Origin of the sequence: Micromonospora mirobrigensis (assembly GCF_900091555.1) — a bacterium.
Classification (GTDB): domain Bacteria; phylum Actinomycetota; class Actinomycetes; order Mycobacteriales; family Micromonosporaceae; genus Micromonospora; species Micromonospora mirobrigensis.
In genome coordinates, this window is the sequence record NZ_FMCX01000006.1 from 1 (window position 1) to 56,632 (window position 56,632).

At 71.6% G+C, this 56,632-nt stretch carries 51 protein-coding genes, 2 tRNA genes, 2 rRNA genes, 1 other RNA gene and 1 pseudogene; 37 read left to right on the forward strand and 20 right to left on the reverse strand.

Annotated features, from left to right (window positions below; all coding sequences use genetic code 11):
* The 3 genes from GA0070564_RS19720 to GA0070564_RS19730 form a co-directional block, all read left to right on the forward strand.
* Positions 1–132, forward strand: a 23S ribosomal RNA gene (locus GA0070564_RS19720); the annotation flags it as partial.
* Positions 133–216: 84 nt separating this feature from the next.
* Positions 217–333, forward strand: a 5S ribosomal RNA gene (gene rrf / locus GA0070564_RS19725).
* A gap of 269 nt (positions 334–602) precedes the next feature.
* On the forward strand, positions 603–1,229 hold the full coding sequence (locus tag GA0070564_RS19730) for an NADPH-dependent F420 reductase (protein WP_091610413.1): 627 nt from the start codon (positions 603–605) through the stop codon (positions 1,227–1,229).
* Between the two features lie 74 nt (positions 1,230–1,303).
* Here the strand turns inward: GA0070564_RS19730 and GA0070564_RS19735 are convergent, their stop codons facing one another.
* Entirely contained in the window at positions 1,304–3,124 is a 1,821-nt protein-coding gene (locus GA0070564_RS19735; protein WP_245670123.1) for a VanW family protein, read from the reverse strand.
* Between the two features lie 217 nt (positions 3,125–3,341).
* Here GA0070564_RS19735 and nudC point away from each other — a divergent pair, with 217 nt between their 5' ends.
* Positions 3,342–4,259, forward strand: a complete 918-nt coding sequence (gene nudC / locus GA0070564_RS19740) for an NAD(+) diphosphatase (protein ID WP_091610415.1) — start codon at positions 3,342–3,344, stop codon at positions 4,257–4,259.
* 5 nt (positions 4,260–4,264) lie between these two features.
* On the opposite strand, the gene GA0070564_RS19745 is transcribed toward nudC, so the two are convergent.
* Complete coding sequence (locus GA0070564_RS19745) at positions 4,265–6,781, reverse strand: fibronectin type III domain-containing protein (protein WP_091610418.1); 2,517 nt, start codon at positions 6,779–6,781, stop codon at positions 4,265–4,267.
* A gap of 13 nt (positions 6,782–6,794) precedes the next feature.
* Positions 6,795–8,057, reverse strand: a complete 1,263-nt coding sequence (locus GA0070564_RS28960; protein ID WP_141714820.1) for a polysaccharide biosynthesis protein — start codon at positions 8,055–8,057, stop codon at positions 6,795–6,797.
* Between the two features lie 115 nt (positions 8,058–8,172).
* Between GA0070564_RS28960 and GA0070564_RS19755 the strand changes: the two genes are divergently transcribed.
* A complete protein-coding gene (locus GA0070564_RS19755) occupies positions 8,173–9,726 on the forward strand; it encodes an MmpA family trehalose lipid delivery protein (protein WP_091610422.1) in 1,554 nt (517 codons plus the stop codon).
* Between the two features lie 94 nt (positions 9,727–9,820).
* Positions 9,821–10,030 carry a hypothetical protein gene (locus GA0070564_RS19760; protein ID WP_141714821.1) on the forward strand — a complete coding sequence of 70 codons (210 nt, stop codon included), beginning with the start codon at positions 9,821–9,823 and terminating at the stop codon, positions 10,028–10,030.
* Here GA0070564_RS19760 and GA0070564_RS19765 read toward each other — a convergent pair.
* Positions 10,012–11,217, reverse strand: coding sequence for a glycosyltransferase family 4 protein (locus tag GA0070564_RS19765; protein ID WP_091611571.1), 1,206 nt, complete (start codon positions 11,215–11,217; stop codon positions 10,012–10,014). The two genes, GA0070564_RS19760 and GA0070564_RS19765, sit on opposite strands and share 19 nt — an antisense overlap.
* 183 nt (positions 11,218–11,400) lie before the next feature.
* Here GA0070564_RS19765 and GA0070564_RS19770 point away from each other — a divergent pair, with 183 nt between their 5' ends.
* Complete coding sequence (locus GA0070564_RS19770) at positions 11,401–15,555, forward strand: alpha-(1->3)-arabinofuranosyltransferase (RefSeq protein WP_176730751.1); 4,155 nt, start codon at positions 11,401–11,403, stop codon at positions 15,553–15,555.
* Here the strand turns inward: GA0070564_RS19770 and GA0070564_RS19775 are convergent.
* Positions 15,483–16,679, reverse strand: a complete 1,197-nt coding sequence (locus GA0070564_RS19775; RefSeq protein ID WP_091610431.1) for an acyltransferase family protein — start codon at positions 16,677–16,679, stop codon at positions 15,483–15,485. The genes GA0070564_RS19770 and GA0070564_RS19775 overlap by 73 nt on opposite strands.
* A 135-nt stretch (positions 16,680–16,814) precedes the next feature.
* Between GA0070564_RS19775 and pgfA the strand changes: the two genes are divergently transcribed.
* The 3 genes from pgfA to GA0070564_RS29420 all read left to right on the forward strand — a co-directional run bounded on the left by pgfA (position 16,815) and on the right by GA0070564_RS29420 (position 20,628).
* Positions 16,815–17,990 (forward strand): cell envelope lipid trafficking protein PgfA, encoded by a 1,176-nt coding sequence (pgfA, locus tag GA0070564_RS19780; RefSeq protein WP_245670140.1) that lies wholly within the window; start codon positions 16,815–16,817, stop codon positions 17,988–17,990.
* 389 nt (positions 17,991–18,379) lie between these two features.
* Positions 18,380–18,988, forward strand: coding sequence for a DUF6230 family protein (locus tag GA0070564_RS19785; protein ID WP_091610435.1), 609 nt, complete (start codon positions 18,380–18,382; stop codon positions 18,986–18,988).
* A gap of 122 nt (positions 18,989–19,110) precedes the next feature.
* Entirely contained in the window at positions 19,111–20,628 is a 1,518-nt protein-coding gene (locus GA0070564_RS29420; RefSeq protein WP_091610437.1) for a DUF6114 domain-containing protein, read from the forward strand.
* Positions 20,629–20,676: 48 nt separating this feature from the next.
* On the opposite strand, the gene GA0070564_RS19795 is transcribed toward GA0070564_RS29420, so the two are convergent.
* Both GA0070564_RS19795 and GA0070564_RS19800 read right to left on the reverse strand, forming a co-directional pair.
* Complete coding sequence (locus GA0070564_RS19795; RefSeq protein WP_091610439.1) at positions 20,677–22,347, reverse strand: DUF885 domain-containing protein; 1,671 nt, start codon at positions 22,345–22,347, stop codon at positions 20,677–20,679.
* 53 nt (positions 22,348–22,400) lie between these two features.
* Positions 22,401–23,000: a Uma2 family endonuclease gene (locus GA0070564_RS19800; RefSeq protein WP_091610441.1), complete on the reverse strand. Its 600-nt coding sequence runs from the start codon at positions 22,998–23,000 to the stop codon at positions 22,401–22,403.
* A 127-nt stretch (positions 23,001–23,127) separates the two neighbouring features.
* Here GA0070564_RS19800 and GA0070564_RS19805 point away from each other — a divergent pair.
* Positions 23,128–24,221, forward strand: a pseudogene (locus GA0070564_RS19805) (DMT family transporter); the annotation flags it as partial.
* Here the strand turns inward: GA0070564_RS19805 and GA0070564_RS19810 are convergent.
* The 3 genes from GA0070564_RS19810 to GA0070564_RS19820 all read right to left on the reverse strand — a co-directional run bounded on the left by GA0070564_RS19810 (position 24,104) and on the right by GA0070564_RS19820 (position 29,207).
* Complete coding sequence (locus tag GA0070564_RS19810) at positions 24,104–25,171, reverse strand: PHP domain-containing protein (RefSeq protein WP_091610444.1); 1,068 nt, start codon at positions 25,169–25,171, stop codon at positions 24,104–24,106. The pseudogene GA0070564_RS19805 and the gene GA0070564_RS19810 overlap by 118 nt on opposite strands.
* Positions 25,172–25,248: 77 nt before the next feature.
* On the reverse strand, positions 25,249–28,218 hold the full coding sequence (locus GA0070564_RS19815; protein WP_245670124.1) for a glycosyl hydrolase: 2,970 nt from the start codon (positions 28,216–28,218) through the stop codon (positions 25,249–25,251).
* A gap of 215 nt (positions 28,219–28,433) precedes the next feature.
* On the reverse strand, positions 28,434–29,207 hold the full coding sequence (locus GA0070564_RS19820; protein WP_091610449.1) for a M23 family metallopeptidase: 774 nt from the start codon (positions 29,205–29,207) through the stop codon (positions 28,434–28,436).
* A 110-nt stretch (positions 29,208–29,317) separates the two neighbouring features.
* Between GA0070564_RS19820 and GA0070564_RS19825 the strand changes: the two genes are divergently transcribed.
* The 5 genes from GA0070564_RS19825 (at position 29,318) to GA0070564_RS19840 (ending at position 32,102) form a co-directional block, all read left to right on the forward strand.
* Complete coding sequence (locus tag GA0070564_RS19825; RefSeq protein ID WP_091610451.1) at positions 29,318–29,704, forward strand: hypothetical protein; 387 nt, start codon at positions 29,318–29,320, stop codon at positions 29,702–29,704.
* A gap of 81 nt (positions 29,705–29,785) precedes the next feature.
* A complete protein-coding gene (locus GA0070564_RS29425) occupies positions 29,786–29,953 on the forward strand; it encodes a hypothetical protein (RefSeq protein WP_176730753.1) in 168 nt (55 codons plus the stop codon).
* Between the two features lie 128 nt (positions 29,954–30,081).
* Complete coding sequence (locus GA0070564_RS19830) at positions 30,082–30,615, forward strand: tRNA adenosine deaminase-associated protein (protein WP_091610454.1); 534 nt, start codon at positions 30,082–30,084, stop codon at positions 30,613–30,615.
* A 202-nt stretch (positions 30,616–30,817) separates the two neighbouring features.
* Entirely contained in the window at positions 30,818–31,288 is a 471-nt protein-coding gene (locus GA0070564_RS19835) for a nucleoside deaminase (RefSeq protein ID WP_091611578.1), read from the forward strand.
* Between the two features lie 112 nt (positions 31,289–31,400).
* Positions 31,401–32,102, forward strand: coding sequence for a dihydrofolate reductase family protein (locus GA0070564_RS19840; protein ID WP_091610457.1), 702 nt, complete (start codon positions 31,401–31,403; stop codon positions 32,100–32,102).
* 50 nt (positions 32,103–32,152) lie between these two features.
* Here GA0070564_RS19840 and deoD read toward each other — a convergent pair whose 3' ends face one another.
* Positions 32,153–32,860: a purine-nucleoside phosphorylase gene (gene deoD / locus GA0070564_RS19845; RefSeq protein ID WP_091610460.1), complete on the reverse strand. Its 708-nt coding sequence runs from the start codon at positions 32,858–32,860 to the stop codon at positions 32,153–32,155.
* A 75-nt stretch (positions 32,861–32,935) separates the two neighbouring features.
* On the opposite strand from deoD, the gene GA0070564_RS19850 reads away from it, so the two are divergent.
* Positions 32,936–33,022 (forward strand) — tRNA-Ser (locus GA0070564_RS19850).
* Positions 33,023–33,106: 84 nt separating this feature from the next.
* Here the strand turns inward: GA0070564_RS19850 and GA0070564_RS19855 are convergent.
* A complete protein-coding gene (locus GA0070564_RS19855; protein WP_091610463.1) occupies positions 33,107–33,823 on the reverse strand; it encodes an MBL fold metallo-hydrolase in 717 nt (238 codons plus the stop codon).
* 63 nt (positions 33,824–33,886) lie between these two features.
* On the opposite strand from GA0070564_RS19855, the gene GA0070564_RS19860 reads away from it, so the two are divergent.
* Positions 33,887–34,450: a TetR/AcrR family transcriptional regulator gene (locus tag GA0070564_RS19860; RefSeq protein ID WP_091611583.1), complete on the forward strand. Its 564-nt coding sequence runs from the start codon at positions 33,887–33,889 to the stop codon at positions 34,448–34,450.
* 23 nt (positions 34,451–34,473) lie between these two features.
* On the opposite strand, the gene GA0070564_RS19865 is transcribed toward GA0070564_RS19860, so the two are convergent.
* Genes GA0070564_RS19865 through GA0070564_RS19875 form a run of 3 tightly spaced genes read right to left on the reverse strand, consistent with a single transcriptional unit; the run spans position 34,474 to position 36,180 of the window.
* A complete protein-coding gene (locus tag GA0070564_RS19865; RefSeq protein WP_091610465.1) occupies positions 34,474–34,995 on the reverse strand; it encodes a hypothetical protein in 522 nt (173 codons plus the stop codon).
* A complete protein-coding gene (locus GA0070564_RS19870) occupies positions 34,992–35,606 on the reverse strand; it encodes a hypothetical protein (protein ID WP_091610468.1) in 615 nt (204 codons plus the stop codon). The genes GA0070564_RS19865 and GA0070564_RS19870 overlap by 4 nt, the downstream gene beginning before the upstream one ends.
* 52 nt (positions 35,607–35,658) lie before the next feature.
* Complete coding sequence (locus GA0070564_RS19875; RefSeq protein WP_176730754.1) at positions 35,659–36,180, reverse strand: winged helix-turn-helix domain-containing protein; 522 nt, start codon at positions 36,178–36,180, stop codon at positions 35,659–35,661.
* A 96-nt stretch (positions 36,181–36,276) separates the two neighbouring features.
* Between GA0070564_RS19875 and GA0070564_RS19880 the strand changes: the two genes are divergently transcribed.
* Complete coding sequence (locus GA0070564_RS19880) at positions 36,277–37,485, forward strand: MFS transporter (RefSeq protein ID WP_091610473.1); 1,209 nt, start codon at positions 36,277–36,279, stop codon at positions 37,483–37,485.
* Between the two features lie 22 nt (positions 37,486–37,507).
* Here the strand turns inward: GA0070564_RS19880 and GA0070564_RS19885 are convergent, their stop codons facing one another.
* Positions 37,508–39,286: a glycosyl hydrolase gene (locus tag GA0070564_RS19885; RefSeq protein ID WP_091610475.1), complete on the reverse strand. Its 1,779-nt coding sequence runs from the start codon at positions 39,284–39,286 to the stop codon at positions 37,508–37,510.
* A gap of 624 nt (positions 39,287–39,910) precedes the next feature.
* On the opposite strand from GA0070564_RS19885, the gene GA0070564_RS28970 reads away from it, so the two are divergent.
* Both GA0070564_RS28970 and GA0070564_RS19895 read left to right on the forward strand, forming a co-directional pair.
* The gene (locus GA0070564_RS28970; RefSeq protein ID WP_141714822.1) at positions 39,911–41,365 is read left to right on the forward strand and encodes a ParB N-terminal domain-containing protein; all 1,455 of its coding nucleotides are present in this window, start codon (positions 39,911–39,913) and stop codon (positions 41,363–41,365) included.
* A 6-nt stretch (positions 41,366–41,371) separates the two neighbouring features.
* Positions 41,372–42,274 (forward strand): DNA adenine methylase, encoded by a 903-nt coding sequence (locus tag GA0070564_RS19895; RefSeq protein WP_281182177.1) that lies wholly within the window; start codon positions 41,372–41,374, stop codon positions 42,272–42,274.
* An 11-nt stretch (positions 42,275–42,285) separates the two neighbouring features.
* Here GA0070564_RS19895 and GA0070564_RS19900 read toward each other — a convergent pair whose 3' ends face one another.
* The gene (locus GA0070564_RS19900) at positions 42,286–42,840 is read right to left on the reverse strand and encodes a cysteine hydrolase family protein (protein ID WP_091610481.1); all 555 of its coding nucleotides are present in this window, start codon (positions 42,838–42,840) and stop codon (positions 42,286–42,288) included.
* Between the two features lie 4 nt (positions 42,841–42,844).
* Entirely contained in the window at positions 42,845–44,011 is a 1,167-nt protein-coding gene (locus tag GA0070564_RS19905) for a hypothetical protein (RefSeq protein ID WP_091610483.1), read from the reverse strand.
* 709 nt (positions 44,012–44,720) lie between these two features.
* Here GA0070564_RS19905 and GA0070564_RS19910 point away from each other — a divergent pair.
* The 15 genes from GA0070564_RS19910 (at position 44,721) to GA0070564_RS19975 (ending at position 55,086) form a co-directional block, all read left to right on the forward strand.
* Positions 44,721–44,966, forward strand: coding sequence for a DUF6284 family protein (locus GA0070564_RS19910; protein WP_091610486.1), 246 nt, complete (start codon positions 44,721–44,723; stop codon positions 44,964–44,966).
* Positions 44,966–45,340 (forward strand): RRQRL motif-containing zinc-binding protein, encoded by a 375-nt coding sequence (locus GA0070564_RS19915; protein WP_091610488.1) that lies wholly within the window; start codon positions 44,966–44,968, stop codon positions 45,338–45,340. Before GA0070564_RS19910 ends, GA0070564_RS19915 begins: the two co-directional genes overlap by 1 nt.
* Entirely contained in the window at positions 45,337–46,011 is a 675-nt protein-coding gene (locus GA0070564_RS19920; RefSeq protein ID WP_091610491.1) for an NUDIX domain-containing protein, read from the forward strand. The genes GA0070564_RS19915 and GA0070564_RS19920 overlap by 4 nt, the downstream gene beginning before the upstream one ends.
* Positions 46,008–46,805 carry an ABC transporter permease gene (locus GA0070564_RS19925; protein WP_091610494.1) on the forward strand — a complete coding sequence of 266 codons (798 nt, stop codon included), beginning with the start codon at positions 46,008–46,010 and terminating at the stop codon, positions 46,803–46,805. Before GA0070564_RS19920 ends, GA0070564_RS19925 begins: the two co-directional genes overlap by 4 nt.
* Position 46,806: 1 nt before the next feature.
* Positions 46,807–46,992 (forward strand): hypothetical protein, encoded by a 186-nt coding sequence (locus GA0070564_RS19930; protein ID WP_091610496.1) that lies wholly within the window; start codon positions 46,807–46,809, stop codon positions 46,990–46,992.
* Between the two features lie 88 nt (positions 46,993–47,080).
* Positions 47,081–47,206 (forward strand): hypothetical protein, encoded by a 126-nt coding sequence (locus tag GA0070564_RS30255; protein WP_281182178.1) that lies wholly within the window; start codon positions 47,081–47,083, stop codon positions 47,204–47,206.
* Entirely contained in the window at positions 47,203–47,388 is a 186-nt protein-coding gene (locus GA0070564_RS19935; RefSeq protein ID WP_091610499.1) for a hypothetical protein, read from the forward strand. Before GA0070564_RS30255 ends, GA0070564_RS19935 begins: the two co-directional genes overlap by 4 nt.
* Positions 47,381–49,600, forward strand: a complete 2,220-nt coding sequence (locus GA0070564_RS19940) for a cell division protein FtsK (protein WP_091610501.1) — start codon at positions 47,381–47,383, stop codon at positions 49,598–49,600. Before GA0070564_RS19935 ends, GA0070564_RS19940 begins: the two co-directional genes overlap by 8 nt.
* A 143-nt stretch (positions 49,601–49,743) precedes the next feature.
* Positions 49,744–49,989, forward strand: a complete 246-nt coding sequence (locus GA0070564_RS19945; protein ID WP_091610504.1) for a hypothetical protein — start codon at positions 49,744–49,746, stop codon at positions 49,987–49,989.
* Positions 49,986–50,282: a hypothetical protein gene (locus tag GA0070564_RS19950; RefSeq protein WP_091610506.1), complete on the forward strand. Its 297-nt coding sequence runs from the start codon at positions 49,986–49,988 to the stop codon at positions 50,280–50,282. The genes GA0070564_RS19945 and GA0070564_RS19950 overlap by 4 nt, the downstream gene beginning before the upstream one ends.
* Positions 50,279–50,581 (forward strand): hypothetical protein, encoded by a 303-nt coding sequence (locus GA0070564_RS19955; protein WP_091610509.1) that lies wholly within the window; start codon positions 50,279–50,281, stop codon positions 50,579–50,581. Before GA0070564_RS19950 ends, GA0070564_RS19955 begins: the two co-directional genes overlap by 4 nt.
* A 38-nt stretch (positions 50,582–50,619) precedes the next feature.
* Positions 50,620–51,612, forward strand: coding sequence for a bifunctional DNA primase/polymerase (locus GA0070564_RS19960; RefSeq protein WP_091610512.1), 993 nt, complete (start codon positions 50,620–50,622; stop codon positions 51,610–51,612).
* Entirely contained in the window at positions 51,609–53,168 is a 1,560-nt protein-coding gene (locus tag GA0070564_RS19965) for a hypothetical protein (RefSeq protein WP_091610514.1), read from the forward strand. Before GA0070564_RS19960 ends, GA0070564_RS19965 begins: the two co-directional genes overlap by 4 nt.
* 480 nt (positions 53,169–53,648) lie before the next feature.
* The gene (locus tag GA0070564_RS19970) at positions 53,649–53,858 is read left to right on the forward strand and encodes a helix-turn-helix domain-containing protein (protein WP_091610517.1); all 210 of its coding nucleotides are present in this window, start codon (positions 53,649–53,651) and stop codon (positions 53,856–53,858) included.
* Between the two features lie 16 nt (positions 53,859–53,874).
* A complete protein-coding gene (locus GA0070564_RS19975; protein ID WP_091610520.1) occupies positions 53,875–55,086 on the forward strand; it encodes a tyrosine-type recombinase/integrase in 1,212 nt (403 codons plus the stop codon).
* 42 nt (positions 55,087–55,128) lie between these two features.
* Here GA0070564_RS19975 and GA0070564_RS28975 read toward each other — a convergent pair whose 3' ends face one another.
* Complete coding sequence (locus tag GA0070564_RS28975) at positions 55,129–55,617, reverse strand: hypothetical protein (protein ID WP_141714823.1); 489 nt, start codon at positions 55,615–55,617, stop codon at positions 55,129–55,131.
* A 748-nt stretch (positions 55,618–56,365) separates the two neighbouring features.
* A tRNA-Ser gene (locus GA0070564_RS19980) sits at positions 56,366–56,450 on the reverse strand.
* Between the two features lie 82 nt (positions 56,451–56,532).
* On the opposite strand from GA0070564_RS19980, the gene ffs reads away from it, so the two are divergent.
* Positions 56,533–56,622, forward strand: an RNA gene (gene ffs / locus GA0070564_RS19985) — signal recognition particle sRNA small type.
* Positions 56,623–56,632 lie beyond the last annotated feature (10 nt).

The window sequence follows — 56,632 nt, forward strand, 5'->3', positions numbered from 1 at the left end:
CTTCAAGATGAGGTATCCCACCCACCTTGGTGGGGTAAGGCCCCCAGCTAGACGACTGGGTTGATAGGCCGGAACTGTAAGCCCGGTAACGGGTTCAGGTGACCGGTACTAATAGGCCGAGGACTTGACTACGAAGCTGCTACGCGTCCACTGTGCAACTCTGAACAAGCGAACACCCGTGACGGTTTACCGGTGTGTTTGACATGTTCATAGAGTTACGGCGGTCATGGCGGAGGGGAAACGCCCGGTCACATTCCGAACCCGGAAGCTAAGCCCTCCAGCGCCGATGGTACTGCACTCGGGAGGGTGTGGGAGAGTAGGACGCCGCCGGACAAACATTCCATTCAGGGCCACCCCATCCGGGGTGGCCCTGAATGCGTTTGCGACCTTCCCACTCGCCGCATCCCGCGAATCGGCACGTACGCCCGGCCGGCCTCGGTACGGTCGGTGCGGAACCCGCCTGCCGGCGGCGTTCCCCCCGGTGCCGGCCACAAACGGGACGTTACGCACGCCCCGGCGAAGCTATCCGACCGGCCGCACCGGGTACCTGCTCATGGTTCGCCGGATCTCGACCGCCAGGGCTGGCGGAGTCAGGAGTGGTCATGAAGATCGGAATCATCGGCTCGGGGCACATCGGTGGGACGCTCACCCGTCGACTGCGGGCGCTCGACCATGACGTCACGGTGACCAACTCGCGGGGGCCGCAGAGCCTCACCGAGCTGGCGCAGGAGACCGGCGCCAACGCCGGCACGCTGGAGCAGGCCGTCCAGGACGCGGAGCTGGTGGTGGTGGCGATCCCGCTGCTGGCCGTACCGGGCCTTCCGGCGGAGCTGTTCGACGGCAAGGTGGTCCTGGACGCCAACAACTACTACCCGCAGCGCGACGGGGACATCGCCGAGCTCCAGGACCGGAGCCTCAGCTCCAGCCGGTGGACCGCCGAGCACCTCAAGGGCGCCCGGGTGGTGAAGGCCTTCAACAACATCCAGGCCCAGCACCTGATGGACAGTGGCAAGCCGGCCGGCACGCCGGACCGCATCGCGCTCCCGGTCGCCGGTGACGACGCCGAGGCGAAGCAGCTGGTGATGGGGATCGTCGACACGCTCGGCTTCGACCCGGTGGACGCCGGCACGCTGGACGAGAGCTGGCGGCAGCAGCCCGACACCCCGGTCTACGGCACCGACCGGAACGCGGACGGCGTACGCCAGGGGTTGGCCGAGGCGCGGCCCTGACCCGTACCGACGAGAACGCCCCGCGGGCCCGAGGGCCGGCGGGGCGTTTCGCTGCCGTGGGGTTGGCGCGGACGTCAGGTGGCGGGCTTCGGCTCCGGGCCGCAGATGAAGCGGGGCTCCGGGTCGTAGCGCCAGCTGAACTTCTCCCGCTTCACCATCTTGCCGTCCTTGGTGATGACCCGGAAGGCGTCCTGGGCGAAGCCCTTGCTGCCGGCGGTGGCGATGCAACCCGGCCCCGGCTCCAGGTAGACCGTCTTCGGGTCGGTGATGTCCCGGCGGGGTCCGTACTCGGTCTTCACGCTGTCATAGATCTTGGTGCTCCAGATCGACACGGTCACCGTGTTCTCGGTGTACGCGGTGTCGATCATCAGGCCGTACTTCGTGTTGTTGCGGAACTTGAAGTCCAGGTCGGGCCAGAAGATGGTCGACTCGATCACCGCCGGGTAGCGCTCGAAGTAGAACGAGTGCGGCTTGTGCTGCACGTCCTGGAGGCCGGCGTAGTAGCTGGCGTTGAAGAGCGTGGTGGTGAACTGCGAGACACCACCACCGACCCCCTTGACCAGCTTGCCGTCGACGATGACCGGGGCCTCCTGGTAGCCGCTGTCGGTGCCCCGCTCGCCGGTGTGCTCGTTCAGCGAGAACGTCGCGCCGGGCAGCACGACCGTGCCGTCGACGTGCTTGGCCACGGTGACGATGTTCTGCGAACGCGGCGAGGAGAGGCCGCCCGGGAAGCGGGTGGTGAAGGTGGAGACCCGCTCCTTGATGCCCAGGCCGGCCAGCTTCGCGGTGGAGAGCTCCGGCTGCACCGGCCTGACCTTCGCGGCGACCTCCCGGCCGTCGGCCTTCGGCAGCACCGCGAGCAGGTCCTTCGCCAGTGCCGCCGAGTCGACCTGCCGGCCGTCCTTGCCCGGCACCACGGTCGGCTTGCCGGCGGTCAGGGTCATCCGGGCGTCCACCGGCTCGGTCTCGATGGTCTCCAACCGGTCGCTCAGGGCGGCGCGCAGCCGCTTGACGTCCACGCTCGGGGTCAGCTTGCCGGTCTTGTCGGCGGTGAACCGCAGGCTCTTCGCGATCGCGGCCGGCGGGATGCTCAACGAGCCCTTGTCGGTGCGCAGGGTGACCGGCGCGGCGACCGCCGGCCGGGCCAGCTCGGCCACCAGCCTGTCCACCGCCGCGGCGTCGGTCGCCGGGGTGATCTCGATCAGCGGCACCTCCACCGGCTTCCCGGTGAGCCAGCCCTCGCGGACCGCCTGCGCCGAACGCTCCGGCTCCAGCGAGAGGCTGGGCGTCGGGTGGACCGCCTTCGGGGTGATGCCGGCGAAGGTGATCGCCGGCATGGTCATCTTCCGGCCCTGGCTGCCCAGCGCCCTGCGGAGCGCGGCGTCGAGCCGGGCCGCGTCCACCGTCACCACCGGCGGCACCGTACGGGAACCCACCAGCCGGTCCACGGCGTGCGCCCGGGCCTGCTCGGCTGCGGCCACCGAGGCGTCCACGTCCACGGTCAGGCCCACGTCGGCGGGCTCGACGGTGGTGGTCCGGGCGCCGAGCCGGATCTGCACCGGGGCGCTCAGCTCGGCCGCTCGGCGGTCCAGCTCCGCCCGCAGCTCACGAGCCGCGTCGGCCCGGCTCCGGCCGCCCACCTCGGCGCCCAGCACCGTCGTCCCGCGGGGCACGTCACCGGCGTACGCGTACGCGCCCGCCCCGGCGACGGCGGCGAGCACGGCGGCGGTCACCCCACCGGCCAGCAGCACCCGGCCCCGGGAGAACCGGGAGCGGCCGGCGGGCGGGGCGGCCGGCGGCGCCGGCTCCGGCTCGTCACCGGGCCAGCTCACCGGCATCACCCGGATGGTGGGCCGGTCGTCGGCGGGCGGAGTCTTGTCGCCGTACAGCGTCACAGCTACCTCGATCGGAAAGAACCACGTGGGGGTGCGGTCCCCACCCGGAAGACAACTACGGTAACCAACGCGCGGCCCGCTCGGCACCGTCCGACCGGGCGTCCTCGCTCACCGCGTGTCGCCTGTCACAGCACGCCGCTGAGCAGCGACTCTGGGTGGCGCCGGTGGTGTCCGGGCCGGTGTGTCGGCACCGTTCGGGCCGTGGCACGGTAGCCGGGTGCGAACCGACGGACAGGCGTTGACGTACGGCGGCGGATGGCTGGACCGGGCGGGCGGCCGGCGGGCCGACCCGGGCTGGATCTCCGAACGGCTCACCGACGCCGACAGCACCGTGCTGGCGCTCTGGCGGGACCGTTGCCTGGTCGACGAGGACGGCGACCCGGTCCGGTTGACCGCCGCCGACTCCGGCGCCCTCCTGGCCCGGGCCGACGAGACCGTCTTCCTCGGGCTGGACGGGACGGCCGCCGTCTTCGCCGTGGACCTCTCCGCCCGTACCGAGCGGGAGGCCGCCGCCCTGGTCGGCGCCGCCTTGGCGGTGGACGTACGCACCCTGGTCGGGCGGCTCGGGCCGGCCGACGCCGCCATCCAGGGGTACGCCCGCGGACTGCTGCACTGGCACCGCCAGCAGCGGCACTGCGGAGGTTGCGGTGCCGCCACCGTACCCACCTTCGGCGGGCACGCCCGCACCTGCGCGGCCTGCGACCGGCTGCTCTTCCCCCGGATCGAGCCGGCGATCATCGTGCTGGTGGAGGCGCCCGGCTCCCCCGACCGGTGCCTGCTGGCCCGGCACCAGGGGGCGGCCGAGGGGTCGTACTCGACGCTGGCCGGGTTCGTCGAGGTCGGCGAGAGCCTGGAGGACGCGGTCCGCCGGGAGGTCGCCGAGGAGGCCGGTGTGGTCGTCGGCGACGTGGCGTACCAGGGCTCGCAGGCGTGGCCCTTCCCGGCCGGGCTGATGGTGGGTTTTCGGGCCACCGCCGAGTCCGACCGGATCGAGGTGGACGGCGAGGAGCTGCTGGAGGCGCGCTGGTTCACCCGCGCGGAGCTGCGCGCCCGGGTGGCCGCCGGGCGGCCGCTGGGCCGGGTCGACTCGATCGACCACCACCTGCTCACCACCTGGCTCGACGCCGGCGACTGACCGGGTCAGCTCACCTGCACCGCGACCGGCGCCGTCGGTTCGCCGTCGGTGACGCCGTCGGTGACCGTCACCCGGAACTCGTAGCGGTGCCCCCGGGTAAGGAACACCGCCGTGTGCCGGACGTCCTGCACCGGATACGGGTCGGTCCGCCACTGCTCGTCCAGCGTCACGTCCCGCAGCTGCACCCGGTACGCGAAGCCTGGGCCCGCCGACCGCCAGAGCAGCCGGGCCTCGCCGTTGCCGGCGGCGGCCACGGTCAGTCCGGTCGGCACCGGCAGCCGGGGGGTGACCCGGACCGGCTCGCTGCGCGGCCCGGGGCCGGCCTGGTTCATCGCCGCCACCGCGAACTCGTACTCGTGGTCGTTGGTCAGTCGGACCACCGTGGCCCGGGTGCCCTGGGTGGGGACGGGCTCCTCGGTGAAGTCCCGGTCGCCGGCGGTCAGATCCCGGCGGTAGACCCGATGCCAGCCACCGGGGATCGAGGAGCGCCAGGTCAGCTCGACGCTGCCCGCCCCGGCCTCGGCGCGCAGCTGCCGGGGGGCCTCGGTGGGCGGGGTGAACCGCGCGGTGGCGGTCACCGGGTCGGCCCGGGCGCCCTCCCCGCCGCTGTTGATTGCGGCGACCGTGAACTCGTAGCGGTGGTCGTGTTCCAGGTTCCGAGCCACGTGCGTCGCCTCCGACTCCAGCGCGGGGAGCCCGAGATCCTGCCCACGGTCCAGGTCCCGCCGGTACACCCGGTAGGAGATGCCGGGTCCGAGCGCCCGCCAGGTCACCCGGATGGTGCCGTCCGGCCGGGGCGTCGCGGTGAGGCCCGACGGTGCGGCCGGCGGGGTGACGACCGCGGTGGCGCGGACCGGCGCCGACGGCCGGCTGGCCCCGCCACCACCGACGGCGACCACCGAGAACTCGTACGTGCGGGCGTGCCGGAGGAACTCGACGGTGGCGTGGGTGCCGGTGAAGGTGCCGACGGTCGTCCGGACCCCGGTGGCCAGGTCGCGCTGCTGCACCCGGTACACCCGGACGAAGGGGACCGCTTCCCAGTTCAGGGTGACGTCGCCGGCTCCGCCCGGCTCGGCCCGCAGGCCGCCCGGCGGGGGCGGTGGCGGGACGGTGGCGGTCATCCGGGACACGGGTGACGGCGGTCCCTCGCCGTGCCGGCCGATCGCGCTCACCGCGAACTCGTACTCGTGGCCGTTGACCAGGAAGTCGGAGGAGAAGCGGGGCTCGGCGCCCGGCTCGCCGATCCGGACCAGGTGCGTCTGGCCGGCGGTGACGTCCCGCCGGTGCACCTGGTAGCGCAGGTCGTCGTCGGTGCGCGGCGCGGACCAGGTCAGGGCGGCGGTGCCGGCGGCGGCAGGTCGGGCGGCCAGGCCGGTGGGGGCCGGCGGCAGCCCGTCGCTCTCCGGGCGTCGGGGCGGCCAGTCGACCTCCACGAAGCGGGGTCGGTAGACCTTCGTGTCGGCGTAGGTGACCGCGTCGTCGACGTCGTTGACGTTGTAGGAGAGCAGCAGCTTGCCGGGGCGGGCCAGCTCCGGGTGCAGGTCGGCGTCGTAGACCAGGTGCCCGGCGTCGGTCTCCGGGGCGGTGTAGAGGTAGTCCGGGCCGTCGAACGGGCCGGTCGGCGCGGCGGCCGTGTACGCCACCAGGTCGGCGCTGAACACCAGGTTGTTCTCGTGGGTCACCAGCACGTACCGCCCGTCGACCCGTTGCACGCCGTACGACGTGCCGACGCCGCTGAGCACCCGGGCGGACGCGCCGTCGTCGGTGGACCAGTCGCGGCCGGTCCAGAACTCCCACGGGCCGCTGAGGTCGGTGCCCCGGACCCGCGCGACGTGGGCGAACTTCGTCTCCCCGGCCGCCTCGGTGCCGTACACGTAGGTGTGGTCGCCGTCGCGGAGCAGCTCCGACCCCCAGGAGACCCGGGCGTCCAGCGGCAGCGGGCGGACCCCGGTCGGGGTGAGTGCGGGCAGCGCGAACGTCGCCAGCGAGGTGCCGAGCAGTTGGTGGTCCAGCGGGCTGGAGCCGGTCCGCCGGTACCGGTTGACCAGCACCTGGAGGGTCTCGCCGGTGACCTGGGCGTCGCCGATCCAGTGGAACTGGTCGGCCTCGGCGGCCGGCACCAGGGCGCGCGGATCCTCGGCGGTGCCGCCGTGCACGGTCGCCACCAGCCGGTCGCCGTCCTGGACGACCGCGGAGTTGTTGACGAACGCCGTGCTGCGCGGGCGGGAGCCGTCCGGGGCGACCGGGCCGAGGAAGGTGTCGGAGAAGAGCCAGAGCAGCCGGCCGTCGGGGAGCCGCACCGACGCCGTCCGGTCCGCGCCGCTCCACTGCCCGGAGGTGTCGCCGTAGACGTCGAAGAGGCCGGTGAGCCACTGCGCGGAGTGGCCGGCCGGCGCCGTGCGGACCGACCGGGCCCGGCTGACCGGGATGGCCGCCAGCAGGCACAGCGCGAGGAGCAGGAGCAGCCAGCGGGACCATCGGCGGGCACCGAGCGTCCTGCGGTCAGTGTCCGTCGGCGTCACCGAAAACCCCCGTCTACCGGTCGACCGCCCCCAGGGTGTCACGAACCGGGCCGGTGGTGGTACCCGCCGGACGGTCGGAAGTGGACGGAGAGCGGCGGGGGCGGAGGGTCGACGCCCCGGTGACCAGGACGGTGAGCCCGGCGGTCACCAGTGCCGCGCCGGCGACCCCGCCGACGGTGTGCGGCACCGCGACGGCGACCGCGACGACGAAGCAGACGGTGGAGACCCACAGCGGCGCCGAGGGCCACCGGGCGGACGCCGCCACCCGGGCGTTGATCAGCACGAAGACCAAGGCGTAGAGCGCGCCGGTGGCGGCGAAGAGCGGCGCGTACCGGCCCTGGTCGGTGTACTCCCGGCCACCGGCGAGCCCGAAGGCGAGGCCGCCGGCGAGGGCGGCGGCGAGCACCAGCGCCGCGCCCGCCCCGCCGACCAGGGCCAGCGAGACCAGCAGCGTACGGCGGTCGCCCCGGGCCAGTCGAGGCAGGGCGATCACCGTGACCACCTGTGGCGCCCACAGGGCCCCCTTGGTGAGCACCGTGCCGACCGCATACGTGCCGGAGGCGTCCGGGGGGAGGAACCGTCGGGCGAGCAGCAGGTCCGCGTACGACACCACGAGCATCGCCAGGGTGGCGCCGCTGGCGGTGAGCACGGTGCGGGTGGCCAGGGCGGGGGCGACCGGGTCGATGCCGGCGCCCCGGTTCAGGCGTACCAGCAGCGCCAGCACCAGCAGCGAGGTGACCGCCCCGGCCAGCAGCGACCCGGTCAGCCCGCCACCGAGGGCCAGTCCGGCGATCATGCCGCCGTACCGACCGGCGGCGAGCAGCGCCATGCCCCCGGCCAGGCGGAGGAACCGCTGGTCGCCCTGGAGCTCGCCGAGCCACCGGCCGGCGGCCACCACAGCCACGGTCAGGACGCCCAGCAGCAGCACCGATCGGCCGCCGAGTCGGAGCTGGCCGGCGGCGACCGGGAGCACCAGGGCCAGCAGGACGGTGGTCACCACGACGGTCAGCACGGTCGGCCGGCCGGTGGGCGCCCGGCCGTGCCGGGCCCGGTGGACCGCGACCGCGATCTGGAGGCCGGTGCTCGCCACCCCGCCGATCGCGCCCAGGGCCAGCAGCGTCGCCAGCGCGCTGAGTTCGGCCGGCGGCAGGTGGCGGGCGCCGAGCACGGGCACCACGTACGCCAGCCCGTTGACGAAGACCCCGGCCAGGGTGACGGCCACGCCGGCGGTGCCGATACCGCTCGTCCGGGTCCGCCCGTCCGACTCTGTTCCCATGACCGTCCCGAGTCGCCGGCGCAGCCGGGTCCCCGCCCGCGCGCGTACAGTGTCGCCACGCCGGCGTGCCGGCCCGGTCAGCCTAGTGAGGAGGTCAACCCTGCGGGAGAGGTCGATGCTCGTCGCCGTCGGGCTGACCGTCACCGCGCTGGTGCTGGCCCCGCTTGCGGCGCCGGGCTACGTGCTGAGTTACGACATGGTCTTCGTGCCGCACCAGCCGTGGCGGGCCGAGCTGGTCGTGCCGGGTGACTCGCTGCCGCGCGCGGTGCCGCTGGACGCGCTGGTCTCACTGGCCGGCCAGCTGGCGCCCGGCTGGCTGGTGCAGCGGGTGGTGCTCGCCGCCGTGCTACTGCTGGCCGTGGTCGGCGCCGGCCGGCTGGTGCCCACCCGGCGGCCGGTCACCCGGGCGGTCGCCGCGCTCGGGTACGCCTGGACGCCGTACCTGGCCGAGCGGCTGCTGATCGGGCACTGGGGGCTGCTGCTGGCGTACGGTGCGCTGCCCTGGTTGGTCGGCGCGGCGATCGGCGTACGCGCGGGGCGGCCGGGGTCGCTGCGCCGGCTGGTGCCGGCCGCGTTGCCCGCCGCGGTGACCCCGACCGGTGGGCTGATCGCGCTGGCGACGGTCGCGGTGCTGGTGGCCCGGCGGGACGCGCCGCGGCGCACTGTCGGCGCGGTCGGTGCGGTGCTGCTGCTCAACCTGCCGTGGCTGGTGGCGGCCGCGCTGACCCGGGCGGACGGGCGCAGCGATCCGGCCGGGGTGACCGCGTTCGCCGCCCGGGCGGAGAACTGGAGCGGGTGGTTCGGGGCGCTGGCCGGCACCGGGGGCATCTGGAATGCCCAGACCACCCCGACCAGTCGGTCCTCCCCGTTGGCCCCGGTCGCCACGGTGCTGCTGCTCGGCGCGGCCGTGCTCGGCCTCGGTGCGCTGCGCCGGCGCTGGCCGGGCGGGGCGGCGGTGCGGCTGGCGGCGCTGGCCGCCGGCGGCTTCCTCGCGGCGTCGCTCGGCGTGCTGCCCGGTACGGCGGCCGCGCTGCGCTGGGCGGTGGCGACGGTGCCGGGGGCGGGTCTGCTGCGCGACGGGCAGAAGTTCCTGGTGCCGTACGCGCTGCTGCTGGCGCTGGCCGTCGCCCTCGGGGTGGAGCGGCTGGCCGACCGGGTCGCCGAGCGGGGCGCGGTGGTCGGCGGCCGGGTCCTCGTAGCCTCGGCGCTGCTGCTGCCGCTGGTGGTGCTGCCGGACCTGGCGTACGGGGTGGGGGGCCGGCTGCGGCCGGTGCGTTACCCGGCGGACTGGGCCGAGGTGGCCCGGCGGCTGGACGGCCGGCCGGGGGAGGTCCTGTCGCTGCCGTTCGGCGCCTACCGGGCGTACCCGTGGAACGACGGCCGGACGGTGCTGGATCCGTTGCCGCGCTACGTCGACGCGGACGTGGTCGTCGACGACACCCTCTGGGTGGGTGACCTGCGGGTGGCCGGGGAGAACCCGCGAGCCGCCGAGGTGGCGCGGGTGCTGACCAGCGGTTCCCCGGTCGCCGCGACCGGCGTGCGGTGGGTGGTGGTGCAACGGATGGTCGGTGACCGGCGGATCGATCCGGCCGCCATGGCCGGGCTGCGCGAGGTGTACGCCGGGACGGACCTGACCCTCTACGAGAACTCGGTGGCCGGGGCGCGCTGACCGGCCGGATCGGGACGTCCTCGCGGCCCTCCCCGGCGGGTCTACTTGGTGGTAACGTCCCGCGCAGTCAGCTCACGAGGAGGAAAAAAGCACCATGCGTAGTGCTCTCTCGTTGGTTCTGGTCGCGGTTGCCGCGATCGCTCTGGGTGCCTTCGGCACGGCGGCACTCGCCACCACGCTGACCGGTACGTCGGTGACCGAGGCGGCGAAGGCCGAGCAGGCCGCCCGGACCGAGTCGGGTGGCAGTGGCACCAGCACCGAGGCCGGCGCCAACCAGCCGCTGGTCTACGGCGTCAACTCGTAGGTCTCTTCCCACCGCTTGGCCGGCGTACCCGCCGGAACGTTCGCGGCCCTCGTCACGAGGGCCGCGAACTTTTCTCCGGAGACCGGCCAGGTGAAGCGGGCGGCATGGGCCCGCGCCGCCGATCCCATCGCGGCCCGGTACGCGTCGTCGACCAGCAGGTGGCGGACCTTGGCCACGAAGTCGTCGACGTCGTCGGCGAGCAGCCCGGTCTCGCCGTGCACCAGCGCCTCCTCGACCCCGCCGGCGCCCCGGAACGCGACCGTGGGGGTGCCGACCGCGCCGGCCTCCACGATGGTGAGTCCCCAGCCCTCCTTGAGCGACGGGGTGAGCGCCACCCAGGCGGACGCGAGCAGCTCGCGCTTCTCGATGTCGGTGACGAAGCCGGTGAACGTCACCCGCTCGGCGACGCCGAGGTCCACGGCGGTCTGGCGGAGCTGCGACTCCCACCAGCCCTGTCCGGCCACGGTGAGGGTCAGGCCGGGCAGTTCTCCGGCGAGCGCCGCCACGGCGCGCAGCGCCACCTCGACCTGCTTGTGCGGGACCAGCCGGCCGAGCACGACAAGCGACGGCTGGGTGGAGCGGGGCACCGGCCCGATCGTCATGTCCGGGGTGCCGTTGTGCACGATGGCCACCCGCTGCGGGTCGATGCCGAGGGTGGCCAGTTCCCGGCGGGTGGCGGCGGAGACGGTCACGTACTGGCAGTGGCGGTAGACCCGGGGCGCCAGCCAGGACTCCACCCACCAGCCGAACCGGGCCAGCCAGCGGCCCAGCACCACCGGCCACTGCTCCCGGTGCACGTGGTGCACCAGGGCGATCACCGGCCGGCGGGCGTAGAGCGCGGAGAGGAAGGGCAGGCCGTTGCCGACGTCGACGATCAGGTCGGGCCGACCGCCGGTGCGCCGGGCCAGTGGGCCGAGACCGATGGTGCCGGCCAGGTAGACCAGCGCGGCGCGCAGGTAGACCGTGTGTCGGCCGCCGCGGCGCAGCACCCGTACGCCGTGGTCGGTGATCTCCTCGGCGGGGCCTTCGGTGTGGGTGGCGCAGAGCAGGGTGGCCCGGTGGCCGCGTCGGACGAGTTCACCGGCGATCCGCTCGACGTAGACCTCGGATCCGCCGCCCTCCGGATTCCGGGTGTCCCTCCAGTTGAGGAACAGTACGTGCCGGGTGGCGGCAGCCGGTGCTTCCAACACTCACTCCTACTGCCGAGTAGTCTTCGCGGTCGCGTCACACTATGGGCTGCGTCACGAAAGCCGCAATGCCCGATCGGAGGCGAGATGCAGGGGTCGCCGGGCCGTCCGGGGCCGGTCGAGAGGGCCGACGACACGTCGCGAGCGGTGTGGCGTCTGCGCTTGGTTGCGGTATGTCTGGCTTTGTCCGCCCTGGCCTTCCTCCAGGATCCGGGTCTGATCGTGATCGACACCAAGGTCGACCTCGCGATCGATCCAGCCGGATGGATGAGCCGGTCCCTGCACGTGTGGGACCCGGCCGGGACCTTCGGCCAGCTCCAGAATCAGGCGTACGGCTATCTCTGGCCGATGGGACCGTTCTTCCTCGTCGGCAAGCTGCTCGCCGTGCCGGCCTGGGTGGTGCAGCGACTCTGGTGGGCGCTGCTGATGACGGTGGCCTGCACCGGCGTGGTCCGGCTGGCGGAACGCCTGCACATCGGCACCCCGTGGGCCCGGCTGCTGGCCGGGGTGGCGTTCGCGCTCTCGCCCCGGCTGGTCACCGAGCTGGGCCCGATCTCGGTCGAGGCGTGGCCCAGCGCGATCGCGCCCTGGGTGCTGGTCCCCCTGATCGGGCTCGCCCAGGGGACGCCGGTGCGTCGGGCGGTCACCCGGTCCGCGCTGGTGGTGGCGTGCGCCGGCGGCGTCAACGCCACCGCCGTGCTGGCGGTGGTGCCGCTCGCCGCGATCTGGCTGGTCGGCCTGCACCCGTTCCGGCTGCGCCTGCGGGCCCTGCTCGGCTGGGGGCTGGCGGTGGCCGCGGCGACCGCCTGGTGGCTGGTGCCGCTGCTGCTCCTCGGCCGGTACAGCCCGCCCTTCCTCGACTACATCGAGACCGCCCCGGTGACCACCGGGCCGACCGACATGACCACGGTGCTGCGCGGCGCCTCGCACTGGCACGCCTACCTCAACGGCCCGTACGGGCCGCCGTGGACGGCGGGGTGGCGGCTTGCCACCGAACAGCCCCTGGTGATCGCCACGCTGGTGGTGGCCGGTCTCGGCCTCGCCGGTCTGGCCCGGCGGGGCATGCCGCACCGCCGCTTCCTGATTACCGGCCTGCTGGTCGGGCTGGCGCTGGTCGGGCTCGGCCACGTCGCGCAGCTCGACGGCTTCGGCGCCCAGACCCAGCGGACCTTCCTCGACGCCGCGGGCGCACCGCTGCGCAACGTGCACAAGTTCGACGTGGTGCTCCGGCTCCCGCTGATGCTCGGCCTGGCGCACCTGGTCGGTCTGGTGCTGCGCGCCGCCCGCACCGGCGACCGGCCCACCCTGCACCCCGGGCCGGCCCGCCTGCTGCAACCCGTCCGGCTCCGCGCCGGCCTGGTCACCGGCACCACCCTGGCGGCGGTCGCGGCGGTCGCCGCACCGGCCCTCGGCGGTGGGCTGGCCGCGCCGGGCAGCTTCCGGGACGTGCCCGGCTACTGGCAGCAGGCGACGTCCTGGCTGGACAGCAACGTACGCGACGACCGGGTGCTGGTGGTGCCGGCCGCCCGCTTCCCGCGTTACCTGTGGGGCAGCCCGAGCGACGAGATCGTCCAGCCCCTGCTGGACAGGCCCTGGGCGGTACGCAGCTCGGTGCCGCTGACCCCGCCCGGGACCATCCGGCTCCTCGACGCCGTCGAGTCGGTGCTCGCCACCGGGCAGGGCTCGGCCGGCCTCGCCGACCTGCTCGCCCGCTCCGGCGTGAAGTACCTGCTGCTCCGCTCCGACCTCGACTACGGGCACAGCGACACCACCCAGCCGATCGTCGTGCGGCAGGCGCTGCTGCGTTCGCGCGGGATCGAGCCGGTCCGTGCCTTCGGCCCCGAGGTGGGCGGCGGTGTGCTTCCCGGCAACTTCGTCGACCGGGGCCTGAACGCGCCGGTCCGCGCGCTGGAGGTGTTCCAGGTCCGCCGCCCGGTCGACCAGGTCGTCGCGTACGACGCGGACGACCTCACCACCGTGGTCGGCGGGCCCGAGTCGCTGCTGCCGCTGGCCGCGGCCGGTCAGCTCCCCGCCGCGCCGACCGTGCTCGCCGGGGACCGCCCCGACGGGCTCGGCCAGACGCCGGTGGCGCTGACCGACGGGCTGCGGCGCCGCGAGGTGGCCTTCGGGCAGCAGCACGACAACTCCTCGGCCACCCTCACCCCCCAGGACGAACCGCGGCTGACCGCGCCGGCCCGCGACTACCTGCCCGAGTGGGCGGAGCAGCAGTCGACGGCGGTGCGCTACCTCGGCATCGACGGGGTCTCCGCGTCCAGCTCCTGGTCCGACGCGCAGTCGCTGGGCGGCGGACGCACCGAGCACCAGCCGTACGCGGCGGTGGACGGCAACCCCGCCACCTCCTGGCGGTCGGCACCCGGGACGGTGTCGGTGGGGCAGTGGTTCGAGGTGGAGCTGAGGCGGCCGGAGGTGGTCCGGCAGGTCCGGATCACCTTCGACACCGGGGCCGACTCGCTGCCCACGAAGATCACCGTCACGGCGGGACGGCAGCAGGCCACCGTGCCGACGACCGGCCAGAGCACCCAGGTCACCCTCCCCGACGGCTACCCGACCCGGTTCGTCCGGGTGACCGTGGAGCAGGTCTTCGACGTCCGGGCCGGTTTCGGTGGGGTGGGCATCGCTGAACTCGCCATCCCCGGGATCCAGGCCGGTCGTACCCTCGTGGTGCCGCCCGGCCCGGCCACCGGCGTGCCGGCGCCGGTGGTGCTCAGCGCCGCACCGAGCAGCCCGGCCTGCGTCTTCGACGAGGGGCGGCCGCTCTGCGACGGCTCGCTGTCCCGGGCCTCGGAGGACGGCGACCGGATCGACCGGACGGTGCAGCTGCCCGTGGGCGCCAACTACCAGGTGGCGCTCCGGGCCCGTCCCCGACCGGGTGGCGCGCTCAACGAGCTGCTCGACGCGGGCGGCGCGGCGGCGGTGACCACCGGCGTCACCCCGACCGTCGCCGCCTCCACCGTCGGCGTCTTCGACCCGGCCGCCCGCCCCGGCGCGGTGGTCGACGGGGACCCCGCGACCACCTGGTACGCCGCCGACGCCGACCGGCAGCCCTGGCTGCGGCTCACCTGGCCGCGGCCGCGCACCATCACCGGCCTGCGGATGACGCTGCCGCCCAACGCGGCGGCGGCCCGGCCCTGGCGGGTCACCGCGATCGGGGACGGCGGCATGCGCGGCGGGGTCCTCGACGACGGGGGCACGGTGGTCTTCGACCGTCCGATGCGTACCGACGACGTCACCGTGCTCATCTCCGACCTGGTCCCGGCCCGCTCCTACGACCCGTACCGTCGGTTGACCCAGGACCTGCCGGTGGGGGTGGGCGAGCTGACCGTGCTGCCGGCCACCGACGTGGAACGCGCCGACCCCGGCCAGCGGCTCCGGCTGCCCTGCGGCAGCGGGCCCGTGGTGCGGGCCGGCGGCGTCAACCGCCGTACCGCGCTGCTGGCCAACCGGCGTGACCTGCTGGAGCTGCGCGAGGTGGCCGCGGTTCCCTGCGGCGACGGGTCCACCATGGCCCTGCCGTTGACGGCCGGCCCCCAGCGGGTGACCGCGGTGGGCAGCCCGCTGGCGCTGCCCACCCAGTTCACCCTCACGCCGCGCCGCCCGGCGGGGACCGGACCGGCGCCCGCCACCGAGCTGGGGCAACCGGCCGCGAAGCGCGCGGTGGTGCACCTCGGTGAGTGGTCGGCCACCCGCCGGGTGCTGCGGCTGGACGACCATGTCGGCCGGCGGGTGCTCGCCCTGCGGGAGAACGCCAACGCGGGCTGGGTGGCCACCGGCGGCGGTCGGACCTTCACGCCGTTCACGGTGGACGGCTGGCAGCAGGGCTGGCTCGTACCGGCTGGCTTCTCCGGCGAGGTGGTGCTCCGGTTTGCCCCCGACGGCCGGTACGTGACGGCGCTCGCCGGAGGCGCGGCGCTGCTGGTCGGCGTCGTGGTGCTGGCCGTGCTGCCGACCAGGCGTACCCTCGCGCCGGTCGCGCGACCGGTCCGCCGGCGACGCGGTCGGCTGCTCCCGGTCCTCGTCGGCGGCGGGGCGTTGCTCCTGGTCGGCGGGCCGGCCGCGGCAGCCGTGGCCGGGCTGGTGGCGCTCGGCGTGATCGCCGGGCGGTCCCTGGAGCCGCACCTGCACCCGCCGGACCGGCGGGGGATGCACCGGCTCCGCCGGGCCGTCGTACGCTGGCTGCCGGTGGCGTGCTTCGCGGTGGCCGGCTGGTACGCGGTGACCCGCGGCGGGCACACCGCGTGGCCCGCTCAGTTGGCTGCGGTCACCGCCGTCACGGCCCTCTGGCTCTCGCTGGTGCTGCGCCGCCGACCCGGCCACTGACCGCCCCACCGCTGGAAGGGACGCTCGATCAGGTAGTAGCTCGCCGCCGCCAGGACCAGCCCCCCGGCGACGGTGAGCAGCCAGGTGCTCAACGGGTCGCCGGTGAACTCCGGCCGGCCGTCGACGACGTAGATGGTCTCCAGCACGAACGGGTGCCAGAGGAACAGCCCGTACGACACCCGGCCGAGCCACCGGCCGACGAGACTGTCGAAGGTGCCCTTGGTGCGGGTCTGCGGACCGAACGCGATCGGCAGGATCAGCATGACCGCGACGACCAGGTAGAGCACCAGCTTGGTGGCGAACTGGCCGGCGGTCGGCTCGGCCAGGTCACGCGGGCCGGTGACCGGGGTGGTGGCGACGGCCAGCGCGGCCAGCGCCACGGCCCAGCAGGTCAGCGGCGCCCGGCCCAGGTCGTCCAGCCACCGCCAGCGGTCGCCGGTGCCGGTACGCAGCGCCACGTGCGCGGCGGCCAACGCCATGCCGGCGCCGAACCAGCCCGCGTACGACGGCAACCACATGGTGTGCAGGCCGAGGCTCAGCAGGCCGGACCCGAGCAGCGCCACCCAGGCGACGGTGACCGCCAGCGCGCCGGCCGCGATCCGGAGCACCTTGTCCGGGGTGGGCCGCCCGCGCAGCGCGAGGCCGGCGAGCACCGGCAGCAGCAGGTAGAAGGTGACCTCGGTGGCGAGGCTCCAGGTCTGGCTGAGGCCGTGCTTGAGCTGCCCGTGCTGGTAGATCTGGGTCAGCGTGGCGTGGCGCAGCCAGTCCGCCCGGCCGGCGTCGCGGTTCTGCGGCAGCACCAGCAGGCAGACCACCACCGCCACCCAGTAGGCGGGCAGGATCCGGGTGGCCCGCCGCCAGAGGTACCTACCGGTCGCGGGCGGGCGCTGGTACGTTGCGTGCGCGTGCGCGTACGGCCGGAACAGCAGGAAGCCGGAAAGGACGAAGAAGACGGCGACACCCACGTCGAGCCGGGACAACCAGGCTCCGACGGCGCTGTCGCCGGTGTTCCTTCCGGTGGCGAAACCGACGTGGTGCCCGACAACGGCGAGCGCTCCGATCACCCGTACCGCGTCGAGCGCGGGCAACCGTCGCAGAACCTGATCGGGAATCGGAGCAGACATCAGCCGTCCAGAGGGTCGCGTTGATATGTAACCCGGGAGTAACGTGCGGCCCAGTTTTGCAGACCCCGATGCTCGCCGGACACCGGCTGACTGTCTTTGTGTTGAGGAGGATCAGTGAAGGCTCGCCTGGGTGCGGTGCTTTTCGGCGTAGGCGTCCTGTCTCTCGCCCTCGCTGCGGGAACGGCTTTCTACGTGGCTCCGTCGGTGACGAAGCTGCCGTACGACCTGACGTTCTGCAACGCCAAGGGTGAGCCGGACGGTTGCCTGCGGGCGAGCGTCGCGGTCGCCGACAACGCGACCTACATGCAGGTGATCGAGGGTAAGCCGACGATCCAGACCGGCACCCTCAGGGCCACCACCGAGGTGGTGCCGCAGGCCAACACGACCAAGAACGAGATGAAGGGCGACCTCGAGGGCGAGGCGGTGGTCTGGGACGCGTACGGCACGGTGGTCCGGACCGACCGTACCGGCGACGAGGCGGACGTCAGCAAGTACGCCGCTGAGCTGGCGCTGGACCGCACGACGGCCGCGGGGCGGGCCTGGGACAAGCAGTACCTGGACACCGACGGCAAGACCAGTGACCAGGACCAGGTCAGCTTCGAAGGGCAGACCTACAAGTTCCCGTTCCACTCGGCGAAGAGGGACTACAAGTACTTCGACCGCGACCTGCGCCGGGCGACGCCGATCAAGTTCGACGGCACCGAGCAGATCAAGGGAACCGAGGCGTACCGGTACGTGCAGGTGATCGACGAGACCGAGCTGCCGACGCCGGAGGGCTCGCTGACCGCGCTGGCCAACGCCCTCGCCCCGGGCGCCACCACCGGCAAGGTGACCTACAGCAACACCCGGACCATCTGGGTGGAGCCGGTCAGCGGCAACTTCGTCAAGGTGCGCGAGCAGCAGAAGAAGAACTTCGTGCCGGACCAGGGCAGCGAGGTGAAGCTGCTGGACGCCGACTTCGTGTACGACGACGCGACGATCACCAACAGCGTGAAGTCGGCCGGGGAGACCCGGGACAAGCTCCAGCTGATCGGTCGTACGCTGCCGATCGGCCTGGCGGTCCTCGGTGCGCTGCTGCTGCTCGTCGGGCTCTGGCTGGTGCTGTCCGGCCGGCGGGCGGGCACGGTGGACGCCCGGCACCGCGCCGACGACGGCCCGGTCGACGAGCCGGTGACCGAGGAGCGGCCGGCCGAGCGTGAGGGCGGCCCGCTCTCCGACGAGATCCCGCCGGCGTCGACGAACTGGAAGTCCGACGACGAGGCCACGGTGCCGGTGCAGCGCGCCGGAGCGGACGAGTCCGAGAAGCACTGATCCATCCGCACCATCCGCCGAGGGGCGGGCCGGACTCCGGCCCGCCCCTCGGTGTCTCCGCGGAGACGCCCGGTAGTCGTTACGTGATCGTAATATGTCGATGGTTTGGGAACCCACGGTGACGAGCCGCGACCCTTTGGTCCGGTTTGGAGTCGGCTGACGGTCCTGCCGCCGCGGACCACGGTGGACGCAGAGTGATCGTCCCACCGAACTCGCACCCGGCCGCCACGAGCGACGCCGATCGGCCTCTTGTGACCCACGCCGCACCGGGTGCACCATCATCCGCAGTTCGTTACCCGTCGGTAACAGAAGCACCGGCCCGGCACGGGGCCATCCCCCCACCGGCGGACGCGGGCCACCACCACCCCGAACGCACCGAGGAGGAATCCGTGCAGAACCGGATCGAGAACTTCGGACGTACCCGCTGGCGGCGCTTCGCCGCCATGATGGTGCCGGCGACCGCCGTCGCCGGGGCCATCCTCTTCGGGATCGCCAACGGCGCGATCGCCGCCGACATCACCGTCTCCGGCAAGCAGTTCAAGATCTCCGCCCAGGAGCTCGACGGGCAGGGCTTCAAGCAGTACGGCGGCGTGGTGAAGGAGAAGGACGGCAAGATCCACCCCGTCGCCCTCTCCGAGATCGGCCACGCCGACCTGACCAGGATGTGCCAGTCGGTCGACGCCAGCCTGCCCGGCCTGCCGGTGGTGCTGCGGATCGAGGCCGGCGGCGGCAGCGAGCCGGCCAGCGCCGACGGGCTGCTGATCGCGATGGACTCGCTCGAGGGCGACGCCACCTTCACCCGGATCAACATCGGCCGTGACGCCAGTGACCTCAACCCGAACGCCCTCGCCGGCTCCTTCGGCCAGGACGCCCAGAAGGTGAACATCACCAAGCTGCGCCAGGTCGCCCGCTACACCACCGCCGGCACCTTCAACCTCAAGGGGCTGAAGCTGGCCGTGCACGCGTTCGACGACGCCAAGGGCAAGGAGTGCTTCTGAGCTGACCGGCCGGCTCGCGGCCGGCGCCGTCGCCGGGGACCACCCCACCCCGGCGGCCGGTCCGCCGCGAGCCGACCGGTCCCGCCCCCGACCCGAGAACCCCACCGCCAGGAGGTCACCTCGTGACACCCGTGGATCCGCAGCCCGCCCGCTCGGGGCGTACCACCGGGGCGTGGGGCCGCTTCCGGCGCTGGCGACGCAGCCGCCCGTTCTGGGGCGGCCTGCTCACCGTGCTGGCCGGCGTCGAGCTCTTCGTCAGCGGCAAGCTCACCCTGGCCGGGCTCAGCCTCGCCGTCGGCCCGACCGGCTTCCTCTCCTGGATCATCCCGGTCGGGCTGGTGACCTGCGGCCTGCTGATCTGGTTCAGCCCGTCCCAGCGGCTGTTCTACGCGATCATCGCGGCGGTCACCGCGGTCTACTCGCTCAAGGGCCTCAACCTGGGCGGGTTCTTCCTCGGCATGCTGCTCGGAATGGTCGGCAGCGCGCTCGCCTTCGCCTGGACGCCGACCGCCCGGCCGGCCCCCGCCGAGCCCGCCGGGGATGACGACCTCACCGGGCCCGCCGGGGGTGACGAGTTCGCCGGGGCGGAGGCGGTGCCCGCTCCCCGCCCGGCGGCCGCCGACCGGACGCTGGTCGACGAGCTGCTGCCCGCCCGGGACGAGGGTCCGCCGCCCGGGACGCCCGGCGCCCGTCACCGCGCCGTCGGGTTCACCGCGATCGGGCTCACCCTGGCCGGGCTGCTCACCGTCCAGGGTCCGGCCCCGGTACGCGCCGCCCCGACCTGCCCGTCGACGGCGTCCGCAACCCCCTCCGGCCGGCCGGCGGCGCCAGCGCCGACCCCGACCGGCCCGACGCCGACCTCGGCCACCCCGTCGCCCGCCGACCCGACCCCGGGCCCGACCCAGGGCTCCGGCCACCTGATCGGTGACCTCCTCGACGGGATCGGCGACCTGCTGACCGGCGGCCGGCGCACCTCCACCGAACCCACCTCCGCCCCGAGCGGCACCCCCACCGCCGGGGCCTCGCCCGGCCCCGACGCGACCAGCCCCACGCCGACCGGCTCCCCGAAGGCCGGTGACCCGGCGCCGTCCACCCCGGCGGGTCGGCCGTCGGCCTGCCCGGTGCCGCGCCCGACCACCGACCCGACGCCGACGCCGCCCGGCACGGCCCGGGTGACGCCGGGTGCGCCCCTGCCCCGGATCGCCGCCGACCCCGGTCAGCCGCGGGTGGCCGAGCAGCCGTCGAAGCTCACCGGCACCAAGGTCACCATGACCGGCCTGCGGTTCGCAGGGATCGTGGAGCTGCCAACCGCGAGTGGGAAGCTGCGGGCGTTGAAGTTCAGCATGCGTCGGGCGGTCACCGACGACTTCCTGCTGCGGGCGGGTGGCCCGGCCGGCACCACCGCCGGGTACGCCACGAAGCGGCTGACCGTGCAGGGCGACGTGGACTTCTACGCGACCCGGTTCGTCGGCCGGCTGCTCGGCATCAAGATCACGCTGACCCCGAACCTGCCGATCCCGAACGGTATCCCGATCACCCTGCCGATCTCAATCACCTTCACCGACCCGGTGATCGACCTGGCGTACGTCAGCAGCAACACGCTGACCGCGCAGCCGGCGCTGCGCCTCACCCTCACCTGACCGGGTCCCCGGGGCGGCCGGACCGACCGCCCCGGGGTCGTGCGTGGATCAGAGCCGGCCGAGCGCCCGGCGCAGCGGGTCCAGGCCGAGCGAGCCCAGGTCGAGGGCCTGCCGGTGGAACTCCCTGAGGTCGAAGTCGGCGCCCTTGCGGGCCTTCGCCTCCTCCCGGGCCTGCAACCAGATCCGCTCGCCCACCTTGTACGACGGCGCCTGCCCCGGCCAGCCCAGGTAACGGTTGAGCTCGAAGCGCAGGTTCTCGTCCGGCACCCGGCAGTGCGCCCGCATGAACTCCCAGCCCAGCTCCGGCGTCCACCGCTCGCCCGGGTGGAAGCCGAACGGGTTGTCCTTCGGGATCTCCAGCTCCAGGTGCATGCCGATGTCGACGATCACCCGGGCGGCCCGGAACGCCTGCCCGTCGAGCATGCCGAGCTTGTCGCCCGGGTCGTCCAGGTAGCCCAGCTCGTCCATCAGCCGCTCGGAGTAGAGCGCCCAGCCCTCACCGTGTCCGGAGACCCAGCAGAGCAGCCGCTGCCAGCGGTTGAGCAGCTCGGCCCGGACGGCGGTCTGCGCCACCTGGAGGTGGTGGCCCGGCACGCCCTCGTGGTAGACCGTGGTCACCTCCCGCCAGGTGGAGAAGTCGGTAATGCCCTGCGGCACCGCCCACCACATCCGCCCCGGGCGGGAGAAGTCCTCGCTCGGGCCGGTGTAGTAGATCGCGCCGTCGCTGGTCGGGGCGAGGCAGCACTCGATCCGCCGGACCTGCTCCGGGATGTCGAAGTGGGTGCCGTGCAGCTCGCTGATCGCCTTGTCGGCGAGCGCCTGCATCCAGTCCCGGAACGCCTCCTTGCCCCGGATGGTCCGGGCCGGGTCGGCGTCCAGCGCGGCGACCGCCTCGTCGACGGTCGCGCCGGGGCCGACGATCCGCGCGGCCACCGTCCGCATGTCGGCCTCCAGGCGGGCCAGCTCCGCGAACCCCCAGGCGTACGTCTCGTCGAGGTCGACCTTGGCGCCGAGGAAGTACTGCGACGCCAGCTCGTACCGGTCCCGCCCGGCGGCCTGCTTGTCCCGCCCGCGCGGTGCCAGCTCGGTGCGGAGGAACTGCCCGAACCCGGCGGTCGCCGCGGTCGCCGACGCCGCGCCCCGACGCAGCTCGGCGCCGAGCGCCCCGTCGGCGCCCAACCGCTCGACCAGCCCGTGGTAGAAGTTGTCGCCGTCCGGGTCGACCCAGGTGTCGCACTGCTTGGCCACCTCGGCCAGCTGGACCTTGGAGCTGATCTGCCCGGCGTCGGCCGCCTCGCGCAGCGTGGTCTTGTAGCCCTCCAGCGCGCCGGCCAGCTTGTTGAGCCGGGCGGCGATGTTGGCCTTCGCGTCGTCGGTGCCCGTGGGCATCAGGTCGAAGACCATCCGGATCTCGTGCAGGCCGCTGACGATCACGCTGACCTCGCTGGTCACCTCCCCGGCGTCGTAGCGGGCCAGCTCCAGGCCGAGGCGCTCCTGCATCGCCTCCTTGGCGGTCCGCTCCCGCTCCGACTCCGGCTCGGTGACGTCCAGGTCGGCCAGCGTGCGCCGGACCAGGCCGGCGCGGGCCGCGTACCCCTCCGGCGACAGGTCGTCGAGCTGGTCGTCGTAGCCGGAGATGCCGACGTAGGTGGCGCCGCTCGGGCTCAGCGGCGCCCAGTCGGTCACGTAGCGGTTCGCGAGGTCATCGATTCGTCCCACGTTGCGAACCCTACGCGACCCCGGCGCCCGGGTGCCGACCCTGCTTGCGCTGTTCAGGGAAGGAGGTCGGCGGGGTCGAAGTCGATCGGGAATGGCAGGTCCGCGCACAGCCGTTGCCCGCTGACCGCCTGCGCGACGGTGTCGTAGCCACCGAACTCACCAATGGTGAAGAGTTCGACCGCCGCGTGCCTTAACCGGCGGGAGATCTCGACCCGCATGAAGTACGGCACCCGACCCTCGGCGCAGCGACGCGGCTTGTCGATGAAGTCCTGCCGGCGGCTGCTCGGCGAAACGAACTCGACGGCCATCGTGCACAGGTGGGCCGGGACCCACCGGTCCTCCTCGTCGGTCTTCGGGAGGTCGTGCAGGATCGTGACGTCCGGCTGAATCCAGAGCTGGGGCGCGAAGGTTAGATTCACCTGCCCGTACACGTAGAAGCCGGCGGCCTCAGCGGTTGGCCCGAGAAGGCGAATCAGCCTGCCCTCACCGAAACTGTTCGTGCCAACCTCAGCGGGCGTCATGACCAACCTTCCATCGATGCACTCGTACCGTGCATCGGGCAGTTCCGGCAGCGGGAGGTAGCGCTCCGCGAGCTGGGTCGTCCACATCCCGTCGAGGTCAACGAGCGGGTCGAAACGCATGGGCATGGCCATCGGGGCACCTCCTCGGCTGGTCAACGCACCACCACTGTAGGTGGTTCCTGTGGCGGTGGACACGGCGTCGGAATATCGCGGGACTTCGTCGTACCCCTGCGGCAGAGTGTCAGGGGTGAACGCCGCTATCACCCCTGACAAGGCGCCGCTGCGCAGCTGGCTGCCGGGCTTCCTCGCGCTCGCCGCGATCTGGGGCTCGAGCTTCCTGTTCATCAAGGTCGGCATCCGCGAGCTGCACCCGCTCCAGCTCACCCTCTACCGGGTCGCCGCGGGCGCGGTCACCCTGCTCGTGGTGCTGGCGCTGCTGCGCGACCGGCTGCCCCGCGAGCCGCGGCTCTGGGCGCACCTGTTCGTGGTGGCGGCGCTCGGCGTGGCGCTTCCGTTCACCCTCTTCGGCTTCGGTGAACAGCGGGTCGAGTCGATGCTCGCCGGGATCTGGAACGCCACCACGCCGCTGATCGTGCTGCCGATGGCGGTGCTGGTGTTCCGCACCGAGCGGTTGACCCTGCGCAGCGCGGCCGGCCTGGGGCTGGGCTTCCTGGGCGTGCTGGTGGTGCTGGGGATCTGGGAGGGCGTCGGCGGGGCGCACTTCACCGGCCAGCTGATGTGCTTCGGCGCGGCGGCCTGCTACGGCGTCGCCATCCCGTACCAGAAGCGGTTCATCGCCGGGAGCAGCCACTCCGGCCTGTCGCTGTCGGCGGTGCAGCTGCTGCTGGCCACCCTCCAGCTCGCCGTGGTGGCGCCGCTGGTGGCCGGGGCGCCGCCGGTGCCCACCGACCTCTCCGGCGAGGTGCTGGCCAGCGTGCTGGCGCTCGGGGCGCTCGGCACCGGGCTGGCCTTCGTGATCAACATGCGGAACATCCGGGTGGCCGGGGCGAGCACCGCCTCCACCGTGACGTACCTGATCCCGGTCTTCGCGGTGCTGATCGGCGCGCTGGCCCTCGACGAGCGGCTGAACTGGCACCAGCCGGTCGGCGCGGCGATCGTGCTGGTCGGGGTGGCGGTCACCCAGGGCCTGGTCGGTCGGCGGCGCCGTCGGCCGGTCGCCGCCGGCACCCCGGCCGTCCCCGCGGCGGAGCCGGCCGGCCGCCGCTGACCCGGGGTCAGCCGCGCGAGCTGGTCCACTTCACCAGGCGGGCGGCGGTCCAGGTGTTGACCACCCGGTCCGCCGGCACCCCGCACAGCGCCGCCCGTTCGCAGCCGAACCGCTGCCAGTCGAGCTGCCCGGGGGCGTGCGCGTCGGTGTCGATCGCGAACCGGCAGCCCGCCTCCAGGGCCCGGCGGATCAGCCGCTTCGGCGGGTCCTGCCGCTCCGGCCGCGAGTTGATCTCGACGGCGACGTCGTGCTCGGCGCAGGCGGCGAAGACGGCGTCCGCGTCGAAGTCGCTCTCCGCCCGGGTACGCGCCCGGTGCGCCCGGTCGCCCGGCCCCTTCACCCCGGCCGGCCGGGAGGCCACCATCCGCCCGGTGCAGTGACCGAGGATGTCCAGGTGCGGGTTGGCGATCGCGGTCAGCATCCGCCGGGTCATCCTTCCCCGCTCGTCGTTCAGCCCGCTGTGCACCGAGCCGACCACCACGTCGAGGCGGGCCAGCAGCTCCTCGTCCTGGTCCAGTGAGCCGTCGGCGAGGATGTCCACCTCGATGCCGGTGAGGATGCGGAAGCCCTTGGGCAGCGCGTCGTTGATCGCGGCGACCTGGTCGAGCTGCCGGCGCAGCCGCTCCGCGGTCAGGCCCCGGGCCACCTTGAGCCGGGGGGAGTGGTCGGTGAGCACCACGTACTCGTGCCCCAGCTCGACGGCGGCGAGCGCCATCTCCTCGATCGGCGACCCGCCGTCGGACCAGTCGGAGTGGGTGTGGCAGTCACCGCGCAGCGCCTCCCGCAGCGCGGTCGCCGCGGCGTCCAGGTCGGTGCCCTCGGTGGCGACCAGCCGACGCAGGTAGACCGGCTCCTCGCCGGCCAGCGACTCGGCCACGCAGCGGGCCGTGACGTCACCGACGCCGGGCAGCTCGGTGAGGGTGCCGGCGTGGGCCCGCCCGGCGACCTCCCCGGCGGGCAGCGCGGACAGCGCCTTGGCGGCCGAGCGGAACGCCCGTACCCGGTAGGTGGCCTCGTTGGCCCGCTCCAGCAGGAACGCGATCCGCCGCAGGTCGGCGATGGGATCCCGGCTCATGCCCGGATAACCTACGCGCCCGCGCCGCCGGTCGGGGTACGACCGGCGGCGCGGGTTGGTGGTGGTGCGTCAGCGGATCAGGAGAACGGCAGCTTCACGACCGACCGGTCGCCGGTGCCGAGGGTGGTCGGGTTGACGCCGATGGCGGACCAGACCTCCACCTTCACCGTGCCGTTGGCGAGGTTGCCCAGCGTGCCGGTGCTGCTCAGCAGCCCCTGGTTCTGCGTGTAGTGCTCCCACCCGGGCACCGGGTCGGTCGGGAAGTACCGGTAGGTCTCCACCCGGTCGAAGGTGCCGTCACCGGTGAGGTCGTACGAGACCCGGGCCTGCACCCCGTTGCCGACCGCCTGGTTGGCGTCGAGGAACAGGTCAAGGTTGGTCTGACCGCCGGTGTAGGTGAGGTTCAGCCCGGTCGAGGTGAAGACCACCGGGTTGTGCGGGGTGCCGTCCCAGTTGGCGCCCCCGGCGCTGGACACCGGGGTGGTGCCCGAGGCCCCGGCCGCGCCCATCGCCCCGCCGCCGAGCAGGTACTGCGTCGGCGAGCTGGTGGGCGGCGGGGTGGTGGCCGGCGGGGTGGTCGCGGGCGGGGTGGTGGCCGGCGGCGTGGTCGCGGGCGGGGTCGTCGCCGGCGGGGTGGTGGCCGGCGGCGTGGTGCTCGGCGGGACCGTGGTCGGCGGCGTGGTGGTGTCCACCCCACCGGTCGCGTTGCCGCCACTCCAGGTGGACGCCCCGGTGGTGGCCGTCTTCCCGGCGGCGACCGTGAGGCGGGTGCCGTCGGAGAAGGTGACCGTCAACGGATTGGCGGTGATGTTGCTGGCCACGTAGGTCCGCGAGCCGTTGCGGTTGAAGACCGCGGCCAGCGGGTGGTTGGCCGTGATCGACGTGTCGACCTGGCCCAGCGCCGCGAGGTTGCGGATCCAGTGGAAGGTGTGCGCCCGGCTCTCCCCCTCCTCGGGGGTGTATCCGGGGTTGGCGCGCAGCTTGCTCAGCGCCGCGTCCGGATCCCCGAGGGCCAGGAACTGCCACAGGATGTCCTGCCACACCGTCGGTTCCCCGCCGTTGTTGCGGACCAGCTCGGCGTAGTTGGCCTTGTTGTACGCCGGGTTGTAGCCCAGGTACAGGTGGCCGCCGGTGACCGGGAGCATGTTGATGCCCTGGATCATCTCCGGGTCGGCGCTGAACCAGGTGGCGTACGCCCCGCCGTCTCCCCAGACCATGCCGACCGTGGAGTGGCCGAAGTTCGCCGGGAAGTTCTCGTCGGCGGCGTCGAACCAGTACTCCTGGATCGCCGCCGCCTGCGTCGTGTAGATGAAGATGCCGGCGTCCCGGACCGCGGTGTTGCCGGTCGCCTGCCCCCACTGGATCAGGGCGTTGGCGAAGTTCATCCCCTCCGACGACGACTCCTGGTTGTTGCCGGCGTTGAACGAGCCGTGCCCGGAGGCCCAGTCGTGCCCGGCGTAGATGTCGAAGTCACGCAGGTACGGGAAGCGGGTGTCCTCGCGGCTGTAGTTGTTGGCGTCCCGGATCAGCAGGTCCACCATGCCGCCGTACTGGGCGGTGCTGGCCCAGGCCGGGTCGAACTTGGCCAGGGTGGCGGCGGCCGCGATGTAGTAGCCGTAGTGGAAGTGGTGGTCGTTGAGCTCCTGGTCGGAGCCGTACGACGCCGGGTAGCCGATCAGGCTGCCCCAGTTCCTGTCGTAGTAGAAGACCTTGGCGGTCTTGCCCTGCGACGCGGTGAACCAGTCGGTCAGCGTGCTCCTGATGGCGTTGAGCGCGGCGGTACGGGTCTCCGTGTCACCGACCAGGTCGGCGATCTCGGCGATCCGGGCGGCCCGGCCGAGGCCCTTGCCGGTCCAGTAGGTGTCACCGCCGCGCTGGTCCATCGGGTTGCCGCGGAGCGCGGCGAGCTGGTCCTTGAGCTGGGCCAGGTCGGCGCCGCTACCGGTGCCGACGGCGGGCAGCTCGGGCAGCACCCCGTGGAACCTCATCGAGGTGCGGAACTGGGAGATCCCGGCCAGCACCTTCATCCGACCCCGGGCCGAGGGGTAGGTGAGGGTGAGCGGGGTGGCGCCGGTGAGTGCCTTCCACTGGTGCGGGTAGAGGCTCACCACGGTAGACGTGTCGGTGCCCTCCATGGCCTTCGTGGTGAAGCCGTAGGTGGTGCTCACCGTGCTGCTGGCCGGGTCGTAGGCGTACCCGACCCGGGTGCCGGTGACGTGCGCGTGGGCGTACCGGCCGTAGGTGGTGGCCAGTTCGCTGCGGGCGGCGGCGTCGGTGGTCGGCGTGGTGGGCAGCAGCGCGATGGAGAAGTAGCCCTTGCCGGCCAGGTTCGACGAGATCCGGCCTCCTGCGACGGTCCAGGTCGCGCCGGTCGGGGCGTACGCGACGTAGTCGTGGCCCTTGATGGTGAAGCCGATGGTGGCTCCGCTGTTGGACCAGACCGTCGGGGTGCCGCCGGTCGGGTTGACCACGGCGTCGCCGCCGCTGGTCCGGAAGTAGGAGAACGGCAGGCCGTGGCCGATGGTGGCCCGCATGGTCCGGACCCCGTCACTCCAGTACGGGCTGACCGTCCAGTCGGACCAGTCGTCGACCTTGACCACCGGGACGCCCATCGCGGCGACGCCGACCCGGAAGTCCTCGGAGTACGCGAACTTGTACTCGCCGACGCCGGTGGACGTGCCGGTGACGGCGGCGGTGGACGGGGCCGAGAAGCCGAGGCCGTCGCTGAAGGTCTGGTAGGAGACCGGGTGCGCGTGCAGCGGCTCGCTGTACGAGCAGTTGGTCTTCTTCCACAGCAGCGACGACCACCAGTCGTTGGTGGGGATCGGGCCGGCCGGCGCGTTGGCCGTGGCGAACTGGCGGGGGTTGGTGGAGAGGTCACCGCAGCCGCTGGGGAGCGGCCCCACCGGGTCGGTGGTGTAGCTGCCGGCCCCCACGGTGGCGGCTTCGGCGGTGGAGGTGGCTGCGACGGTCAGGCCGCCGAGGACGAGGGCCAGTGCGGTGGTGGCGGCAAGGGCCCAGGAGCGGTGTGGTGCAGGAGGTTTCACGGGTGCCTCCATGCGCCGTACCGGTCGGGGCCGGCACGGTGCTCGTCGGAATTGTGAGGTTCATTGCCTGAGAGAGCGCTCTCTCAGGACGGGACGTTAACCCTCGGCAAGACTCGCGTCAATGTATCCGACCGGTTAAGGCGTGATGTCGCCTTTGGATCGCTCCCACGTCCATCCCGGACGCCCGCCGCCGGGACTCCGTGGTGTGGAACGGGTCAGCCGGCTCCCCCGCTGGACGGCGGCGTCCTCGGGCAGCCCCGCTCCCGCTGCCAGCCGGTCACCTCCGCCACCGGGGACCGGTTGCCGCCCCGGCGCCAGGAGTCGAGATAACGCGCCGGCCACACCACACCCCGCCGGATCCACCAGTCGTCGTGCCCGGAGCACTTCGGGGACAGGCCGAAGTGCACGTGGCAGACGTTGTTCGCGTTGCCCGTCCGACCCACCCGGCCCAGCTGCTGGCCGGCGCGGACCCTGGCCCCCGCCTCGACGCCGTCGGCGATCCGGCTCAGGTGGGAGCCGTAGTAGCGCACCCCGTCTTCGCCGAGCAGCGACACCGACAGCCCGCCGTTGTACGGCCCCTGCGGGCCGGACCGGCTGTACCGGTCGACCCGGGACACCTCCAGCACCTGCCCGTCGGTCACCGCCACGAACGGCTCGCCGCAGTCGGCGAAGATGTCGGTGCCCGGATAGCCCGAGTGGGTCGGGTGGTAGTCGACGTTCTCCGCGCGTACCGGGAAGACCCGGCGCGCGTCGGTCCGGCGCGGGCTCGGCGACGCCGAGGGCGTCGGCCGGGCCGACGGCTTCACCGGGCTCGCCGTCGGCGCCGGCTGCCCGGCGGTGGCCATGCCGGTCGGCGCCACCCAACCGCCGGTCGCGGGCGCCGCGGTGGGCCGGTCCGCCACCGCGCAGCCGCCGGCCAGCACCGGCCCGAGCAGCAGCAGGACCGGGTACGCGACGGCGCGGCGACGTCGGACGGATCGCGAGGACATCCCGTCATCCTGGCAGACCGGTACGGTAAAGAGGGGTCCCGCACCGGTCGCTTTGCGTAGTGACGGTGATCCCTCCTCGACGGTCACGCTGGGTGAAGGGAACGACGCCGATGCAGGGCCAGCCCGCTCACCCGGCCGATCCGGCCGTCGCCCGCCCCGGGTCGCGTACGCCCTCCGGGCTCTTCCCCGCCGGGCCACCGTCCCGCCCCACCTGGCGCGAGCCGCACCCGGTGACCGGCAGCGGCGTCGCCATGGGTGGGGCGCTCGCCGCCGCCTGGCTGCTCCTCTTCGGCCTGCTCGGCCGGGATGTGCCGGGCTACGGCTGGTGGACGGTCTTCGCCGGCGCGATCGCCTGGCTGGCCGCGCTGGCCCTGGTCCGGTTCGGCGACCGGGGGGTGGCCACCGGGGTCGCCATCGTCACCGCGGGGGGCTGGAGCCTCGCCGCGGCCGTGCTGGCGGTCCGCTGGGCGGCCACCGGCGACTGGCCGCTCTGGTGATCCTCGCCACTCTGGGTAGGTGGCTCGCTGCGCAACGAACGGCATCTTGACGTACCCGCGGTGACTGGGCACGCTCGCGGTATGGCCCTGACCACCCAGCGGCTCGACTCGGACCGCAGCCGTCGTCGCCAGCAGCTCCTCGCCGAGCTGGCGGGTGCCCGCAAGGTACGCCAGCGGGACCGGCCCCGACGGGTACGCAGCGAGCAGTTGCGGCAGCTCATCGCCACCCGCCGGCGCATCGCCGACTGAACGTCCCGGCCAACTTTCCTCGGATTGACCGGCCCTTCGGGGCGTTGACCGGTCGCCTGCCGACCCGACCGGCTAACGTGCACGCGTAACGGGTCGGCGTGCTGCGCCGAGGCGATTTTGGGGGGACCGTGTCGTACTTCGCTGCCGCGGTGGTGCGCGTCGAGGGCGGCTGGACCGCCGCCGAGGTGAGCCTGCGGGGCGCCACCGACCTGGACGAGGTGGCCGAGCGCCTGCGCGACGTCGAGCCGGACGCCGACCTGTCCCTGCTCTTCGTCGAGGCCGACGACGCGTACCTGGTGGTCATGCGGCTGGACGACGGTGAGGACCTGCGGGTCTTCGGCTCCGACTCGGCCTTCGCCGAGGAGTCCCGGCTCGGCGCCCTGCTGGTCGGCGACCTGAAGGCCTCGGTGACCGGGCTGGACGACACCGACGAGCCGCGCCCGGCCACCACGAGCAGCGGCGACGAGGAGAGCGACCAGCCGGCCGTCGACCCGGAGGCCGACCCGGTCGGCGACGCCGACCTCCTCGCCGACCTGGGCATCTCGACCCAGCGCCTGCTCAACCTCTGCGCCCGGGAGGGCATGATGCCCGCCGACGTCACCGCCGAGGTGTGCCAGGTGCTGGGCTGCGCCGACGAGGTCGAGGAGCTGCGTGAGGTCTGAGCCGACGGGCGGGCCCGAACTGTCCGGCGGTGGCTCCCCGCTGGCCGGCGCCGCCGAGCCGGCCGACGCCACCGACCCCGCGCTCGGCCGCGTACGCCCGGGTCAGCCCACCCCCGGCGCGACCGGGCGGGTCGGTCCGGGCGCCGACGAGGGGCTGGCCGAGCCCGACGGCCTCGGCCGGCGGCAGCGGCACGAGCTGTGGATGCGCCGGGCCCTGGACGTGGCCGTCACCGGCCCGGAGCTACCCGCGGAGCGGGCGGGCGCCGACCCGCTGGCCACCGGCCCGGCAGTGGACGACGTGCCGGTGGGTGCGGTCGTCTACGGCCGGGACGGCGCCGAGCTGGCCGTCGGGCGCAACGAACGCGAGTTGACCGGCGACCCCACCGCCCACGCCGAGGTGCTGGCGCTGCGCCGGGCCGCCGAACGGCTGGGTCGCTGGCGGCTGGACGACTGCACCCTCGTGGTGACCCTGGAGCCCTGCACCATGTGCGCCGGCGCGATCGTGCTGGCCCGGATCTCGACGGTGGTCTTCGGCGCCTGGGAACCCAAGACCGGGGCCGCCGGCTCGCTGTGGGACGTGCTCCGCGACCGCCGCCTCAACCACCGGCCCGAGGTCTATCCCGGCGTCCTGGCCGCCGAGAACGCCACCGTCCTGCGCGCCTTCTTCCGCTGAGGCTGCGGTGTGACCGGCGTCACCTGGCAGGTCGGTAGGCTTCCACCGGTCGGCTCCGACCACCTGACGGAGGGCACCGCGACGGTGCCCCGCGCGAGGTGAGGGGAATCCGATGACCAAGGTGACCGCGCAGCTGTCCGTGTCCCTCGACGGCTGCTACGCCGGGCCGCGGCACACCGGGGACGGCGACTGGATGGCGTCGGCGGAGGCGGCCGCGTTCTTCCGGGTCACCCGCTGGGTCACCGACGCCGCGGCGTGGCGGGAACGGCAGGGCTTCGCCGGCGGCGTACCGGACACCAACTCCGAGATCATCGCCGAGACGTTCGAGGCCGCCGGGGCGTACGTGATGGGCCGCCGGATGGCCGACGGCGGCGAGGTGCCGTGGGGCGACGAACCGCCGTTCCGGGCGCCCGTCTTCGTGGTCACGCACCGGCCGCGGGAGACCCTGGTCCGCCGGGGCGGCACCAGCTTCACGTACGTCACCGACGGGGTCGCCGAGGCCGTCGAGCGGGCCCGCGCCGTGGCCGGCGGGAAGAACGTGGCCGTGGCCGGCGGCGGCAGCCTGGTCCGCCAGGTGCTCCGGGCCGGGCTCCTCGACGAACTGGAGCTGCACGTCGTACCCGTGGTGCTCGGCGACGGCCTGCGGCTGCTCGACGCGGACCTCGACCTCGACCCCAAGCAGGCGATCGAGCTGACGCCCGTCCGCGTCGTCCCCACCCCGGAGGCCACCCACATCCGCTACCGGGTCGAGGGTCGCGCCCCGCTGCTGCTCGACGACCGGGGCAGCGGCGGCGGCCCGACCACCACCCGGTGAGCAGCTCGCCGGTGGCGGTCCGGGGCGGGTGCCCCGGCCCGCCCCGGAGGTCAGGAGATGACGGTGTCGAGACCGATCTCGACCATCTGGGAGAAGGTCTGCTCCCGCTCCTCGGCCGTGGTCTTCTCACCCGTCTTGATGTGGTCGCTGACCGTCAGGATGGTCAGCGCCCGGGCCTTGAACCGAGCGGCGATCGTGTAGAGCGCCGCCGACTCCATCTCGACCGCCAGGACGCCATAGTCGGCGAGGGTGTCGTAGAGGTCCGGGCGGTCGGTGTAGAAGGCGTCCGCCGCCAGGATCGGGCCCACCCGCATCTGGATGCCGCGCCGCTGCGCCACGTCGACCGAGGTGCGCAGCAGCCCGAAGTCGGCCACCGGGGCGTAGTCGATCAACCCGTCGAAGCGCATCCGGTTCATGTTCGAGTCGGTGGACGAGCCGATCGCCGCCACCACGTCGCGCAGCTGGAGCTCCTCGGAGAGGGCGCCGCAGGAGCCGACCCGGATCAGGGTCTTCACGCCGTAGTCGTTGACCAGCTCGTGTGCGTAGATGGAGGCCGACGGCATGCCCATGCCCGAACCCTGCACGGACACCTCGACGCCGTTCCAGCGCCCGGTGAAGCCCAGCATGCCGCGCACCGTCGAGTAGCACTTGGCATCCTCGAGGTAGGTCTCCGCGATCCACTTGGCCCGCAGCGGGTCGCCCGGCATCAGGACCCGCTCGGCGATCTCTCCCGGCTTAGCGCCGATGTGCGTACTCATGGCAAAGATCCTGCCAGGCCGGCGGGCGGGATACCGGTTCGGCGTCCCCCTCGGTGGTCCTGTACCCTCGTCGGCGGTGGCGTGTCCGAGTGGCCTAAGGAGCACGCCTCGAAAGCGTGTGAGGGTTAACGCCCTCCGCGGGTTCAAATCCCGCCGCCACCGCTCGTGACAAGCGAGAACGCCCGGTCGATCCGCGAGGATCGCACCGGGCGTTTCCGTTCCTGGCCGGCCGCCGGCCGAGCCGGGTCACGCGGCGGCGGCCGCCCGATAGGCCGCGATGAGCGCCGGCACGCCACCGGTCCACGGCGCGCCGTGTCCGGGGATGACCCAGTCGGCTTCGATGTCCGCCACCCGGTCCAGCGCCGCCGCGGCGGCCGCCGGGTCGTCGGTGAAGGGTGCGGGCTGCGGGCCGGTCGCGCCGGTGAGGACGTGCCGGGTGGTCAGGGCGTCGCCGACGAACAGCGCCCGTACGGCGGGGACGTGCACGGCGACGCTGCCGGGGGAGTGCCCGGGCAGGCTGATGATGCGCGGTGCGCCCGGCAGGGGCAGCTCGTCGCCGTCGCGGAAGGTGTGCACCTGCGTCAGGTGCTGGGTGCGCAGGCCGCCGTTGCGGGCGCCGTAGGCGAGGAACCGGACGGCCGGGGCCAGTCGCAGCCGACCCCAGGCAGGGCTCGTCTTCTCCTCGCCGCGGGCCCGGGCGGCGTCCTTCTCGTGTACGTGGACGGGTACGCCGTTCTCGGCGCGGAGCCGCTCGGCGAACCCGACGTGGTCGTCGTCGCCGTGGGTGAGCACGATCCCGCGGACGTCGTCGAGGCTGCGGCCGGCGGCGGCCAGCTCCGCCACGAGTCCCCGGTGGTGGCCGGCGAACCCGGCGTCGATGATGGTGACGCCGTCGGGAGTGACGATGAGGTGGATCGCGACGAGGTCGTTGCCGACGCGGTGTAGTCCCGGTGCGAGCTTCATATGGCTACGATAGTTAGCCATCATGGCTAAGGGCAATAGCTTTTAGGGACGAGAGGAGTGCCGGTGCCCACTCCCGAGCGCACCACCACGGAGGCGGTCATCGCGGCCGGCCGCGCGATCGTCGAGGAGGGCGGACTGGCGGCCCTCACGATGCAGGCCGTCGCCGCGCGGGTCGGCGTACGGGCGCCGTCGCTGTACAAGCGGGTACGCGACCGCGACGAACTCGTCCGGCGCATCGCCGAGGCCACCGCCGACGAACTCGGCGCCCGGCTCCGGAGTGCGGCGGAGCGGGCGGGCGAGGATCCGCGGGAGGCGCTCGTCGGGCTGGCGCACGAACTGCGCGCGTTCGCCCGGGAGCGGCCGCACACCTATCAGCTCATCTTCGGGCCGCTGCCGTCCGCGGCGCGGCCCGAGCCGGATGTGCTCGCCTCGGCGGCGGCGCCGGTGCTGGAGGTGACCCGGCGGCTTGCCGGCGACGAGGACGCGCTGGAGGCGGCACGGACGGTGACCGCCTGGGCCAACGGGTTCCTGCTGATGGAGGTCGCGCAGGCGTTCCGGCTCGGCGGCGACCTCGACGCCGCGTACGCCTGGGGAATCAAGAGGCTGGCCGACGCGATCGCGCGTTGAGGGCGACCCCTCGTCGTGCCCGGTCAGCAGGGGCCGTAGCCCTCGTCGAAGAGCCGGCGGGCCCAGTCGGCGTACCCGGCGATGGTCTGCCGGACCACCCGCCCGTCGTGCAGGAAGAGGTACGCGCGGTCGCCGCTGCGGGCCAGCACCCCGTCGAGCCGGTACGTCCCGGCGGGTGCCCGGAGCCGGACCGCCGAGGGGTAACGCGCCCAGACCTCGGCGATCGGCGTGCCGGCGCTGATCCCCTCCGGCGTGCTCATCGGGTCGTCGGCCCAGAGCAGCACCAGCCGGTCGTCGACGAAGATCGGGCTGACCGCCTCGTGCCCGGCGAGCAGCTGGCCGCAGGCGTCCACGTCGGAGCGCAGGATGCCGCGCCGGGTCAGCTCCTGTTCGCTGTCGCCGAACTCGACGCCGTGCACCCCGTTGAGGTCGATCACCTCGGTGTTGCCGGCGGGCGTGGTCGCCGGTGGCCCCTGGACGCCGCTGCCGGCGGCCGAGGCGGCGACGAGCAGCATGGCGATGAAGGCAAATTGTCGCAATTTCATGGAATCCCCCAGTCCCCAACGGGACCGGGCCGCTCAGGTTGCTGGTCGGGGTCGGATTGCTCCGATTCCCACTCTTCGGCCAACTCGTCCCAGTAGTCGGCGGTGAGCCCGCGCCGCCCGTGCGCCAACCAGCCGGCGGTGTCCCGCTCCAGGTGCAGACCCAGCTCGGCGAAGAGGTCGATCCACGACCCCGGCTCGGCACCCAGTCGGGCCAGCGCCGAGTTGATCGGCCACTCGGCACGCGGCCGGTCCAGCGCGTCGTCGAAGCACGGCCCCCAGGTCACCTCGCCGCCGAGCCACACCACCGCTGCCTGGTGGCCCAGCCCGCCGGCGAAGCCCGCCTCCAGGTAGGCCACCGGCCCCTGCCGGGACCAGCGGGCCAGCAGCTCCGCCAGCGCCGGTCCGAGGACCAGGTGGAACGGCCGCCCCGGCTCGGGCTCGCCGGGCGCGAAGTCGGGCAGTTCGCCGGTCAGCTCCTCGACCAGTTGCGGAGTCACCGGCAGCAGCGCGAAGTCCTGCCGCAGCGCGGCCAGCACCCCGTGGTCCAGGCCCGCGGTCTGCTCGCGGAGCAGTTCCACGTCGGCCACCACCGCGCTGAGCTGGTAACTCATCCTCGCCCTCCGCCATCCACAGGCTGTGGATGGAACATGTGTACGACCACCGTCAGTCCTCGACCGGCGGGGGCGGATCGGTCATCTCGAAGGCCAGCACCGTCGCGCCCACCCGGACCGTACCGGGGGCGTGCGGTGGCTGGGCCGCCTCGTGCAGTTCGGTCATGATCGCGTGCAGCCTGCTTCGCGCCGCCGCCCACTGCTCGGGCGCGACCCACAGCTCGGCGTCGATGGTCAACCCGGCGGTGTCCGGGGCGCGTTCGGCGACCCGGTCCAGCAGGTTGCGGGCCAGCGCCTCGGCCAGCAGCGCCTGCCCCTCCCGCTGGTCGGTGAGCAGCGGACCACGCACGCTGCGGTAGCGACGCTCCCGGCCGCCCCGGTTGGGGCGTACGTCGGCCAGCTCCACCAGGCCCGCGGCGTCCAGCCGGCGCAGGTGCTGGCTGGCCAGCGCGTGCGAGATGCCCAGCTCGCGGGCGAGTGCAGCGGCGGAGAGCGGGGCGCTCCACATCAGCGACAGCATCCGCAGCCGTACCGGGTGGGCCAGGGCGCGCAGGCGCGGGTCGGTGGTGCTCACGGCCGCCATTGAACCCCATCCGATCGCCGGACAACCCCCAAGCATTGACTTGGGTGTCGGGAGTGGACAGGATCGTCACTGCCACGGGGAGGTGCCATGAGCTGGGGTACGACGAGAGTCCTGGGCAACCGCGACGCGGGCCGCTACCTGGTCGCGGTGCTGGTGTCCGGCTTCGGCACGGCGGCCATGCTGCTGGTGGCCGCGATCTGGGTGAAGGAGCTGACCGGCTCCAGCAGCCTCGCCGGGCTGATCACCCTCTGCGTCTGGGGACCCACCCTGGTCGGGCCGCTGATCGGCGTGCTCGCCGACCGGTTCCGCCGCCGCCCCCTGCTGATCGTCCTGCACCTCGCGATGGCCGCGCTGCTGCCCCTGCTCCTGCTGGTCGACACCGCCGCCCGGGTGTGGCTGATCTTCGTGGTGATGCTCGCCTACGGGGTGAGCTTCGTGCTGATCGACTCGGCCGAGGCCGCGCTGGTGCCGGCCGTGCTCCCCGACGACCTGCTCGGCGACTTCAACGGGCTGCGCACCACGATCAACGAGGGGATGAAGCTGGTCGCCCCGCTCGCCGGGGCCGGCCTCTTCGCCGCGTACGGCGGGCACCCGGTGGTGTTGCTCGACGCGGCCACCTTCGCCCTCACCGCACTCGTCCTCACCCGGCTCCGGGTACGCGAGCAGCCACCGCCACCGCTGGAGCGCTGGCGCCGCGAACTCGCGGATGGGCTGAGCCACCTGTGGGGGCACGCCGCGCTGCTGCACCTGGTCGGCTGCACCGCCGCCGCCATGGTGCTGATCGGGGTCAACGGCGCTCTCGCGTACGCCGTGGTCGACGCCGGCCTGCGGCGACCGCCGGAGTTCAACGGTCTGCTCGGCACCGTCCAGGGCGTCGGCTCCCTGGTCGGCGGCCTGGCCGCCGGTACGCTGCTGCGCCGGCTCGGCGCCCGGCGGGTGACCGCGGTGGCGGCCCTCCTGCTCGCCGCCGGCCTGGCGGCGCGTGCGGTGCCCGCCCTCCTGCCGGTGGCCGCCGGCACCCTGGCGGTCGGGGTCGGCGCGCCGCTGGTGCTGATCACGGTCTGGACCGCCGTGCAGCGGGAGACGCCGGGGTCGCTGGTCGGCCGGGTCTCCGCCACCGTCAACACGCTCACCTTCGGCCCTGGCACGCTGGCCGTGCTCGCCGGCGCCGGGCTGCTGGTGCTGGTGGACTATCGGGTGATCATGCTGGTGGCGGCGGCGGGCGCCCTGCTGCTCGCCGGTTGGGCGCTGCGCGGCGGTGTTAGGAGGGGCCCCTTTTCGACAGACGTCTGTTAACAAGGGGCCCCTCCTTGCACCGTCACCAGGCGGACATGTCCGGAAGCTGGTCGATGGAGATGGTCTTCGGGTTGGCCATCGCGGTCTTCCACAGCCCGGCGACGTCCTTGCCGCTGCCGGCCCAGTCGCGCGACGCCCACACCACGAAGTACGGCCACGGCGCGTCCGAGGCCGGGTTGAGCGGGCTGAACGTCTCCGCCACGCCGGTGGTCTTCGAGCCGCTGACCGCCCTGGTGGTGTCGAAGTCGCTCCAGCTCTGGAAGTAGTCGGAGGTGACCAGGTCGACGTAGCCGTCACCCGGGTACCAGGACGCCAGCGAGCTGCCCTGGCCGCTGGCCATGCCGTTGAACACCCAGACGATGTTGTGCGCCCCGGCGCGCTGCGCCCGGTCGTAGATCAGCCGCCAGAGCTGCTTGTACGCGTCCTGGCCCTTCTTGGTCCACCACATGTAGTTGTTGTTCGCCTCGTGCAGCGGCCGGAACAGCACCGGCACCCCGGCGTCGCCCATCTTCTTCAGCTCGCCGACCACCAGGTCGATGTCCTTGTAGAGCTGGGACGACGGGTTGGTCAGGTCCGGCTGGAAGTCGCACGGGGCGGAGTAGTTGCCGCCGCGCGGGCAGTACCAGTGCCACTGGAAGGCGACGATGCCCTTGCGCGACCTCGCCCAGTCGATCACCTGCTGGGTCTGGATGCTGCCCTTGGTGTACTCCATGAAGTCGAACGCCACCATCGCCGGGTAGCGGCCGGTCAGCTGCTGCACCTTGTCCGCGTCCGGCAGGTCGGTCTGGCCGCTGACGAACTGGTGGGTCTTCAGGTAGCAGATCAGGTTGCGCACCTTGGAGTTCGCCTGCGGATCGGCCGGCTCCTGCCCACAGCTCGGGCCCGGCGGGGTGGGCGGCTTGACCGCGTACACCTCGAACTCGTAGAGCGAGTAACCCCAGGCGGTGCCGCGCGCGGTGCCCGACATCCGGACGTACCGGCCGCTGCCGGTCACCGGCACGGCGTCCAGCCCGCCGTCACCCGTGGTGGTGCTGTAGACCGAGGTCCAGCTGGTCCCGTCGGTCGAGGTCTGGATCTGGTACGCCCTGCCGTACGCCGCCTCCCAGCGCAGGTTCACCTGCGCGATCGGGTACGTGGCGCCCAGGTCCACCTGGATCCACTGCGGGTCGCTGTAGAGGCTGGACCAGCGGGTCCCGCCGTTGCCGTCGACGGCCAGCCCGGAGGCGAGCGCGGTGCTCTCGTTCGACGACGCGGTGGTCGGCCGGTTCAACGCCAGGTTCCCGGTCGGCGTGCTGGTCGGGTTCGGGTCGACCGTCGGGCTCGGGCTGGGCGTGGGGGTGCCCGTCGGACTCGTGGTCGGGGTGGGGCTCGGGTTGGTGCCGGTGTCGCCGCAGGCCGCCCCGTTGAGGGTGAACGCGGTCGGGGCCGGGTTCGAGCCGCTGAAGGTGACGTTGAAGCCGAAGTTCACCGAACCGCCGGCCGGGATGCTCGCGTTGTAGCTGACGTTCGTGGCGGTGGCGTTCGCCCCGGACTGGGTCTTCGTGGCGTTCCACATGTCGCCGATGACCTGGTTGCCGGGGAAGGTCCAGCCCACGGTCCAGCCGTTCACGGCGGAGGCGCTGGAGTTCGTGACGATCACGTTGGTGCTCGCACCGCCGCCCCAGGAGTTGGTGACCTGGTACTGCACCTGGCAGGTGCTGGCGGCTGCGTGTGCGGCAGGCATGGTGACCAGGGCGGTGCCGAGCACGGTGACGGCCGCCGCCGCTCCGGCCAGGTACGCCCTGGTGTGTCGCTGTGACATGGGTTCTCCCGGGACGGGTTGGGAAGGGTGCGCGTGCAGCGCTGTCGTGGCGCGGACGCGGTGGTTCGCCCGCTCTGCCCGGACGGGTCGCCCGGTCGTTTGCCCCCGACCGTGGACCCAGAGGAGATATCGACGATGGTGTGATGAACCGGTTAACTTGTCAACCCCTCATGGAGCGGCTGACCGTACGGTTCATCCCGAAATAGGCGGTCGTAGCGGCGGCGGACAGACCTGAACCGGTCCAGTCGATGTGGCAGACCCGAAAACGACGAAGGGCCGGCCCGTGTGGGCCGGCCCTTCGTCGACGGCGGAGGATACGAGATTCGAACTCGTGAGGGTGTAAACCCAACACGCTTTCCAAGTCTGCTGTCTGGTGTTCAGCCAATGCCGGTGCCGTCCCGACCGAGGGCGACCGTCGGTACCGTGGCCCCGACGGACGGCGGTGGACGTGGACGAACGAGACGGCAACTGAGACGACCGGGCGCTGGTCAGCGACCGAGGTCAATTACCACTTCCGGACGGCGGAGTCAACTACTTAAAGTAGCGGATCTACGACACATCTGATACGGGCTGGGGCGCTGCTCGGTGTGGCGCACCGCCGATGTAAGGTGAAAAAATGCCGGGATGCCTGACATCGAGCTTCCCGTTGGCAGCCTACTGCTGGACACATTCAACCCTAGGCACAGGGAAGTGCACAGTCAGGACGAGGCGATCGCCGCTATCCTTGCGCGTCATCCGTCCAAGCTGCTTGCCCTCGCGGAACACATTGCTAGCCACGGCATGAATCCCATGGACCGCATGCTTGTCCTTGAGAACGCCGGTGGCGGCTACATCGTACTTGAAGGCAACCGCAGGACCGCTGCCCTCAAGCTGATGCACAACCCGGACCTGTGTCCCGATGCTAAGACCCGTAAGGCATTTGCCGCGATCGCTGCCGATGGGCGTGCCCCAGAGACGGTGCTCTGCGCACAAGTCCAGAGCCGCGAGGAGGCAGCCCCGTGGTTGCTGGTGCGCCACGGCGGAGAGTTGGACGGCGCGGGCATCGTGCGCTGGAGCGCGGGAATGCGCGTCCGGTTCGAGGCGAAGCCAGGCAGTCAGGACTACAAGGCGGTGGCTGTCCTGGATTGGCTGACGGAAAAGGCGGAAGCGGGCGCGAACCAGGATCTAGGCACGGCCATCGAATTCGTATTTGATGAGAAGTTGACAACTTTCGGACGTCTCGTGAGCGGCCCCCGGTTTCGCAACTTCTGTGGCTTTAGCCTTAGCGATCGGGATGTCACGCTGACTGAGCGCCCCGAGGTAGTAGTCCAACGACTGAGTCACGTATTGCGCGATTTTCAGGGTGTGGATGGTCAGCGGGGCCTTTCCGTCAGCGACTTGAAGAGCAAAGATCAGCGAGACAATTACGTCGATGGTCTAATAAAGATCTTTAGGGCAGACGTAGTGGATGGTACCTCCGAGGACCAGGACTCAGACGATCCCGAGGAGGAACAACCCACACCGCGGACTGGCGCCGGATCGCCCACTGGTGCAAAAACGAACCCAGGGTCAAGCACGCCGGGTCCTGAGTCGAAGCCCGGCGGACAGTCGAAGTCTGGGAGTCCAGCTACTGGAAGCGGCGCGGCCAAAGCAAAGCGCGGGCAGCCGGCGCGGCCTACAAAGCTTTTTGGTGGACTGAAGCTGCAAAATTGCTCAAAGCGAACCAAGGATGTATTGCGGGAAATTCAGCAGATTGACATCGACAAGTTCCGAAACAGTGCCGCTGCGCTTACTCGCATGTTGGTAGAGCTTGTTGTGGTTGAGGCCATCCAGAAAAAGGGTTGGAGAAATCCCGAGCGTCAAGAGCTGAAGGAGCGCGTGCGCACTTGCCTCGGCAAGCTTGACCCAGAGGAGAGTAACCCAAGATACAAGGACGTTCGGAATCAAATCGCCGCGCGGGACAGCCTGATTTCTGCAAACACAATGAACGCCTTCCTGCACAATGCCAACTACTTCCCCTCCGCGACGGAGCTTAGGTCCATCTCCGACAAGTACGTTGGGCTCTTGGAAGATTTGGATGCCGAAATGGGTAAGGTCTGATCAGCAGTGAAACCGATTAGCCCTCTTAGGTATCCCGGCGGGAAGGGTAAGATGACACCCTTTCTCAGGCAGGCGATTGCCGAACAACGTCCAAGACCCAAGGTCTATGTAGAGCCTTTTGCGGGAGGGGCGGGGGCTGCCCTGGCTCTTCTGCGCGCCGAGGTGGTGGACCGTGTCGTTCTCAACGACTTGAACAGGGGAATTGCCCAATTCTGGCGCTCGGTCTTCAGCGAGTCAAAGGAGTTCGCGAGACTTGTTGAGCTGACTAAGCCAACGATGGACGAGTGGCACCGTCAGCGATCGATCTACCTGGACGCCGGATCATCGGGTATAGAACTGGGGTTCGCCACCTTCTTCCTCAATCGAACGAATAGATCGGGGATTCTTGGGGCGAGGCCGATTGGCGGCATGGAGCAGACTGGTAACTGGAAGATCGACGCTCGGTACAGCGCCAAAGACTTAGCAAAGCGCATTCTGGATCTCGGGGGATACAGGCATCGCGTTGAGATTCGTGAGCAGGACGGTATTAGTCTTTGCGAGACTTTCTCTGCATCGGATCGAACGGTATTCCTGAACGTTGACCCTCCCTACCTTGGGCAGGGCGACGAGTTGTACATGAACACCCTGCAATGGGAGGACCATGTACGTCTAGCGAAAGTCCTGGAGGAAGGGCCGCCCTATTGGGTAATGACCTACGGCATTGACCAGCGGGTACCTGATGTCCTATATCCTACTTATCCGTGTGCCATTTTTAGCATCTCTCACACTGCCTACAGTCAGCGAGTTGGCCGAGAGTACCTGGTTATCTCGAAAAACATGCGTCTGAGTGACCTGAGCGGGATCGGTAGCCGGACTGGTGAGTGGTTGCCAGGTAGAGCTCCTGAATCGGCAATACCGACACTCTTCTAGATGGATGCTCGTTACGAGGTCGCTTCGCCAGTGAGCATCGATGGTATCTCAGACTGCGAGATCACTTGTCCCGGTCCAATGAAGCGCCGAGCCACGAGCAAGCCGGCTTGATGTGCCTCTACGCCCGCGTGGCTAGCCGAAGCGTCCGCGATGAGCCACGGTGTCAGGTTGCGCTCGAAAGCGTCTACCGCCCCCTTCAGGACGCAGCTTTCGGTTGCAATCCCGCAGAAGTAAAACTCATCCCATCCCCGTTGGGCGAAAAGCTCCTCTGATTCACGACTGAAGGGGCTGTAGATCAGCTTATCTAGCACAGTTCCCCGATGTAGGTATGGCCGCAGTTCCGGCACAATATCGGTTTCAGGCGATGCCTGGAGTTTCCGCCAACCAAAGAATCGTTCGAAAGGGCTGCCCGGGTAGTTCAGATAGCGGGTGAAGAGGGTGTCTCCGCCAGCGCCCTGCCAGCGTCGTACTAGATCGGCGACAACCGGAACCACATGGGCGGATTGCTCTCGCACGAACCCATTCTGCATGTCAGTTACTACAAGGACCTGACGACCCGCTGTCACAGCCTTAACCTCGATCCGTATCGCGCAGGGTTTCGATGGCCTGCTCAAGGGCTGGTAGGAGATCGCTCGTTCGCAGAACTGCCCTACGCATCGCCTGATGTTGTCCGGTCTCCCGTGGTCGAGAAGTCGTTAACCGGGAACGGATGCCCCGGAGGTAACGCCACCCGTGTTCCGGGGACACGTCCGGGTCGCCGCCCTGCTCGATCCGCCGAGTAATGGCATCGGTGAACGCCCACATCGACTGGACTGCAAGTTCGCATGCGACCAGCTCGGTTTCCGTCAAAGCTCGTTCAGGTGCGACCGGATGGTAGACAACCCCAGACCAGGATGCGTAGCCCGACGAGATGCCGCGTACGCCGAACGACTCGATGCCGCCGTGGTCGTACGCATCCGCAAGGAGCGATTGTTCGATCAACTCAGCGTGGGCCAGGTGCTCGTCGTCCATCGGCCGATCGCGGTGCAGCAGCACCGATGGCGTCGACATGATGCGTAGCGCTGGCTCGACCAGCTCAGCCGGCCACGCAGGTTCGGTAACCCAGTGCGTGCCAAGGACGTAGAGCCCTGCGACGTCGGTGCCGGGAACGGTGCGGGTCAGGTAGTCCGATGCCCACTTGATGTTGTCGCCGTAGGACACCTTGCGCCAAGCGGCCAGAGCGGCAATGGACGACATCTGCAATGACTCGACCAGGTGAAAGACCGCCGAGCCGCAGGGCCAGACGTAGAGGGTGCAGTCACCTTCGGGGTGCTCAACTGCGGCAGAGTCACAGGCGTACCACTGGCGCTCGGCCGGTACGCAGCCTGCGTCGTCTCGTAGGACGGCTGCTGCCTCGGCCCCCACATACGCTGGCACGAACTTGTGCGATCGGACCGAGAAGTGTGGGCGTTCCTCCCCGCCACTGGTCAGCTCCCCGAACAGGTCGTGCTGCTTCGCTCCGTACGCCAAGCAGTACAGCTGCCGGTAGATCGGGTCGGTGACCGCCACGCGCCCAGTTTCGTGGCGGTACATCGCCTTCTCGATGGCCTCCACAGTCGGTGTCTCCCGGATGCCGTGCTGTAGACCCAGGCGGTGCAGCTCGCGCGCGGCGCGCTTCCGGGAGTCCCAGCCGGTCGCCTTGCGTCGATTGACCAGCACAAGGTTGGGCTTGAACTGTCGAATGGCCTCAATGGACATGGCGCGTGTCCTTCGTGTCCATGCATAGGAGCTGCCCGATCCGTCGATCCCCGGGCAGTCTCATTGGCAGGCGAGCAAGGAGCCGCCACAGATCGAAGCCAGGGATGGGAGACAACGGTGATCCGAGCTAGTCGGCGGAAGTGCCTCGGCGCGGTCGCCCGGCCTGCCACTGCTGGATGGTCTTCGGTCGCCAGGCAGGCGACCGACCGAACATGCGGTCCGGCGCGGGCGCCTGGCCGCGGGACACGTACGAGGCCCAGGTGGCACGGCTGATCGGCACACCTACCGACGCCAGGTAGGTGCGAACGTGCTCGGTGGTCCACCAATCGCCGGGCAGCTCGGTAGCAGTCATCAGTACAAGCCTACGCGGCAGAGGTGCTTGCGCGAATACAACGTCGCGCTGTACCTTGCGAATACAACGCCAAGTTGTAAAGCCGGATGGTTCGGGGTACGGCGGCACACCGTTGCCGCACGCCCACGAACCGCCGCGAGCTGCACGTTCATTGAGAACTCCACAGCGACAGGAATGAGTGCGCGTGGGTCGCCGAGCGGCATCCCTGCCATGAGCCACCTGGTGGCCGACCCCGGTAGATCCCGGGCGAGCGGGGCGAGCGGAGCGGGTCACGCGCATTGCACCACCTGCCTCGGTGCGGCCCTTGGCCGCGGCCCGAGGCGTATCCCGCGTCATCGACCTGTCCCGGAGGTTCCCGTGAGGAAGCACCTCGCACCCATCACCGCCGAGCCGGCCGCCGAAGACTTGGCCGCCATCGAGGCGGAGTGGCCGCTGATCGCGGCCGAGCTGGACGTGCTCGACGCCGAAATCACCCTGCTCTACGCCGAGGACCACGGCGGCCCGACCGCGCTGGACTGGCGGCGGTTGCGCCGGGCCGAGTCCCGCGTCATCCGCGCCGCCGCTGACCTGACCACCCGCACCGGCCCGCGTCGCGCGGCCTGATGTCCCGTATCCGCGCCGCCTACTGGGATCCGGACGGAGCGACGTTCGGCATCCCGACCTTCTGGTGGCGGGGTGCCCCGCCCGGCTACGCCACCCGCCGCCAACTGCGTGCCGCCGGCCTGCGGCCTGGCGGTCAGCCGATCGCCGCTCAGGTGCTCTGGCAAGGCGTCGGTGGTACCCGTGCCGCCTACCTCTACCGGGTCGACCTGGCCCGCCCGAAGCGCACCGCCACTACCGCCCAACTCCGCGCCATCCGGGCCGCCCTGCTGGCCCGCCGTACCTGCCCGACCTGCCGGCAGGTGTGCAGCTACTACATCCCGCGCTCGCTCGGCGAGTGCACCGACTGCGCCTACCCACAGGAGGCCGCCGCATGATCCCCCGCACCTACACCGACCCGTCCGTGCTGGCCGGCATCACGTCCGGCGAGCCGTGGGCCGACCCGGAGATGGACCCGACCCGCATCGACTGGCCCGCCCGGCAGGCCGCCGCCGCGATCCCGTTCCGCGTGGTCGACGGCCGTCCGGTCAACCCTTGCGAGTCGACCGGCATCCGGTACGGCCGCAACCAGCTCGGCCACTGGGGCGAGCAGGTTTGCGCCGACGCCCTCGTGTCGCTCTACGACTACAACCGGCACCGCTGGATCGTGATGGTCGAGCGCAGCGACGGCCACGGATGGGCGCTGCCCGGCGGCTACGTCGACCCCGGCGAGACCCCGGCCGACGCCGCCGTACGGGAACTGGCCGAGGAAACCGGCCTGATCCTGCGCCACCAGCGCTGGCACCTCTCGCCGCCGCGCTACGTACCCGACCCCCGCGCCAGCGACGAGGCGTGGATGGTCACCGTCCTGGCCCGCACCTGGCTCGGCCACTTCCACCGCACCGACTTCCCGCCCGTCACCGGCACCGACGACGCCCGCCAGGCGCTATGGCTGCCCGCCGACGACTACGACGTGCTCGCCGACTACCTCGCCGACGCCCACCACGGCCGCGTGTTCCCCGCCCACCGTGACCTGCTCACCACCGAACTGGACGAGGTGACCCGATGACCGCCCCCACCATCAACGGCACCCGCTACCCGCAGCCCATCGACGCGCTGCTACCCGCAGCCCGCGCCCTGGACCTGCCCGAGGGCGAGACGTTCCCCTCGCGGAACCGGCTCATGCGCGAGTTCCGCATCGGCGCACCCAAGGCCGGGGAACTGCTCGCCCTGCTCAAGACCGAGGCCGCCGCGCCGGCCGACACCGCCGAGCCGGCCGCCACGGACCCGGCCCTCACCCGGCCGGAGCCCGAGCCCGCCGCGCCGGCCGAGCCGGACCCCACGCCCGCGCCGGAGATCACGCCCGCCGAGCGGCCGACCGAGGCCAGCACGGTCAGTCGCCCGGACACGCCCACACCGACCGCACCGCCCGCGCCGCCTCGGTCGGCAGTGGCGTGGCCGGTGATCCTGCTCGCGCTGCCCGCGTTCGTGGCCATCTGGTCCGGGTGGGTAGGCCTCGGCGAACTCACCGGATTCGGCATCGTGCACCCGCTGCCAGGCATCTGGGACAGCTTCTCCATCAACTCGGCGATCACTCTGCCGATCGGGGTGGAGACCTACGGCGCTTACGCCCTCTACGTGTGGCTGTCCGGCCGAGTGCCGGACCGGGCACGCCGGTTCGCCCGCTGGTCTGCCATCGCCTCGCTGCTGGTCGGCGCGCTCGGCCAGGTCGCCTACCACCTGCTCGCCGCCGCCGGCATCACCTCGGCCCCGTGGTGGATCACCACCGCCGTGGCCTGCCTCCCCGTCGCGGTGCTCGGCATGGGCGCCGCACTGGCCCACCTCGTGCGAGAGGACCACTGACATGGCCAAGAAGCTGATCAGCCGCGCCGTTAACGCGCTCACCCGCTGCCCCGCCTGCAAAGGCTCGGGGAAGGTCGCGCACTACCGGCAGGGCTGCAACGAGGTCATCCAGAACGGCCGGACCGTCGCCGAGACCGACTGCACGGTCATGAAGACCTGCGACACCTGCGGCGGCACCGGCCGCTAGCTCTACCCGGCGGCGCGGCCCCTGGCTTCCCAACCTGCGCCGCGCCGCCGGCCCTCCCGTCAGCCGCATGACCTCAGGAGAGGCACCCATGATCCCCCGACGCGCACCCAACCCGCACTCCCGCACCGTCCTGCTCCCGTGCGGCAAGCACTACGCCACCTTGTGGGGCAACGCCACCCCGCCCACGACCTGCGCCGACTGCGATCGCCGGTGAGCACCCCGAAGCGGTCGACCGCCGCGAAGTCCTCGCCGAGCGAGGACGTGTTCAAGGGCTTCCGCACCTCACGCGGCGGCTTCACCGGCACTGCCAAGGGCGGCGGCCGGATCTGGAACGAGAACGAGCACCGCCCGACCTCCCGCACCCCCGCGACCCGCAAGGAGGCCCGCCGTGGCTAACCCTCACCCCCACGATGACGACCGTTTCGACTGGCAGGCCGCAGAGAACGACCTGACCGGCCCGGATGCCGAGGTGGTGGACCTGGACGCCGCCCGGTCCCGCCGCGACGGCACCGACCCCGGCGATGACCTGGACGACGACAACCCGACCGGCGGGCCGGTGCTGGTCGACAGCATCGACGCGCAGCGACGCCCGCGGTTCACCCTCGCCGGCTTCCGGGACGCGCAGCGCCGGCCGATCCTGCCGGGGTGGCTACGCTCCCGATCCGAGTTCACCGGCAACCTGACCTGGGCCACCGGCCTGGCCGGGCACGGGGTGCTCTACCACGGGCTGCGGGTGCCGAAGTACGCCGGGAAGTTGGCCTGGCGCGCCCCGGCCGGGCTGGGCCGGGTGGTCGGCGGGTACGGCCGCTGGCTGTTCGACCTGGAAGCCGAGCCGGTCCGGCAGGCCGTGGTCCGCGCCGCCGTCACCCGCCCGGAAGAGGCCAAGACCTACGAAACCCTCGCGCGGCGCCGGGACCGGCGGGTGCGCTGGCGTGGCCTGACCGCCGTCGCCCTCGCCCTGGTGCTGCTGGCCGGGGTCGGGGTGCTGCTGGCCGCGCCGCCTGGCGTCCAGATTGCCGCCCTCGCCGTGGCCCTGCTGGTGTTCGGGGTGCTCGGCGCGCCGGCCGATCGGCCGTTGCTCGATACCGCCGTGGTCCGCGCCCCGGTTACCCCGCTGACCTCGGACGAGGTGGTGCGCGCCCTGGCCGCGCTGAACATCCCGGGCATCAACCAAGCGCTGCGGCGCGGGGACACCGGGAAGCGGTGGTTCCCGGCACCGATCACCCGGGAGAACGGCACCGGGTGGCGCGCCGACGTGGAGCTGCCGCGCGGCGTCACCGCCTCGGCCGTGGTGGAAAAGCGCGAGGAACTGGCCGCCGCCCTCACCCGCCCGCTCGGCTGCGTGTGGCCCGAGGCCAACGCCGAGATCCACCCCGGCCGGCTCGTGCTGTTCGTCGCCGACAAGGACATGAGCCGGTCCAAGCAGAACCCGTGGCCGCTGCTCAAGTCCGGTGCGGTGGACCTGTTCAAGCCGTTCCCGTTCGGCACCGACCCACGCGGCCGGGCCGTAACGCTCACGCTGATGTTCGCGTCGATGATCGTCGGGTCGATCCCGCGCATGGGCAAGACGTTCTCGCTGCGGCTGGCGATGCTCGGCGCAACGTTGGACCCGCGCGCGTGGGTGCTGGCGTTCGACCTCAAGGGCACGGGCGACCTGTCGCCTCTTGAGCCGGTCTGCCACCGCTACCGGGCCGGTGACGAAGACGAGGACATCGCCTACGGCCTGGCCGCCATGCGGGAGATCCGCACCGAGCTGCGCCGCCGCACGAAGGTCATCCGGGAACTGCCGCGTGACCTGTGCCCCGAGAACAAGGTCACCCCCGACCTGGCCAGCACGAAGCGCCTCGGGTTGCAGCCCATCGTGATCGGGGTGGACGAGTGCCAGGTGTGGTTCGAACACCCGAAGTACGGCGACGAGTTCGAAGAGATCTGCACCGACCTGATCAAGCGCGGCCCGGCCGCCGGGATCACGCTGATCCTGGCCACCCAGCGCCCTGACGCCAAGAGCCTGCCCACCGGCATCAGCGCCAACGCGGTGCTGCGGTTCTGCCTCAAGGTCATGGGCCACACCGAAAACGACATGGTGCTCGGCACGTCGATGCACAAGAGCGGCATCAAGGCCACCATGTTCAGCCGGCGTGACCGGGGCATCGGCTACCTCGCCGGTGAGGGCGACGATCCGACGATCACCCGCACGTTCTACATCGACGGGCCGACCGCCGAGCAGGTCGTCCGCAGGGCGAGGGCGCTGCGGGAGAAGGCCGGCACCCTCACCGGCCACGCCGCCGGGCAGGTAGTCGACACCACGGCGGTGCGGCGGGACACCCTGTTGGACGACATCGCCGCCGTCATGTCCGACACCGAGGCCAAGTTGTGGTCCGAGGTGGTCTGCGACCGGCTCGCCGGCCTGCGACCCGAGATCTACGCCGGCCTCACCCGTGAGCAGTTGACCGCCGCGCTCAAGCCCTACGGCGTGACCACCGGGCAGGTGTGGGGCACCGACCCCGACACCGGCAAGGGCGCCAACAGGCGCGGCATCGACCGCGCGCACATCCTCACCGCGATCACCAAGCGTGACCGCGACCACGGCGGCCGGGCCGCCGGCTAGCCCTACCGATCGCCGCTAGGTCTAGCGGCAAGCCCCGCTAGACCTAGCGGCACCACTAGCAACCAATTCGAAACCTGATCAGCGCCCTAGTCCCTAGCGGCGTCGACTCTGCACACCCTGAAACGGTCCTCAGGAGGCGATCCGTGGTCACCCTCGTCCTGCTAGCTAGCCTCGCCCTCGCCGGTTACGCACTGTCATACCTGGCGCTGTGCTACGCCAAGCCGTTCGGCCGCTGCCGCCGCTGCAAGGGAGCCGGCCAGCGCCCCGGACTGATCATCCGCCGCCTCACCCGCGAGTGCCGCCGCTGCGGCGCGACCGGCAAGCGCGTGCGCGTCGGCCGCCGGCTGATCGAGCACGTCCGCACCGAGTACCGGGCCGGGCAGCAGTGACCGGCCGGCAGCGCGACGGTCACACCGACTGGTGCGCCGGGGGTCACCGCTGCGGCCTCGGCGAGCACCGCTCCGAAGAGATCGTGATCGACCTTCCCGGCCACGGCCGCGCCGTCCTCGTCCGCGTCCGCACCGCCGCCGGCCGGGAGCACGCCGAGGTCCGCGTCCGCGTCGCCCTGGCCGCCGCCGAGCTGCCCGCCCGCCGACAGCTGGTTGGGCTGCTCGGCGACCTGCGCCAGGCCGTCACCCGCGCCGCGATCGCCGCCCGGCCTCGACCGAGGCGGGCTGCGTGACGCCCGCGCCGCGCCGCGACGGCGCATCACCCCGCGACCCTCACCTCACCGGCGGCCTCGAAGTCTGGCTCACCGGCACGCTGGCCGAGCTGAACGCCGCCACCGCCGCCCTGGCCGCAGCCGGCCGGGTGGTTCAGCACGGCACCCGCCGGCCGCTGACCGGTGCCGACGCCGGCCGCCACCGGCTCTACCTGCGCCTCACCGTCGCCGCCGCCAAGCAGCCGACCCGCGCCCCGGATGCCTCGCGTGGGGCGCTGATCGACCTCGACTCCGCCCGCGCCCATCGCCGGCCCGCCTAACCGCCGGCTCTCGGCTCGACCCCGGACAGGAGTTCCCTATGTCTGACCTGCTCGCCGCCGCGCTCGCCCATGCCGCGCGCGGCTGGCACATCTTCCCCCTGCGGCCCGATGACAAGCGGCCCGCGTTCCCTGACCACACTGCCGACGACTGCGTCGGCCGCGACCCGCGCTGCCGCGACGGGCACGTCGGTTGGGAGCAGCGCGCTACCACCGACCCGGATCGCATCCGCCGTGCCTGGTCGCGCCGCCCTTACGGCGTCGGCGTCGCGTGCGGCCCGTCCGGTCTGGTGGTGGTCGACCTGGATGTGCCCAAGCACCTCGGCGACACCCCGCCGCCCGAGTGGGCAGGGGTGTGCGACGGATGGGGCGTGTTCGCCGCCCTCGCGGCTCGGCACGGCACCCCGCTCGACCCGTTCGACGGCTTCGGCCCGGACGCCGGCCCTCGCACCGGCATCGACGCCACCTACACCGTGGGCACCGGCAGCGGCGGCACCCACCTCTACTACCGCCACCCGACCAGCGGTCCCGCCCTGCGCAACACCACCGGTGACCGGGGCGGCCTCGGCTGGAAGGTCGACACCCGCGCCCACGGCGGTTACGTCGTCGCCGCCGGGTCGACGGTCGCCGGCCGCCCCTACGCCGTCGCCCTGGACTACGAGCCCGCGCCGCTGCCCGGGTGGCTGGCCGGGCTGCTCACCCCCGCCCTGCGACCGGCCCGGCGGGCAGCCGCGGTGACCCTGCCGGCCGACCGACACGGCCGGTACGTCGCTGCTGCGATCCGCCGTCAGGTCGCCCACCTTGCCGCCGCCACCGAAGGGCAGCGCAACCACGCGCTGTTCGCCTCGGCCGTGGCGCTCGGCCAGCTGGCCGCCGGGGGAGCGCTCACCGACGACGACGTCACGGCCGTCCTGGAACCGGTCGCCCTGTCGGTCGGGCTGCGGCCCGGCGAGGTGGCCCGGACGATCGCCTCCGGGCTGCGGGTCGGCGCGCGGCAGCCTCGCTACTTGGCCGACCTGGGGAGGGTGGCATGAGCGAGCGGTTGCAGATCGGTAGCGGCCCGGAAACCATCCGGGTGCTGAAAGCGGCCCTGACTGATGGGCTGCTGCCCGACACCTACGTCTCGGCCGGGTCGCTGGTGCACATGGAAGCCGTGTCCGGCGGCCTGGCCACCGCCGCCGACGAGGACTCGCCGCTGCCGGTGTCGGCCAGCGTCGTCACCCCCGCCGGGCTGGCGGGGCTGCTCGCCGAGCACGCCTACGTCTACCGGCTCAAGACCCGCAAGAGCGACACCGGCGACCCCGAGGTCTTCGAAGAGGAAGTCACCCCGCCCCGGGACACCCTCGCATCGGTGCTGGCCGGGAAGACGTGGCCGGGGGTGGCGCCGCTGCGCGGCATCATCGGCGCACCGGTGCTGCGCCGTGACGGCACCCTGTTGCAGCAACCTGGCTACGACAAGGCCACCGGCCTCTATCTCGCCTCCAAAGTCGCCCTGCCCCCGGTGCCCGACGAGCCCACCGCCGATCAGGTGGCCGAGGCCCGCACGTTCCTGCTCGGCCGGTTCCTGCGCGACTTCCCGTGGGCGTCGGCGGCGGATCGGGCGAACTATGTGGCGCTGCTGGCCACGCCGATCCTGCGGCACTTCACCCGCTCGCTGACGCCCTTCGCGCTGATCGACGCGACCATGCCGTCATCCGGCAAGACGATCCTGACCGCCGGTCCCGGGATGCTCTACGGCCAGCGCGTGATGACCTGGGCCTACTCGGATGAAGAACTGCGCAAGTCCATCACCGCCGTGCTGGCCGAGCAGGTCGGCGTGGTCATCTGGGACAACCTCGCCGAGGGCAGCGTCATCGACTCGGCCGTGCTCGCCCAGCTCGTCACCAGCGGCGTGTGGTCCGACCGGCAGCTCGGCGCGTCGCGGAACATCGCCACCGTCAACGACCGGCTGTGGATGGCCACCGGCAACAACCTGCAAGTCGGCGGAGACATGGCCTCCCGCACCGTCCGCGTGCACCTCGACCCGGACATGCCCCGCCCGGAACTGCGCGACCAAACCGGATTCGGCATCCCGCACCTCGACCAGTGGATCACCGACCCGACCAACCAACTCACCGTCCTATGGCACCTGCTCGTGCTGGTGCTCGACTGGACTCGCCAAGGAGCGCCCAAGGTGTCCGGGCTGTCGATGCGGCAGTTCACCCCGTGGGCGCAAGCCCTCGGCGGATTCCTGCACCACCACGGCATCGACGGGTTCCTCACCAACGCCGCCGACATCCGCGAGATCGACGAAGACGAAACGCGCTGGCGCGCGTTCCTCACCACCTGGCACGACCGCCACGGCGGCCGAGCGGTCACCGCCGCCGACCTGCGCCGCGACGCCGAGCCGGTGCAGCTCGGCAGCGACGTCCATGACCCGTGGGATGGGCAGTTCATCACCACCCACAACGGCCGCCTACCCAACCCCCTGCAACTCGGCCGCATGCTCACCGGACAAGCCGGACGCTGGCGCGGCAACCACGTCATCCGCGCCGGCCGCAACGACCGAGGCGACCGCGCCGTCTTCTGGGTCGAGCACCACGACGGATGAAAACCGCTGAACCATCTCCGCATCTCCGCAACGCCGCACTAACCAGCCACCACCAGCGGAAATACTCTGCGGAGATCAGAGCATCAGGGACTATCGATCTCCGCATCTCCGCACCCTGCTGCGGAGATGAACCCCGATTGCGGAGATAGCCCCTCAGTCGGACTCCGCATCTCCGCAAGCATTCACCCAGCTCACAGCCATGTTTGCGGAGATGCGGAGATGCGGAGATGGTTCAGCCCCTCCCACAACGAGCGCCCACCACCGCGACCAACCCGCGTAGGCCGGCCCGCTGAGAGCCCCTGAGCCGCACCGGCCCATGCCATCACCCCGGCCCACCCGAAATCTTGCCCCCACGGCGCTCACAGCCGGCCGCTCTAACGGTCTCCATCGATGCGCCTGTCACACCTAGCAACTGACCCTCGCCCGACGAGAACGCCCGCCACCGGCGCTCTCAACCCACCGGAACCACGGGGAGAAGCCGTGCCCACGCCAGACAACCGCGTCGTCCTGACCATCGAAGAAGCCGCCCAACGACTCGGCATCGGCCGCACCACCATGTACGCCCTCATCAAGACCGGCCAAATCCGCACCGTCACCATCGGCCGCCTCCGCCGCGTCCCCACCTTCTGCCTCGACGAGTACGTGCAGAACCTGCTCACCAAACCGACCCACCTCGACCACGCCGCCTGACGAAAGGAGCCAGCCGATGGGGCGCAAGCCGAACGGTGCATCGAGCATCTACAAGGGCGGTGACGGCTATTGGCACGGTCGCGTCACGGTCGGGGTGAAGGACAACGGCAAGCCGGACCGGCGGCATGTTCAGGCGAAGACCGAGGCCGAGGTGATCCGCAAAGTCCGGGCGTTGGAACGCGAGCGCGACCACGGCACCGTGCGGAAGCCGGGGCAGCGCTGGACGGTCGAGAAGTGGCTGACGCACTGGGTCGAGAACATCGCCGGCCCGGTGGTTCGCACGAACACCCTCGACGGCTACCGGGTGGCCGTCCGCCGGCACCTGATCCCCGGCGTCGGCGCCCACCGCCTCGACCGCCTGGAGCCGGAGCACCTGGAGAAGCTGTACGCCCGGATGATGGCTAACGGCAGTGCGGCCGGCACCGCCCACCAGGCGCACCGAACGATTCGTACGGCGCTCGGCGAAGCGGTGCGCCGCGGGCACCTCGCTCGGAATCCCGCCGCGCTGGCCAAGCCGCCGCGCCTCCCGGATTCCGAGGTGCAGCCGTACTCCGTTCCGGAGGTGCAGGCGATCCTCCGCGCGGCGGCTTCGCGGAGGAACAGCGCCCGGTGGGCGGTAGCGCTGGCCCTCGGTCTGCGCCAGGGTGAAGCGCTCGGCCTGAAGTGGCCAGACGTGGATTTGGACAACGGCACCCTGACTGTGCGCCGCGCGCTTCTCCGGCCGAAATGGCGGCACGGCTGCGACGGGAAGTGCGAGCAGAAGTTGCCCGGCCAGTGCCCGGACCGGGCGAACGAACGTCCGGTAGCGGCGGACACCAAATCCCGCGCCGGCCGCCGCTCCATAGGACTGCCGGACGCGCTGGTGGAACTGCTCCGGCAGCACCGAAAGGAGCAGGACGCCGAGCGCGAAACCGCCGCCCAGCTCTGGCGCGATGAAGGCTGGGTGTTCGCCTCGCCGACCGGCGAGGCGATCCATCAGGCGACGGACTACGACGAATGGAAGCGGCTGCTCAAGCTCGCCGGAGTGCGGGACGGCCGGCTTCACGACGCGCGGCACACCGCCGCCACCGTGCTCCTGGTCCTCGGCGTCTCCGGCCGCGCCGTGATGGGCATCATGGGCTGGTCGAACTCTGCGATGGCCGTCCGGTACCAGCATATGACCGACCAGGTGCGTCGGGACATCGCCCAGCAGCTCGGTGGACTGCTCTGGGGAGAAGGCTCGAAATAGCTTGGTGGGCCGGTTTCGGCCGGCCCACCAGTTCACAGGATGTCAGACGGATCTTTCGGCGGTCTGTCGCCCGTAACTGTTGCCCTTTTTGGTTTCTCTGACTCGTTGGAGCTGTATTGCGTCTGCGACGGTGTATATTGGTCCGCTCTTGGTTCTGGCGACAGGTGGCGGGAACCATGCCTGCCTCGACAACTGCTGTACTCGCTGCCTGGAGACACCTAGCTGAATTGCAATCTCGGCCAGCGTCACGAGTTCTGGCACCTGTTCGGGCGTGCCGTCCGGGCGAACCGAAACTGAAAGCGGAATGATCTCCGCTTCCGCGACCCTCTGAATCCACTCCAGCGTCCGTGCGGCTTTGGACAGCGCAGACGACACTGTTTTGCGACGTAGCGTCTGGGTCGCCACTAGCGCAGCGCCATTTCGACGCTCCACGACTTTCCAGTCCAGCGGCAGTCTGTCGTTCCGCGCCTTGGACGCCCTGAGCGCTTGCGGTGTGCTGGAGAAAATTATCTCAATGATCCAGTCGTCCATGAACGGCACCTGATGCGTCGGTCCTTGTGCCATCAACTTACTCGGCGAGCCAGTAGCAAAGGAATCCCTGCATCACAGGCAAGCTAGTGAGGGTGAGCAGTTCGTCTCCAGTGCGCCGGTAGACCAGGTATGAAGCGGTGGTGGTAGCGACAGCAATGACAAAGTGTCTAACGGTTATTGGACGGCGTGGCCTCATGTTCCGGAGCCCCCAGAGGCCTTCCGAGTACTGTTCCAAGTCGCTAGGCTGCACTGTGGCTCCTTGCTTGCTGATGAGTAGGGAGCATGGCGGCGCCCGAGGGACGAGCTCGGGCGCCGCTTTCATTTTGCGGAAGGTTCTTGCCCAAATGACGCACAGTCTGTGCGACTGAGATGAAAGGGTCTCTGAGCTGCGGGGCCTACAGGTGGGCAGCTCTTGTCGGTGACAAGTAAAGGATTGTCGCCGACAACCCTTTACGTCCACCTCCCAACTTCAACGCCGGTAGGGGAGCCCACCACGGGGCCTCGCGGCGGGTGGGTTGGCGCTCCCAGTAGCTGTCCTGCCGGCGTTTGTGGTCCTTGCGGCGGCTCGGCGGGTTGCTCCGGGCGTCCAGGTGTCCTACCGCCCTCCCCTGGAGACCGGGCGAGCTTGCGGCCAGTCTGCCCGGACAGGCGGCAACTGAGACGACAACTGAGACGGCAGCGGCCGTGGAGACGATTCAGGGCCGGTCCCCGTGGGGGCCGGCCCTGACGTTCTTCCTGCTCAAGCGAGCGGAGGATACGAGATTCGAACTCGTGAGGGTGTTAACCCAACACGCTTTCCAAGCGTGCGCCCTAGGCCTCTAGGCGAATCCTCCGCGAGCCAGGATACAGGTACCCGGCGGCCGGGCCACCCCACCACCCCCTGAAGATCCACGCCGGGTCGGGTAGGCTTGGCGGCACCTCCCGTGCGGCGGTATCTCGTGAACCTCCCCAGGGCCGGAAGGCAGCAAGGATAAGCGAGCTCTGCCGGGTGCACGGGAGGCCTTTTTGTCTCCGG

What these genes read in the sequence shown, in the direction of transcription:
- GA0070564_RS19730 (WP_091610413.1), top strand. Translation starts at nt 603, where the DNA reads ATGAAGATCGGAATCATCGGCTCGGGGCACATCGGTGGGACGCTCACC.
- GA0070564_RS28960 (WP_141714820.1), bottom strand. Translation starts at nt 8,057, where the DNA reads ATGGGAACAGAGTCGGACGGGCGGACCCGGACGAGCGGTATCGGCACC.
- GA0070564_RS19755 (WP_091610422.1), top strand. Translation starts at nt 8,173, where the DNA reads ATGCTCGTCGCCGTCGGGCTGACCGTCACCGCGCTGGTGCTGGCCCCG.
- GA0070564_RS19760 (WP_141714821.1), top strand. Translation starts at nt 9,821, where the DNA reads ATGCGTAGTGCTCTCTCGTTGGTTCTGGTCGCGGTTGCCGCGATCGCT.
- GA0070564_RS19775 (WP_091610431.1), bottom strand. Translation starts at nt 16,679, where the DNA reads ATGTCTGCTCCGATTCCCGATCAGGTTCTGCGACGGTTGCCCGCGCTC.
- GA0070564_RS19800 (WP_091610441.1), bottom strand. Translation starts at nt 23,000, where the DNA reads ATGGCCATGCCCATGCGTTTCGACCCGCTCGTTGACCTCGACGGGATG.
- GA0070564_RS19810 (WP_091610444.1), bottom strand. Translation starts at nt 25,171, where the DNA reads ATGAGCCGGGATCCCATCGCCGACCTGCGGCGGATCGCGTTCCTGCTG.
- GA0070564_RS19820 (WP_091610449.1), bottom strand. Translation starts at nt 29,207, where the DNA reads ATGTCCTCGCGATCCGTCCGACGTCGCCGCGCCGTCGCGTACCCGGTC.
- GA0070564_RS19825 (WP_091610451.1), top strand. Translation starts at nt 29,318, where the DNA reads ATGCAGGGCCAGCCCGCTCACCCGGCCGATCCGGCCGTCGCCCGCCCC.
- GA0070564_RS29425 (WP_176730753.1), top strand. Translation starts at nt 29,786, where the DNA reads ATGGCCCTGACCACCCAGCGGCTCGACTCGGACCGCAGCCGTCGTCGC.
- GA0070564_RS19835 (WP_091611578.1), top strand. Translation starts at nt 30,818, where the DNA reads ATGCGCCGGGCCCTGGACGTGGCCGTCACCGGCCCGGAGCTACCCGCG.
- GA0070564_RS19840 (WP_091610457.1), top strand. Translation starts at nt 31,401, where the DNA reads ATGACCAAGGTGACCGCGCAGCTGTCCGTGTCCCTCGACGGCTGCTAC.
- deoD (WP_091610460.1), bottom strand. Translation starts at nt 32,860, where the DNA reads ATGAGTACGCACATCGGCGCTAAGCCGGGAGAGATCGCCGAGCGGGTC.
- GA0070564_RS19855 (WP_091610463.1), bottom strand. Translation starts at nt 33,823, where the DNA reads ATGAAGCTCGCACCGGGACTACACCGCGTCGGCAACGACCTCGTCGCG.
- GA0070564_RS19865 (WP_091610465.1), bottom strand. Translation starts at nt 34,995, where the DNA reads ATGAAATTGCGACAATTTGCCTTCATCGCCATGCTGCTCGTCGCCGCC.
- GA0070564_RS19870 (WP_091610468.1), bottom strand. Translation starts at nt 35,606, where the DNA reads ATGAGTTACCAGCTCAGCGCGGTGGTGGCCGACGTGGAACTGCTCCGC.
- GA0070564_RS19880 (WP_091610473.1), top strand. Translation starts at nt 36,277, where the DNA reads ATGAGCTGGGGTACGACGAGAGTCCTGGGCAACCGCGACGCGGGCCGC.
- GA0070564_RS19885 (WP_091610475.1), bottom strand. Translation starts at nt 39,286, where the DNA reads ATGTCACAGCGACACACCAGGGCGTACCTGGCCGGAGCGGCGGCGGCC.
- GA0070564_RS28970 (WP_141714822.1), top strand. Translation starts at nt 39,911, where the DNA reads ATGCCTGACATCGAGCTTCCCGTTGGCAGCCTACTGCTGGACACATTC.
- GA0070564_RS19905 (WP_091610483.1), bottom strand. Translation starts at nt 44,011, where the DNA reads ATGTCCATTGAGGCCATTCGACAGTTCAAGCCCAACCTTGTGCTGGTC.
- GA0070564_RS19915 (WP_091610488.1), top strand. Translation starts at nt 44,966, where the DNA reads ATGTCCCGTATCCGCGCCGCCTACTGGGATCCGGACGGAGCGACGTTC.
- GA0070564_RS19920 (WP_091610491.1), top strand. Translation starts at nt 45,337, where the DNA reads ATGATCCCCCGCACCTACACCGACCCGTCCGTGCTGGCCGGCATCACG.
- GA0070564_RS19925 (WP_091610494.1), top strand. Translation starts at nt 46,008, where the DNA reads ATGACCGCCCCCACCATCAACGGCACCCGCTACCCGCAGCCCATCGAC.
- GA0070564_RS19930 (WP_091610496.1), top strand. Translation starts at nt 46,807, where the DNA reads ATGGCCAAGAAGCTGATCAGCCGCGCCGTTAACGCGCTCACCCGCTGC.
- GA0070564_RS30255 (WP_281182178.1), top strand. Translation starts at nt 47,081, where the DNA reads ATGATCCCCCGACGCGCACCCAACCCGCACTCCCGCACCGTCCTGCTC.
- GA0070564_RS19960 (WP_091610512.1), top strand. Translation starts at nt 50,620, where the DNA reads ATGTCTGACCTGCTCGCCGCCGCGCTCGCCCATGCCGCGCGCGGCTGG.
- GA0070564_RS19965 (WP_091610514.1), top strand. Translation starts at nt 51,609, where the DNA reads ATGAGCGAGCGGTTGCAGATCGGTAGCGGCCCGGAAACCATCCGGGTG.
- GA0070564_RS19975 (WP_091610520.1), top strand. Translation starts at nt 53,875, where the DNA reads ATGGGGCGCAAGCCGAACGGTGCATCGAGCATCTACAAGGGCGGTGAC.
- GA0070564_RS28975 (WP_141714823.1), bottom strand. Translation starts at nt 55,617, where the DNA reads ATGGACGACTGGATCATTGAGATAATTTTCTCCAGCACACCGCAAGCG.